The sequence below is a fragment of the Streptomyces lushanensis genome (assembly GCF_001700515.1).
In the GTDB taxonomy this organism is placed as follows: Bacteria; Actinomycetota; Actinomycetes; order Streptomycetales; family Streptomycetaceae; genus Streptomyces; species Streptomyces lushanensis.
In genome coordinates, this window is sequence record NZ_MAUD01000258.1 from 1 (window position 1) to 49,709 (window position 49,709).

Genomic DNA, 49,709 nt, shown 5'->3' on the forward strand with positions numbered 1-49,709 from the left:
CCCACACACCGCACCCGCGCCACAGGCGCACCGCCGCCAGGCGCACCGCGCACCACCCCCACCACGGCCCCCCGCCGGGAGGCGCACCGCCGGGAAGCGCACCCGCCAAGCGTTACGACGCCGGAGGACCGTACGACGGACCCCAGTCCCACTCCGGTTCCGGATCGCGCGGGCCGAACAGCGCCGTCAACGCCAGATGCACCACCATCGCCGCCACCGGCCACGCCAGCAACGCGCCCTTCGCGTTCAGTTCGAGCGGCGCGTCGAACGCGACACCCGTACCGGCCGCCTTCGCGTGCGCCACCACGTCCGAGGTGGGGCCCAGCCAGGTGCCGAGCTGCCAGGCCAGCACCGCGCCCAGCAGTCCGCCCAGCGCGAGGCCCACCACCAGCGGGATACCGCCGCGCCTGCGGAGGAGGAACACCAGCGCCGCGCTGAGGGCGCCGAAGCCGAGTGCCAGCAGCAGGAACGTACCGTCCGCGGCGACAGCCTCCTCGCCCTCGGTGTCCTGGAGGAAGACCGCCGTGGCGTCCGAGATCAGCGGAACGCGCGGGGCCAGCCACAGCCACAGCAGCCCGAGCACCAGCCCCGAGACCGCGACGGCCACCAGTACCACGGCGGCCTGGCGGATCTCGGTCCTCATCTCGGAGGCATCCTTCTCCGCGCCGTCCCCGGCGAAGGGCATGGCCCCGGCGGGCGGTGACAGCCAGGGGTCGTCGTGCGGCGGCTGGTGAGGCGGCGTCAGAGGTGCGGTCACTGTGCCATCGTGCCAGGCCCGGCCCCGTGATGCCTCATCGGACCGCCGCGCGCCGGTACGCCCGGGTCGCCACGGCCAGCGAGACGACCCCGACGGCCGCGCACACCGCGAGATCGAGACCGACGGCCGCCCAGTCGGGATGCGCGTCGAACGTACGGGCGAGCGCCTCGACGCCATAGGTGGAAGGCAGCAGGTCACGTGCGTAGACGACCGGCTCCGGCAGCCGGTCCGCCGGCAGTACGCCCAGCAGCAGCGCCGCGGACATGCCGAGCTGGCCCAGCAGAGTGGCCAGCTCCTGGCGTGGCGCGAGCAGCCCGAGCGCCGCGCCGAGCCCCGCGAGGGCCGCGCCGGAGAGCGGAATCACCGCCACCAGCACCCAGAGATGGGTGAGCGGCAGATCGAAGAGAACGCTGCCGGTGACGGCCGTGACCGCCGTGCCGGGCACCGTGAACGAGGCGTACGCGCCCGCCGCGCCCAGCACCACCGCCGCCGGCGGCACCGGGAGCGTCGCGTAGTGGTCCAGACCGCCGCTCGCCCGGAGCTGACCGAAGTACTGGGCGAGCAGATTCAGCGCCACGAACGCCACGACCAGCACACTGGACCCGGCGACGACCGCCCGTGCCTCATCGCCTCCGTCCACGACCCCCCGCATCAGGACCATGATCCCGACGGACTGGAACGTCGCCACGAAGAGCAACGGGATCCGCGCGACCCGTGCGCGGGAGAGCTGGGCGCGGTAGACGGCGGCGAGCGAGGGCAGCAGCCGCGCCCGGGGCGCGAGCGGCGCGGGGCCGCCGTCCACCGGCTTCACGGTGTCCGCCGCTCTTCCGGACACGGCCTCCACGGGCACGATGCTCACCTGGCGCTGCTCCTGTTCGCTCCGTACATGCGGGACATGGGGACGGCGCTCATGCCTTCACCAGCCCCTTCGTGCTCCCGCCGAGCGCCAGATAGACATCCTCCAGGCTCGGCGTGGCGAGCGTGAAGTCGTCCAGCGCGGCGAAGGCCGCGCCACCGGTCACGGCGGCGACGGCCGCGCGCGCCTCGTCCGGGGCGAGCCGTAGCACCCACCGACGGCCGGACTCCTGCGCGAAGCCGCGCAGCGCGGCGACCTCGGGAACGTCCAGGGGCGCGCGCTCGCGCCACACCAGCTCCACCCGTACCTCACCCGCGACCTGTTCCTTCAGTCCCGAGGGGGTGTCACAGGCGATGACCTTGCCACGCTCCAGCACCGCGACGCGGTCGAGCACCGTCTCGGCCTCGATCACATTGTGGGTGACCAGCAGGACGGTCGCCCCGTGCTCGGCCCGCCGCCGGTCCACCGCGGCCCACACCGCGCGCCGTGCGACGGGGTCCATCCCGGTGGTGGGCTCGTCGAGTACGAGTACGGGCCGCTCCCCCACCAGCGTGGCGGCGAAACAGGCGAGCCTGCGCTGCCCGCCGGAGAGCTTCTTCAGCGGACGTCCGGCGATCGCGGTGAGCCCCAGCTCCTCCAGCACCAGATCCCGCTCGACCCGCGCCGCCCGCAGCCCGAGCCCGCGCAGCCGGCCGGTCGTCTCTGCGGCGAGCGCGACCGTCAGCTCGTCGAGCGCGGTGGATTCCTGCCCGAGATAGCCGATGAGCCGCGAGGCCCGCTCGGGATGGCGCACCAGATCGTGTCCGAGGACCTCGACCTCGCCGGAATCGGGCCGCATCAGCCCCGTGAGCTGCCGTACGAGCGTGGACTTGCCGGCTCCGTTGGGCCCGAGCAGTCCGAAGATCTCACCGCGCCGCACATCGAGCGAGATCCCGTCGGTGGCGCGCACCGCCGGTGTCCCCGGAGTGCCACGTCTGCCGCGCGCGGCGGGGTACGTCCTGACCAGATCGCGCACCACGCACACCGTACTCACGAGCAACGACCATACGGGGTCCCGCCGACCACCCGGCCCTTGGGTCACATTTCCCCACCCGGCATCGGACGGGCTCCCCCGCAGGAGGCCACCGCTTCGCCGGGGCGTGTGCCATGGCCCGGCCGGCGCCGCGCGGTCCGGAAGGGTGCGTCCGACCGGGCGACCGTGAGCGGGCCGACAAGGGCTCGGGTGGCCGCGTCCTCGGCTACGGCCGGTGCCTCGCGCGGGCGGCGCGACGCCCGATGCGGCGGCTGGGGACCGGCGAGCCGGGAACGCCGCCCGCCGTGCCCGCCGGGCCACGCCGGCACGACCGGACGGGGTGGGCCGGCGAACGGAGCGCCCGGTGGCGGCGCAGAGGGACCTTCATAGGCTGGATGGCGTCGGCCGACGGGCCTCCGGAGCAGGAGGCCCGCTCTCTTGTGCTCTCAAAGGAGAGACGTCATGACCGCTTCGTCCGCCCCCGGGGGCTCCCGACGCTCGGAGAACGACGCCGCCCGGTTCACGGCCTCGCCGCAGCTCGCCCGGGCCTTGCAGCAGATCGTGGTGGACCTCGTCGAACTGCATCTCCAGGGGAAGCAGGCCCACTGGAACGTGGTCGGCCACAACTTCCGGGACCTGCATCTGCAACTGGACCAGATCGTCGCCGACGCCCGGGAGGCGGCCGACACCATCGCCGAACGCATGCGCGCCCTCGCGGCCCGGCCGGACGGCCGCTCCGACACCGTCGTCGCGACCACCACCCTTCCCGCGTTCCCGGAGGGGGAGCTGAGTGTGAGCGCCGTGGTCGACCTCGTCACCCTGCGCCTGCGTACCGCCGTCGACACCCTGCGCACCCGTCATGACCAGATCGACGGCGAGGACCCCTCCACCGCCGACCTGCTGCACGCGATCATCGACTGCCTGGAGAAGCACGCCTGGATGGTCAGCGCGGAGAACCGCTCCGTCTGACGCCGGTCCCGCCGTACGGCCGGCTCCGTACGGCCGTCCTCGAAGCGTCCGCGGTCCTGCGCCGCCGCCCGGCGGGAGCGGCGCGACGGCGCGGTCAGCCGGGGTGCGCCTCCGCCGCGCGGACATCGATCTCCCGCCAGAACCCCGCCCTGATCGCATACCGGTCGTGCTCGTCGATCTGGTCGTCCTTGTGCGCCAGCAGCCCGAACCGCGCCGCGTACCGCAGCAGTTCCCCGTCGATCCGGTGCGGCACCCGCGGGTACATCACCGACAGCTTCTGGACATGGCTCGCGTCCGGCAGCCGCTCCATCCAGCGGCGCGCGAAGACCTGTCCCACCTCGAACGGATCCCCGCCCACCGTGGTGATGTCCTCCTCGCGGTCCGCCCAGCGCTGCTCCGCGCTGGTGAGCTGCGCCAGCGTCGGCAGCGACGCCGTCTCCGGCGGCTCACCCGCCGTACCCCCGCCCGGCCGCTCCACCCATCCCTTGTCGGAGGACCACCGGAGCGTCGCGCTCGCGGGCGGCTGGGCCGGCTGCCCGCCGGGGCCGCCCGGCGCGCGCAGGCTCGCCAGGTCCTTGGGAGTGGGCACGCTCTTCGCGCCGACGGCCGGCGGATGCGCCTCGGCGGTGCCGTGCTCCACGACAGGCGGCGCGGAGCCGTTCCGCCGTTCCGCCCTCGTCTCCTCCTCCTCCGTCGCACGGTCGGCGGACGCGGCGAGCGCCGACTCCGGCAGCGGCGCGGAGAGGATCGCCGCGATCTCGGGCCGCGGGGCGGGAGAGGGCGCGCAGATGCCGCCCAGATCCTTGGCGCGTACGGCCTTGGTGATCCAGGACCGGTCGAGCACCCGCCGCTCGTCGGCCTCGGCGACCAGATCCTCGGACTGGTTGTAGTCGCCGTCGGCGGCCTGCACCGCCCACAGGTGTACGGCGACGCCATGTTCCTTGGCCGACATCAGCCCCGGTAGCAGATCTCCGTCCCCGGTCACGAGCACGACGTCGGAGCAGGCACGATTTCTGGCCAGCTCGGTCAGCTCCGCGTGCATCGCGGCGTCGACCCCCTTCTGCGCCCAGCGCCCGTCACTGCGGGTCAGCGCGCCGAGCCGTACGGTGACACGGGACATGACCCGTAGCCGCCGGTGCTCGGGCTGCGGGACCCGGTCGGGCGCCCCGTCGAACCAGTAAATACGGAGCAGCGGCTGTTCCGTATCGGCCTCGGCGCGTTCGCGCAGGCCCTGGATGAGGGCGGCGTGGTCGACGGTGATACGGGAACGTGCCGGTTCTCCGGCGAGAAGACTCGCGGCGGCGCCCAGCAGATAGCCGGCGTCCACCAGGACGACGCAGCGGTCCACGTGTTCCACCCTCTTTCGGGAACCTCGGGATCGGGAGATCGGGAGTTACTGCGGGTTTGCTTCGAGTCTGCCCGACGGCAAGAGGGTTAACGTCCGGAACTCGATCATCGGCGTGGCGGATCGCCGGTCGGGCCCGCGACAAGGCACCACTACCGACGGCAATGATCCAGAATGCGGCCGTTCGTGGCCTATGTGACGCTGAATGCGGCCCTGGACCCGACTCATCCCCCGCAGGAGGCAGCACCATGGCCAAGAACAAGAACCGCGACCGTCGGGACCGAAGTAGTAAGCAGCCGCACCGCACCGAGCCCCAGCGTGGCCACGAGGAGACGGGATCCTCGTCCATGGAGGACCGGTCCGGGGAGAGGCTGTCGAACATCTCGCCGACGGATGACGCGCACAAGGGCCGGCAGAAGCGCTTCGGCCACAACTAGGCCACGACTAGGCCACAGCTGACCGACACCACGCGGCCCGGCGCGCCGGACAGGCCCGGGACGAAGCACGAGGGGCACGCCCACCACAGGGCGTGCCCCTTCTCCGCACACGGGTCACCGGGAACGCACGGGGTACCCGGAACCCCCCGTGCCGGACCCTGCCACCGGCCTCCTGGCCCAGGACCTAGCCGGCCAGGCAGGCCGGGCCCAGCAGTACCTTCAGATCGCCGAAGAGCGCCGGATCGGGCTGCACCCGGTGCCGGTCGAGCCGGAGCACCGTCGTCTTGCGGGCGCCCTGGAGCTTGATCCTGACCTCCGAGTTCCCCCGGTGGTGGCTGAGGATCTCGCCGAGCCTGCTGATCATCGGCGGAGTGACCTTGACCGTGGGAATGGTGATGGTGACCGGCGCGTCGGTCCCCGCCGACGACAGGTCCGGCACCGACAGCTCCATCGCGACCAGCCGCGGGATGTCCTCGCGCTTGTCGAGACGGCCCTTGACGAAGACCACCGTGTCCTCGACCAACTGGGTCGAGACCAGTTGGTAGGTGGCGGGGAAGAACATGCACTCGATGGAGCCGGCCAGATCCTCCACCGTGGCGATCGCCCAGGCGTTGCCCTGCTTGGTCATCTTGCGCTGGAGGCCGGAGATGATGCCGCCGACGGTCACGACCGCGCCGTCCGCGTGCTCACCGCCCGTGAGCTGGGCGATCGCCGCGTCGGCCTTGTCGGAGAGCACATGCTCCAGACCGAAGAGCGGATGGTCGGAGACATACAGTCCGAGCATCTCGCGTTCCTGCGCGAGCAGATACGACTTGTCCCACTCGACGTCGGAGAACTCGACGTCGAGCCCGAAGCCCGGCTCCTCGTTCTGCTCGTCGCCCATGCCGCCGAAGAGGTCGAACTGCCCTTCGGCCTCCTTGCGCTTGACCTGCACCACATTGTCGATCATCGGCTCGTGGTGGGCGACCAGGCCCTTGCGGGTGTGGCCCATCTCGTCGAAGGCACCGGCCTTGATCAGCGACTCGACCGTGCGCTTGTTGCAGACCACCGCCTCGACCTTGTCGAGGAAGTCCGGGAAGCTGCTGTACTTCCCCTTCGACTTACGGCACCGGATGATCGAGTCCACCACGTTCTGACCGACGTTCCGCACCGCTGTCAGACCGAACAGGATCACATCGTCACCCTGTGCGGCGAAGTTCGACTGCGACTCATTGACATTGGGCGGGAGCACCTTGATGCCCATACGACGGCACTCGTTCAGATAGACCGCCGACTTGTCCTTGTCGTCCTTGACCGATGTCAGCAGCGCCGCCATGTACTCGGCCGGGTGGTTCGCCTTCAGATACGCGGTCCAGTAGGTGACCAGTCCGTACGCGGAGGAGTGGGCCTTGTTGAACGCGTATCCGGCGAACGGGACCAGCACGTCCCACAGGGCCTGGATCGCCTCGTCGGAGTAGCCGTTCTTCTTAGCGCCGGCCTGGAAGAGGACGAAGTTCTTCGCGAGCTCGTCGGCCTTCTTCTTGCCCATCACGCGGCGCAGGATGTCGGCCTCGCCCAGGGAGTACCCGGCGATGATCTGGGCGGCCTTCTGCACCTGCTCCTGGTACACGATCAGGCCGTGGGTGAGGCCGAGGACCTCCTTGAGCGGCTCCTCCAGCTCCGGGTGGATCGGGGTGATCTCCTGCTGGCCGTTCTTGCGCAGCGCGTAGTTCGTGTGCGAGTTCATGCCCATCGGGCCCGGCCGGTACAGGGCCGAGACGGCGGAAATGTCCTCGAAGTTGTCCGGCTTCATCAGCCGCAGCAGTGACCGCATCGGGCCGCCGTCGAACTGGAAGACACCGAGCGTGTCACCGCGCCCGAGCAGTTCGAAGGTCTTCGGGTCGTCCAGCGGCAGGGCCAGCAGATCGAGATCGACGCCCTTGTTCGCCTTCACCATCTTGACGGCGTCGTCCATGATGGTCAGGTTCCGCAGGCCCAGGAAGTCCATCTTCAGCAGGCCGAGCGACTCACAGCTCGGATAGTCCCACTGTGTGATGGTCACGCCGTCGGTGTGCCGCACCCAGACCGGCACATGGTCGGTGATCGTCTCGCTCGACATGATCACACCGGCCGCGTGCACACCCATCTGCCGGACCAGGCCCTCCACACCCTTCGCGGTGTCGATGACCTTCTTCACGTCCGGCTCGTTCTCGTACATCCCCCGGATCTCGCCCGCCTCGCTGTAGCGCGGGTGCTTGGGATCGGTGATGCCGTTGAGATCGATGCCCTTGCCGAGCACATCGGCGGGCATGGCCTTGGTGAGCCGGTCGCCCATCGCGTACGGGTAACCCAGCACCCGCGCCGAGTCCTTGATGGCGTTCTTCGCCTTGATCTTGCCGTAGGTGCCGATCATGGCGACCTTGTCGGCGCCGTACTTCTCCGTCACGTACCGGATGACCTCACCGCGCCGACGCTCGTCGAAGTCGATGTCGACATCGGGCATCGAGATGCGCTCGGGGTTGAGGAACCGCTCGAAGATCAGACCGTGTTCGATCGGGTCGAGGTCGGTGATGCCCATCGCGTACGCCACGATCGAACCCGCCGCCGAACCACGCCCCGGGCCGACCGCGATGCCGTTGTTCTTGGCCCACATGATGAAGTCGGCCACCACGAGGAAGTACCCCGGGAAGCCCATCTCGATGATGATGCCCATCTCGTACTCGACCTGCTTGAGCCGGTCGTCCGGGATCCCGTTCGGATAGCGGCGGGCCATGCCGCGCATGGTCTCCTCACGGAACCAGGTGACCTCCGTGAAGCCCTCCGGCACATCGAACTTCGGCATCAGGTTCTGCTCCTGGAACCAGCCCTCCGTATCGATCTGCTGCGCCACCAGGAGCGTGTTGGCGCAGCCTTCCTGCCAGGCGTCGGAGGAGTCCACCGCGTACATCTCGTCGGTCGACTTGAGGTAGTAGCCGGTGCCGTCGAAGCGGAAACGGTCCGGGTCGGAGAGGTTCTTGCCGGTCTGGATGCACAGCAGCGCGTCGTGCGCCGTGGCCTCGTCGGCGTAGGTGTAGTGCGAGTCGTTGGTGACGATCGGCGGGATGCCGAGCTTCTTCCCGATCTCCAGCAGCCCGTCGCGCACCCGGTGCTCGATCTCGATGCCGTGGTCCATCAGCTCCAGGAAATACCGGTCCTTGCCGAAGATGTCCTGGTACTCGGAAGCCGCCTTCAGCGCCTCGTCGAACTGCCCGAGCCGCAGCCGTGTCTGGAGCTCGCCCGACGGGCATCCGGTGGACGCGATCAGCCCCTCGGACCACTGGGCGATCGTCTCCTTGTCCATCCGCGGCCACTTCTGGAGCCAGCCCTCCGCGTACGCGTCGGACGACAGCCGGAAGAGGTTGTGCAGCCCTGTCCTGTTCGCCGCCCAGATGGTCTTGTGCGTATAACCGCCCGAACCGGAGACGTCGTCGCGCTTCTGATGCGGCTGGCCCCACTGGATCTTCCGCTTGTTGCGCCGCGACTCCGGCGCCACATACGCCTCGATCCCGATGATCGGCGTCACACCCGCCTTCTTCGCCTGATGGAAGAAGTCATAGGCCCCGTGGAGATTGCCATGGTCCGTCATCGCGATGTGGGACATGCCCATCTCGTTGCACGCCTTGAACATGTCCCCCAGCCGCGCGGCACCATCCAACAGCGAGTACTGGGTGTGGACATGCAGGTGCGTGAACGGCGGCTTGGTCACGGTGAAGGCCTCCAGCGAACGTACGGCACTGTGTGTTTTCCCGGACGCAATCCCCGGGCCCCCGGCTGCGGACAGTCTCGGGGGGACAGCGTCGAAGTCTACGTCCCGGGACTGACAGCGGACGGGCACTCGCGAGTAACGTCATGCGTTGCCCGGGAGAGGGCTCCGGCTCCGCCGGACCCGCCCCTCACCTCAGGTACCCCACCCCCGATTGTCCTGCGCCAGGAGGCACACAGCCATGTCGGTCCCGCGACCCGTAGAGGCAGCTGACGAACAGCGCGGCGAGGAGATCCTCGCCGTCTTCGACACCGCGTTCGGTGCGCTGCTCGCGGCCGATCCGGCGGCCTTCCGGGTGAAGTTCCGGAAGATGGCCGCCTCCGCCTTCGCCTTCTACCGGGGCACGGCGAGCCTGTTCTACAGCGATCTGGAGCAGGAGCGCTCCGGCGGGACCACGGGTCCCTTCCTCGACGAGCGCACCGGCCGGGTCTGGATCCACGGCGATCTGCACGCCGAGAACTTCGGCACGTACATGGACGCCAACGGCCGGCTGATCTTCAACGTCAACGACTTCGACGAGGCGTACATCGGCCCCTTCACCTGGGACCTGAAGCGCTTCGCGGCCTCCCTCGCGCTGATCGGCTACACCAAGGCGCTCAGCGACGCGCAGATCACCGAGCTGGTGGAGATCTACGCGGGCGCCTACCGCGAGCGGATCCACGCGCTGGCCACCGGCGCCAAGAACGACGAGGTGCCGCCCTTCACCCTGGACACCGCCCAGGGCCCGCTGCTCGGCGCGCTGCGCTCCGCCCGCTCGCTGACCCGCTTCGGACTGCTCGACTCGATGACCGAGATCCGGGAGTACGAGCGGCGCTTCGCACCGGGCGGCGGCTCCATCGAGCTGGACGCGGCGACCCGTTACAAGATCCTTGCCGCGTTCGACGGCTATCTGGAGACCCTCCCCGAGTCCAGCCTGACCCGGCCCGACTCGTACCGCGTGAAGGATGTCGTCGGGCGCCGGGGCGTGGGCATCGGCTCGGCGGGCCTGCCCTCGTACAACATCCTGCTGGAGGGCAACAGCGACGCCCTGGAGAACGACGTCGTGATCTATATGAAGCAGGCGCAGACCCCGGCGGTCTCGCGGCACATCACCGACAGGACCGTCCGGGAGTACTTCCAGCACGAGGGCCACCGCACGGTGATCTCGCAGCGGGCGCTCCAGGCCCACGCCGACCCGTGGCTGGGCTGGACCGAGCTGGACGGAGCCGGCCAGCTCGTGGCGGAGGTCTCCCCGTACGCCGTGGATCTCGACTGGTCGGATCTGGACGACCCGGAGGAGATCGCGGCGGTCGTCGCCGATCTGGGCAGGGCCACGGCCACGATGCACTCGGCGGCGGACGACGAGAGCGGCCATTCGCTGGTGCCGTTCTCCACGGAGCGTGCCATCGACGCGGCGATCGCGGCCGACGAGGACGGCTTCGGCGAGCTGCTGGTGGACTTCGCGCACGGCTACGGGGCGCGGGCCAGGGCGGACCACCAGATCTTCGTGGATCTGTTCCGCAACGGCCGGCTGGCCCCGTAGGAACGGCCGGCCGGCCCCGCAGGACCGGGCCCGGCGTGTTCCCGGGCCCGGCCCGCACACTCACAGCCGGGCCTTAAGGGCCGCTTACAGGGGCGCGTGGCACACTCGGCGGCGATGGACATATCCGGGACGCGGCTCAGGGCCACGCGGGCGGCACTGTTCACGGCACTGGCCGTGACGCTGTCCGCGGGCTCGCATGTGCTGCTCTCCCGGGCCCCCGTGCCGCTGTCCCTGGTCGTCGCGCTCAGCGCCGTGGTCTTCCTGCTCGCCTACGCGGCGGCGGGCCGCGAGCGCGGCTACTGGCGGATAGCGGCCCTGCTCGTCCCGCTCGAACTGGCCGCGGACACCGTCCTCACCAGCGGCCAGCATGTCTGTTACGGACCGGCGGGCGGCCCCGTCGCGGGGTCGCTCCGCTCGGTCGGCCTGGACGTCCTGTGCGGCGGCGCCCTCGGTGCGCCGCTGCCCGCCGTGGTCTCCGGGGACTCCACCGCAGCCACTCTGCTGAACTCCCCGGACCCGGCCCTGCCCTGGCTGCTGCTGGCCGCCCATGTCTCGATCGGGCTGCTCGCCACGTACTGGCTGCGGCACGGCGAGTCCGCGCTGTCGGGTCTGGTACGGACCGTGGCCGTGGCCGCGTTCCGGCCGCTGCTGATCGCGGTCACCGTGGCGGGCACGGCCGTCGGTGCCGTACGCCGGTGGATCCGCCCGGCGGACCGTCCGCGCCCCGCCCGTACCCGGTTCCTCGTGCACTCCGTGGGACGGCGGGGGCCGCCGCTTCTCGCGCTCAGCTCCGTCTGAGCGTCCGAGCAGGCTGCCCCTCTCCCGTCCCCGCTCCGCTTCGGCGGAGGCATGTCATCACACGGAGTCATTCATCATGAGCGCACGGAACAGCAAGACGAACAAGGCGGCGGCCCGCGAGCGGCTGCGCGAGGAGCGCGAGCGTCAGGCGAGGAAGGACAAGGTCCGCCGCCAGCTCATCGTCGCGGGATCGGCCGTCGTGGTCCTCGCGATAGCGGGCGGTGCGGGCTTCGCCGTCGTCCAGGCGAACAAGCCCTCGCACTGGGAGGCGATGAAGGACGAGACGGGTGTCGTCGCGCCCGGGAACACCGAGGGCACGGACGGCACGACCGTCGTCATCGGCAAGGCCGACGCCAAGAAGACGCTCGAACTGTACGAGGACCCCCGCTGCCCGGTCTGCGCGGGCTTCGAGCAGACGGTCGGCGAGACGGTCCAGAACGATGTCGACGCCGGCAAGTTCAAGGTCAAGTACATCGGCGCGACCTTCATCGACAACTCCGACAACGGCACGGGCTCGAAGAACGCCCTCTCCGCGCTGGGCGCGGCACTCAATGTGAGCCCCGAGGCCTTCATGCAGTACAAGGCCGCGCTGTACTCGGCGAAGTACCACCCCGAGGAGAGCGAGGACAAGTTCGCCAAGGACAGCTATCTGATCGAGGTGGCCGACTCGGTGAACGCGCTCAAGGGCAACAAGGCGTTCCAGCGGGACGTCGAGGACGGGACGTACGACGCCTGGGCGATGAAGATGTCCGCCGTCTTCGACAAGAGCGGTGTGGGCGGCACCCCGACCCTCAAGATGGACGGCAGGAAGATCACCGCGGAGGGCAGCGAGAACGCGCCGATGACGGTGGCGGAGTTCAACACGGCGATCACCAAGGCCCTCGCCGCGTAGAAGCGGAGAAGCACCGGGGCGTAGAGGCGCCGGGGCGTAGAGGCGGTGCAAGGCCCCGGCTGGTGACCGTCGCGCGGCCGGTGTCCGACGGGCAGACGAACATTCCCGATTCGTCTGCCCGGTCGGCCTACTGGTCAGTAATGTGCTGGTCCGTGACCAGTCTTCCGCCTTCTTCGCCGCGTCGCCGCACGGTCGTCAAGGCCGCTGCCGCCACCGCCGCCGCCACCGCTGTCGCCGCTCCGGTCGTTCTCGGCGGCACCGCCTCCGCCGCCGAGGCCCCCGCCTTCCTCCACGGTGTCGCCTCCGGGGATCCGCTCCCGGACGGTGTGCTGCTCTGGACCCGGGTCACCCCCTCCTCCGACGCCGTGCCGGGCTCCGGCAGGGGAGCCGAGACCGAGGTGGGCTGGGAGGTCGCCGAGGACAGGGAGTTCGCGTCCGTCGTCGCCCGGGGCACCACCACCGCCCGGGCCGCCTCGGACCATACGGTCAAGGTCGATGTGAGGGGCCTGCGCCAGGCGACCGTCCACCACTTCCGCTTCACCGCGGGCGGGACCGTGTCCCCGGTCGGCCGTACGCGCACCGCCCCCGCACCCGGCACCGCCGCCCCGGGCGTGCGCTTCGGAGTGGTCTCCTGCTCCAACTGGGAGGCCGGCTACTTCTCCGCGTACCGCCATCTCGCCGCCCGCGCCGACCTGGACGCCGTCCTCCATCTCGGCGACTACATCTACGAGTACGCGACCGGTGACTTCCCGGCCGCGGAGTATGCCGTACGGCAGCACGAACCGACGCACGAGATCGTCACCCTCGCCGACTACCGCACCCGCCACGGCCGTTACAAGACCGACGCCGACCTGCGGGCGCTGCACGCGGCCCATCCCCTGATCGCCATCTGGGACGACCACGAGTTCGCGAACGACGCCTGGTCGGGCGGCGCGGAGAACCACACGCCCGGTACGGAAGGCTCCTGGGCCGAGCGGGCGGCGGCGGCCCGGCAGGCGTACTTCGAGTGGATGCCCGTCCGCGCCTCCACCGAGGGCACGGTCTACCGCCGGCTGCGCTTCGGCTCACTCGCCGATCTCCATCTGCTGGATCTGCGCTCCTTCCGCTCGCAGCAGACGACCGCGGGCAACAGCGCGGTGGACGACCCGGAGCGTACGATCACCGGCCGCGCCCAGCTCGACTGGCTCAAGGCGGGACTGGCGGGCTCGGACGCCGCCTGGAAGCTGGTCGGCACCTCCGTGATGATCTCGCCCGTCGCCTTCGGGTCCCTCCCCGTCCATCTGCTGGGCCCGATAGCCGAGCTGCTGGGGCTGCCCAAGGAGGGGCTCGCGGTCAACGTCGACCAGTGGGACGGCTACACGGACGACCGCAAGGAACTGCTCGCGCATCTCACCCAGCGCGGGATCAAGAACACCGTCTTCCTGACCGGTGACATCCATATGGCCTGGGCCAACGATGTGCCGGTCACCGCCGCCACCTACCCGCTCTCCCGTTCCGCCGCCACGGAGTTCGTGGTCACCTCGGTCACCTCCGACAACCTGGACGACATCCTCCATGTACCGGCGGGCACGGTCTCCGTGGTCGCGGCGGCGGCGGTGCAGCTCGCCAACCGCCATGTGAAGTGGGTGGACATGGACCACCACGGCTACGGCGTGCTCGATGTCACCGCCGAGCAGACGCAGATGGACTACTACACGATCTCCGACCGGACCGATCCCGGAGCGACCGCCTCCTGGGCCCGCTCCTACCGCACGGCGTCCGGCTCGCAGCGGGTCGAGAGGGCGGAGCGGCCCGTACGCTGACCCGCGGCGGCCACGGGATCCGTCCGGCCGGCGAAACCGCGGTACGCGCGCCGCAGGACACGCTCAGAGCGACGCGATGAACGCCAGAGCGATCCGCCAGGTCTCCTCGGCGGCCGGCTCGTCGTAGTCCGGCAGACCGGGATCCGTGTAGAGATGCCCTGCCCCCGGGTAGCGGTAGATCTCCACATCGGCCCCGGTCTGCCGCATCCGCAGATACCAGGCGGTCAGCCAGTCGTGCGACTCGAAAGGGTCCGGGTCCGCGACATGGAGCTGTACGGGCAGCTCGTCCACGGACGCGTTCTCCGCGATGTCGGACGTGCCGTGCAGGAGCAGCAGTCCGCGCGCCTTGGTGTCGCCCAGCGCCAGGGTCTGCGCGACGGAGCCGCCCAGCGAGAATCCCGCGTACAGCAGACCGCGCTCGGAGTACGGCGCGGCGGCCAGGACCGCGCGCCTCAGCAGCTCCTCCTTGCCGATCTTGTCCTTGAGGGCCCTGCCCTCCTCCACGGTCTCGGCGGTCTGTCCGTCGAAGAGGTCGGGCACGTGCACCCGGTGCCCGGCCGCACGCAGCCGGTCGGCCGCATCATGGACGGCGGGGCGCGGACCGTGGACGGAATGGAAGAGCATGATGTCCATCCGGACATCCTGCCAGCCCGTGTCGTCGACCAGCGAGGGAGCCATGGAGAACGTACTGCGCCCACTGACCGTGCTCGGGGGCTCGGTCCTGCTCACCCTGGCCGTCGGCTGGGCGGCCGACCAACTGCTGCGCCGCGCGGACCGGCGCCATCCCGAGATCCCGCTCTGGGGCCTGCTGCGCCGCTGCCGGCTGCCGTTGCAGGTGGTCCTGCTCACCACCATGCTGCGCGGCTCGTTCCGTGAGACGGGCTGGTGGATCTTCGAGAGGTACCACACGGTGATCGGCCGGGCCCTGTCGCTCGTGCTGATCGGCGCGGGTGCCTGGCTGGTCGTACGGATCGTGTCCGCCGTGGTGGAGTCGGCGTACGCGCGCTACGCCTCCTCCACCCGCGATCCGGCCCGGGTCCGCCGGGTCCGTACGCAGGTGACGCTGATCATGCGCATCGTGGCCGCGGTCGTCGTGGTGGTGGCCGTCGCGGCGATCCTGCTGACCTTCCCCGACATGCGGGCGGTCGGCACCTCGATGCTGGCCTCGGCGGGCATCATCGGCATCGTCGCCGGTGTGGCCGCGCAGTCCACGCTCGGCAATCTCTTCGCGGGCTTCCAGATCGCGTTCGGCGACATGGTGCGGATCGGCGACACCGTGGTGGTGGACGGCGAGTGGGGCGTGGTCGAGGAGGTCACGCTCACCTTCCTCACGGTACGGACCTGGGACGAGCGGCGGATCACGATGCCCGTCTCGTACTTCACCAGCCAGCCGTTCGAGAACTGGTCGCGCGGCGGGATCCAGATGACCGGCACGGTCTTCTTCCAGCTCGACCACTCCGCGCCGGTGCCGCTGATGCGCGAGAAGCTGCACGCGATCCTGCTGGAGTGCCCGGCCTGGGACGGGCGCGACTGGAATCTGGCGGTCACCGACACCACTCCCAGCACGATGGAGGTGCGGGCGGTGGTGACGGCCAAGGACGCGAGCGACATCTGGACGGTGCGGTGCGAGGTGCGGGAGGCGATGCTCGCCTGGCTGGCCGAGGACCACGCGTACGCCCTGCCGAGGATCGGTACGGCGCCGGCGGCGATCCTGCCGACGCAGAGCCGCGGAGAGCAGGAGCCCGCGTCGGAGCCGGAGCGCTCCGACAGACATCCCTCCGGCGCGGGCACCCGCGAGGACTCCGGCCGGCCGGGCCCCGACCGGGACTGACGGTCCAGGCCCCGGGCGCCCCGTCGCGCCCGGCGGCCCGTCGCGCCCGGCGGCCCGTCGCGCCCGGCGGCCCGTCGCGCCCGGCGGCCCGTCGCGTCCGGGCGGTGTGCCACGCCCGGCCGGTGTGCCACGCCCGGCCGGCCCGTCACGCCCGGCGGCCCGTCACGCCCGGCCGGCCTGTCACATCCGGGCGGAAGACGCGTCCGGCGGCAGACGGGTCCGGGCGGCGGCTCGCGCTCAGCGCATGCTGCGGACGTCGAGATGGCGCAGCACCCGGTCCACCACCTCGGGATCCGTGCCCGGTTCACTGCGGGCCGCGAGGACCTCGTGCCGGGCCGCCGACATCATCTCGCGCTGGATGCGCTGCATGGTCCTGAGCCGGGAGACCCGGCCCGTGACCCACTCGCGCCGCTCGTCGTCGACGATGTCGGGACTGATCCGTACGCCGACGTCGAAGGCCGCCCGCTGGAGCCGCTCGCTGATGTCCTCGGGCAGCTCCTCGACGTCCTCGATCTCCTTCAGCCTGCGCCTGGCCGCCTTGGCCGCGCGGACCGCGAGCGAGTGCTCCAGCTCCCGCTCGGCGTCGGTGTCGGCCCGGACGCCGAGCCTCCTCACCAGCCAGGGCAGGGTGAGTCCCTGGAAGACCAGGGTGGTCACGATGACCGCGAAGGCGATGAAGATGATCTCGTCCCGGCCGGGGAACGGCCGCCCGTCGTCGGTCTTCAGCGGGATCGCCAGCGCCAGGGCCACCGAGGCCACTCCGCGCATCCCGGCCCACCACATCACCACGGTCTCGCGCCAGCCGACCGGGATGTCCTCGTCGTAGTCGCGGAGCTTGTGCAGCCGCTTGGCCAGCCAGGTCGCGGGAAGCAGCCAGAGCAGCCGTACGACCACGACCACCCCGACGATCGCCGCGCCCCAGCCGAGCATCCGGCCCTCCCGGCCGCCGGCCGAGCCGAAGGCGTTGTGGAGCTCCAGCCCGATGAGGCCGAAGGCGACACCGGTCACCAGGACGTCCACGACCTGCCAGAAGGAGTTCCCCGCGAGCCGTCCCATCACGTCGTCGGCGTCGGCGGTGTGCTCGGCGAGGAAGAGGGCGGTGGTGAGGACGGCGAGGACGCCGGAACCGTACAGCTCCTCGGCGAGTACGTAGCTGACGAACGGCACCAGGAGCGTCAGCCCGATCTGCAGCGTCGCGTCGCCGAGCACCGACATCAGCTTGTTGGAGATCCAGCCGAGGGCGAGTCCGACCAGCACGGCCACCACCGCGGAGAGCACGAACGCCCCGACCGCGCCCGGCCAGGAGAACGTCCCGCTGACGGCCGCGGCGATCGCCACGTGGTAGAGCACGATCGCGGTGACATCGTTGAAGAGCCCCTCGCCCTCCAGGATCGAGACCAGCCGCCTCGGCAGTCCGAGCGAGCCCGCGACGGCGGTCGCGGCGACCGGGTCGGGCGGCGCCACGAGCGCGCCCAGCGCGACCGCGGCGGCGACCGGAAGGCCGGGCACGACGGAGTTGGCGACGACCGCCACCGCCGCGGTCGTCACGAAGACCAGCGCGACCGCGAGCAGGAAGATGGGACGCTTGTTGGCGGCGAACTGCCGCCAGGAGGTGCGCTGTACGGCGGCGTAGAGCAGAGGCGGCAGCAGCAGCGGCAGGATGAAGTCCGGCGGCACCTGGACGTCCGGCACGAACGGCAGCAGGGCCAGGCCGATCCCGACGAGCGTCATCAGCACCGGCGCGGGCAGCCTGAGCCGTTCGCCGAGCGGCACCGTGATCACCGCGCCGAGCAACAGCACGAGCAGCAGGGCCAGTTGGTCCACAGTGCGCCCTCCGGTGGTCGCGCCCCCGATGGCGGCCATCGGTGATCAGGACCTCAAGCCTGCCACGCGCCGCCGTACGGTCGCGGCGGCGCTGCGGTCAGGCCGTCGCGGCGCCGCCCCGGATCGTACGGCGCATCGAGCGGTGCGGAATGTCCGCGTCCAGGTACTCGGGCCCGTACGCCTCGTATCCGAGCCGCTCGTAGAAGCCCAGAGCGTGCGACTGCGCGTGCAGATCCACCACCGTGAGACCGCGCTCACGCGCCGCGTCCTCGATGGCCCGTACCAGCGCGGCGCCGATGCCCCGGCCACGGGCCGCCGCGGTGACCGCGAGCCGGCCCAGCGAGCCCACGGCCGGATCGCCGCCGGTCCGGTCGGCGGCGCCGGGCCCGTACAGCAGCCGTCCGGTGCCCAGCGGCACTCCGTCGTCACGGACGGCGAGCACCTGGAGCGCCTGATCGTCACGCCCGTCGTACTCGATGTCCTCGGCGACCCGCTGCTCGACCACGAAGACCTCCTTGCGGACCGCGAAGCACGCCTCGATGTCCGCCGGATCCGTCGCGAGCCGGATCACAAAGCCGGTGTCCGCGCCGGTCACGGCCCCGGCCCCGGTCACGGGCCCGCTCATGTGTTGCTCTCCGCCCTGACCCGGTCCAGCGCCTGCTGAAGATCCTCGGGGTAGGTGCTGGAGAACTCCACCCACCGCCCGTCCGACGGATGCTCGAAGCCCAGCCGCACCGCGTGCAGCCACTGCCGGGTCAGCCCGAGCCGCTTGGCCAGCGTCGGATCGGCGCCATAGGTCAGATCGCCCACACAGGGATGGCGGTGGGCCGCCATGTGCACCCGGATCTGGTGCGTACGCCCCGTCTCCAGCTTGATGTCCAGCAGGGACGCCGACCGGAAGGCCTCGACCAGGTCGTAGTGCGTGACCGACGGCTTGCCCTCCGCGGTCACCGCCCACTTGTAGTCATGATGGGGATGGCGCCCGATCGGAGCGTCGATGGTCCCGCTCATCGGGTCCGGATGCCCCTGCACCAGCGCGTGGTAGCGCTTATCGACGACCCGGTCCCGGAACTGTGCCTTGAGCAGGGTGTACGCCCGCTCCGACTTGGCCACGACCATCAGCCCCGAGGTCCCGACGTCGAGCCGGTGGACGACGCCCTGGCGCTCGGCGGCGCCCGAGGTCGAGATCCGGTAGCCGGCGGCGGCGAGACCGCCGATGACCGTGGTCCCGGTCCAGCCCGGGCTCGGGTGTGCGGCCACACCGACCGGCTTGACGATCACGACGATGTCGTCGTCGTCGTGCACGATCTCCATGCCCTCGACGGGCTCCGCCACGATCTCCACGGGCGCCGCCGCCGGAGGCATCTCCACTTCGAGCCAGGCGCCGCCGTTGACCCGCTCGGACTTCCCGACGACGGAGCCGTCGACCTGGACCTTCCCGGAGGCGGCCAGCTCCGCCGCCTTCGTACGGGAGAACCCGAACATACGGGCTATGGCGGCGTCGACGCGCTCGCCCTCCAGGCCGTCGGGTACGGGCAGCGTTCTGATCTCGGGAAAGCTCACGCGTCGAGTATGCCTTGCCGAGCCGGTGGCCGGTCCCGCCTGTGGACAGCCCCGGCCGCCTGTGGACAAGCCCCCGACGGGCCCGGTCGGCCCCGGTCAGTCCTTGTGGACGGTCCCGTCCGGGTCGAGACCCCGGAACGACAGCAGCACGATGAGGATTCCTCCGCAGACGATCGCGGAGTCGGCGAGATTGAAGACCGCGAAGTGCGCGGGAGCGATGAAGTCCACGACGGCGCCCTGGAAGACGCCCGGCGAGCGGAAGATCCGGTCGGTGAGATTGCCCAGCGCGCCGCCGAGCAGCAGTCCGAGCGCGATCGCCCAGGGCAGGCTGTAGAGCTTGCGCGCCAGCCGGGCGATCACCACGATCACGGTCGCCGCGATGATCGTGAAGATCACCGTGAACGCCTCACCGACACCGAAGGCGGCTCCGGGGTTCCTGATCGCCTCGAACCTCAGCAGATCACCGATGATCTCGATCGGCTCGTGGTGCTCCAGCTTGGCCACCACGAGCATCTTGGAACCGAGGTCAAGCAGGTAGGCCAGGACGGCGACGGTGAAGAGCGTGGCGATCTTGCGCTTCCCCCTGGACTGCTCGGCGGGAGCCGCAGTCTCGTCGTCCACATCCGGAACATCCGGCGTACCGATAACGCGCTCCGCCTCTGCCACGTGAGTCCCTCAACCTAGACGCCTGACTGAGGACGAGGGTACGGCACCTCCGTACGCGTTCAGCCTCGACGTTCCTGCTTTTGTTTGTCCTCCACGCAGAGCGTGGCCCGCGGGAACGCCTGCATCCGGGCCTTGCCGATCGGCCTGCCGCAGATCTCGCAGAGACCGTAGGTGCCGGAGTCCAGCCGCTGGAGCGCGCGCTCGGTCTGCTCCAGCATCTCGCGGGCGTTGGCGGCGAGCGCCATCTCGTGCTCGCGCGTGATGTTCTTGGTGCCGGTGTCGGCGTCGTCGTCACCGGCTCCGTCGCCGGAATCCCGCATCAGGCCGACGAGGGCGGTCTCGGACGAGGTGATCTCGGCGGTCAGCCGGGCGATCTCGCCCTCCAGCTCGTCCCGGGCCGCGGCGACCTCCTCCTCGGTCCAGGGATCCTCGCCCGGCCGTACGGCCAGCTCATCGGGAGGGGTCACGGCGGCGTCGGCCGTGGAGACCGCTGTCGCGACCACCGAGGCGGGCTCGCCGGCCGCCGTGCTCCTGCCACCCGCAGTCTTCTTGGCTCCCACCGTTTTGGCTCCCGTCTGTTCCGCGGCCTTGGCCGCCCCCTTGGCCGCGGACGCGGCCTTCTTCGCAGGTGCCTTGCCCACCGGCGCCTTTTTCGCTGCCTTCTTCGTGGCCGTCTTCCGCGCGGACGGCTTCTCCGCCGCCCGCTTCTCCGCGGCCGGCTTCCTCTCGGCCTTCTTCGCGACGGCCTTCTGAGCCGGTGGCTTCCGGGCCGGTGCCTTCTTCGCCGGGGCCTTCTCGGCCGCCGGCTTCTTCGTTGCGGTCTTCCTCATGGAGGTCTTCTTCGCGATGGTCTTCTCGGCTGTGCTGTTCGGGGTGGTCTTCGCGGTGGTGGACTTCTTCGCCGGTGCCTTCCCGGCCGACGCCTTCCTGGCCGTGGCCGACTTCTTCGCGGCGGTCTTCTTCGCCACCATGGCCGCGGCCCCTTCACACATTGTGATCTTGCTCGCGAATCGTGCTGGGACGATAAATCGACACCAGCCCCGCGGCAACGGGGCACGCCGCCGCTTCGGCCCTCCCCATGGCGTGACAAGACGAGCCTCCATCCGTTGTGCCCAGCTCGCCGCCCGGTAATCCGCCGCCGGGCGGCCACAAAGTCCGAAAGGGCCGGTATAACCATTCGGGTCATACGTTCGGCCGTACGGCACCTCCGCCGGAAACCGGTCGGCCCCGCCGTCCACCGCCCCGTACACTGGGCTCCAGCGAAAGGCGTGGATGGGGACGAGTAGCGTCGTACGCGGCCATGAGCGACCCGGGGACGGTGCGAGCCCGGGGGCAGAGCGCGATGTGAAGGATCACCCCGGAGCCGCCGGAAGAAAGCCCTGGTCGGATCGCTGGACCCGGTGCGAGTAGAACCGGCAGCGCGACCCCAATGAGGGGGCCGCGGGCGGAGCGCGCCCGGGGCCAAGGAGGGTGGTACCGCGGGAGCCCAGGCTCTCGTCCCTCCGACGGAGATGTCGCAGTTCCGCCGGAGGAAGCGCCCCATGACACCAGTGACGCCACCCCAGTACCGCCAGGTCCCCGCCCAGGTCGACCTGCCCGCGCTGGAGCACGCCGTGCTCGATTTCTGGCGTGAGAGCAAGGTCTTCGACAAGAGCCTCGAACGCTCCGAGGGCCGCCCCGAGTGGGTCTTCTACGAGGGCCCGCCGACCGCCAACGGCATGCCGGGCGCGCACCACATCGAGGCCCGCGTCTTCAAGGACGTCTTCCCGCGCTTTCGCACCATGCGCGGCTACCACGTCGCCCGCAAGGCCGGCTGGGACTGCCACGGTCTGCCGGTGGAGCTGGCCGTGGAGAAGGAGCTGGGCTTCAACGGCAAGAAGGACATCGAGGCGTACGGCATCGCCGAGTTCAACGCCAGGTGCCGCGAGTCCGTGACCCGGCACACCGACGCCTTCACCGAGCTCACGACGCGCATGGGGTACTGGGTCGATCTGGACGACGCGTACCGCACCATGGACCCGGAGTACATCGACTCCGTCTGGTGGTCGCTGAAGGAGATCTTCGACAAGGGCCTGCTGGTCCAGGACTACCGGGTGGCACCCTGGTGCCCGCGCGACCAGACCGGTCTCTCCGACCACGAGCTGGCCCAGGGATACGAGACGATCGTCGATCCCTCGGTCTTCGTCCGCTTCCCGCTCACCTCGGGACCGCTCGCCGGCGAGGCGTCGCTGCTGGTCTGGACGACCACTCCGTGGACGCTGGTGTCGAACACCGCCGTGGCCGCGCACCCCGAGGTCACCTATGTGGTCGCGACCGACGGCGAGGAGAAGCTCGTCGTGGCCCGGCCGCTGCTGGAGAAGGCGCTGGGCGAGGGCTGGGAGCCCACCGGTGAGTCCTTCACCGGCCGCGAGATGGAGCGCTGGACCTACGACCGTCCCTTCACACTGATCGACTTCCCCGACGGGACCGAGGCGCACTACGTCGTCAACGCCGAGTACGTCACGACGGAGGACGGCACGGGTCTGGTCCACCAGTCCCCGGCCTTCGGCGAGGACGACCTGAAGGTGTGCCGCGCGTACGGCCTTCCCGTCGTCAACCCGGTGCGCCCCGACGGCACCTTCGAGGAGGACCTGCCGCTGGTCGGCGGGGTCTTCTTCAAGAAGGCCGACGAGGCCCTGACCGAGGATCTGCGCGAGCGCGGGCTGCTGTTCCGGCATGTGCCGTACGAGCACAGCTATCCGCACTGCTGGCGCTGCCACACCGCGCTCCTCTACTACGCGCAGCCGTCCTGGTACATCCGCACGACCGCGATCAAGGACCGGCTGCTCGACGAGAACGAGAAGACCAACTGGTTCCCGGACTCGGTCAAGCACGGCAGGTACGGCGACTGGCTGAACAACAACGTCGACTGGGCGCTCTCCCGCAACCGCTACTGGGGCACACCGCTGCCCATCTGGCGCTGTGCGGAGAACCACCTGACCTGTGTGGGTTCACGCACGGAGCTGACGGAGCTGACGGGCAGCGACCAGTCGGGGCTGGATCCGCACCGCCCCTTCATCGACGCCGTCACCTTCGCCTGTCCCGCCGGGGGGTGCGGGCTGGAGGCCGTGCGGGTTCCCGAGGTGATCGACGCCTGGTACGACTCGGGCTCGATGCCGTTCGCGCAGTGGGGCTACCCGTACAAGAACAAGGACCTCTTCGAGCAGCGCTATCCGGCGCAGTTCATCTCGGAGGCGATCGACCAGACGCGCGGCTGGTTCTACACGCTGATGGCCGTCGGCACGCTGGTCTTCGACAAGTCGTCGTACGAGAACGTCGTCTGCCTCGGTCACATCCTCGCCGAGGACGGCCGGAAGATGTCCAAGCACCTGGGCAACATCCTCCAGCCGATCCCGTTGATGGACCAGCACGGCGCGGACGCGGTCCGCTGGTTCATGGCGGCCGGCGGCTCCCCGTGGGCCGCGCGGCGGGTCGGACACGGCACGATCCAGGAGGTCGTGCGCAAGACGCTGCTGACGTACTGGAACACCGTCGTCTTCCAGGCCCTGTACGCCCGGACGTCGGGTTGGGCGCCCAGCGGGGCCGACCCGGCGCCGGCCGACCGGCCGCTGCTGGACCGCTGGCTGCTGAGCGAGCTGCACGCGCTGGTCGACCAGACCACCCAGGCCATGGAGACCTACGACACCCAGCGCACCGGCAAGCTGCTCTCGGCGTTCGTGGACGATCTCTCCAACTGGTACGTCCGCCGCTCGCGGCGCCGCTTCTGGCAGGGCGACAAGGCGGCGCTGCGCACGCTGCACGACGTGGTGGAGACGGTCACACGGCTGATGGCGCCGCTGACGCCGTTCATCACCGAGCGGGTCTGGCAGGACATGGTCGTGCCGGTGACTCCGGACGCCGTGGAGTCGGTGCATCTGGCGAGCTGGCCCGAGCCCGATCTCACGGCGGTCGACCCGGTGCTCTCGCGGCAGATGGCGCTGGTGCGCAGGCTGGTGGAACTGGGCCGGGCGACGCGGGCGGAGTCGGGTGTGAAGACCCGCCAGCCGCTCTCCCGCGCGCTGATCGCGGCGGCGGGCTTCGAGACGCTCTCCCCCGAACTGCGGTCCCAGATCACGGAGGAGCTGAACGTCTCCTCGCTGGCGACGCTCTCCGAGGTGGGCGGCTCGCTGGTCGACACGACGGCGAAGGCCAACTTCCGCGCGCTGGGCAAGCGTTTCGGCAAGGGCGTCCAGGTGGTGGCGAAGGCGATCGCGGACGCGGACGCGGCGGCGCTGTCGCTGGCCCTGCGCGAGGGCGACGCGACGGTGACGGTCGACGGTGACGTGGTCTCCCTCACCCCGGAGGAGGTCATCATCACGGAGACTCCGCGTGAGGGCTGGTCGGTCGCGTCCGACTCGGGCGCGACGGTCGCGCTGGACCTGGAGATCACTCCGGAGCTGCGGCTCGCGGGCCTGGCCCGTGACGCGATCCGGCTGATCCAGGAGGCGCGCAAGAACAGCGGCCTGGACGTCGCGGACCGCATCGCCGTCCGCTGGAGCGCCACGTCCCCGTCCACCACGGAAGCCCTCACCGCGCACACGCCCCTGATCTCGGACGAGGTCCTGGCCACGTCCTTCACCCCGGGCACCCCGGACGCCTCCTACGGCCCCCCGTTCACGGACGAGTCCCTGGAACTCACCTTCCACCTCCGCAAGTCCTGACCCCGGCGGGGTAGGGGGGCCTCCTCCCCCACCCCGCACCGGGCCCGGTCTCTGGAGGGGCGGAAAAGGGAAGGGACGGGCCGCCCGCGGCGGAAGCGCGTACACACAAGGGCCGGGCCCGGGGAGATCCCCGGGCCCGGCCCTTGTGACTGCCGACGGCTACGCGTTACCCGCGCGCGGCCACGTCAGTTGTCGTCCTCGTCGATCAGAAATCCCCGCATCGGCGACGGTGCCTGCTGCATCGGCTGCGGCGCCTGCGGCCGTACCGGTGCCATCGGCTGCGTCATCGCCGGGGACATCTGCTGCTGACCGCCGTACGACGGGCCCGAGGGGCCGCCGTGACCCATGGAGGGCCCGCCCATCCCGCCGTGCCCCATCGCACCCGCTCCGGCCGGAGCCATCGACGGGGACGGCGGCAGCGAAGCCGTCGCCGGGGTACGCGGCGGGGCCAGCGAGTCGTCCGCCTGGGTCTCCAACTGACGGAGCTGGCTCTCCAGGTAGGACTTCAGACGCGTCCGGTACTCGCGCTCGAAGCCACGCAGATCCTCGACCTTGCGCTCCAGCGTCGCGCGCGCGGACTCCAGCGAGCCCATCGCCACACGGTGCTTCTCCTGCGCGTCCCGCTCCAGCGCGTCCGCCTTGGCGCGCGCGTCGCGCTCCAGGCCCTCGGCGCGGCTGCGCGCCTCACCGACGATCTTGTTCGCCTCGGAGCGCGCCTCGGCGATCGCCTGGTCGGCGGTCTGCTGGGCGAGCGAGAGCACCCGCGCGGCACTGTCGCCGCCGGGTCCCTGACCGGGCTGCTGCATCTGCGGGCCGTGGCCGCCCATGGGGCCGCCCATCGGTCCACCCATGGGACCGCCCTGCATCGGGCCGCCCTGCATGGGACCGCCCTGGCCCATCGGACCACCCTGCATCGGGCCGCCCTGGCCCATGGGGCCGCCCTGCATGGGACCACCCTGGCCCATCGGACCACCCTGCATCGGGCCGCCCTGACCCATCGGACCGCCCTGCATGGGACCACCCTGCATGGGGCCGCCCTGCATCGGTCCCGGGCCGTGCTGGCCACGCGGGTCATGACCCTGCGGACCGTGGCCACTCGGTCCCGCGGGGAGCTGCGGAGCGCCACCGGGCAGCTGGGGCGGACCCATCTGCGGCGGCTGCTGCTGGACCGGCGGTCCGGATATGGCGGCGGGGACAGGCGCACCGGGACGGTCCTGCTGTTCCGGAGGCTTGCGCATGCCCTGCTGCTGCTGGTTCTGCGCGGCGGCACGCGTCGCGGCGGCCAGCTTCGCGCGCAGGTCCTCGTTCTCGCGGAGCAGGCGCGTCAGTTCGGCCTCGACCTCGTCGAGAAAGGCATCGACCTCGTCCTCGTCGTAGCCTTCTCGGAGGCGGACGGTCGTGAACTGCTTGTTCCGCACGTCCTCAGGGGTCAATGGCATCTCTTCTTCACCTCTACGTAGTCGTCGGCAGTCGGCAAGACCGTATCGTTCACATCCCCCTCGCAAGAGTGCTCACCAGCGAGATCAGGATGTAGACGATGATCATCAGAACGAAGAAGGACAGGTCGAGTGCCACGCCCCCGAGACGCAACGGCGGGATGAACCGCCGAAGAAGCTTGAGCGGTGGATCCGTGACAGTGTAGGTGGCCTCCAGAACGACCACCATCGCCTTGCCGGGCTGCCATGAGCGGGCGAACTGGAAGACGTAGTCCATGACCAACCGGAAAATAAGCACGATGAGGAAGCACATCAGCGCGATGTAGACCACCTGTAGTGCGACGCCCATCCCGCTGCTTCCCTCTCCCCTGGCTCACTCTGGTCCGGTCCCGCGCCGGGCCGTTCCCGTCGCGCGACCGGGTCGTTCCCGGTGCTGTGTTCCTAGCTCTGGTTGAAGAACCCGCCCTCTGCGATGCGGGCCTTGTCCTCCGCCGTGACATCGACGTTAGCAGGAGACAGCAGGAACACCTTCTGCGTCACCCGTTCAATGCTGCCATGGAGACCGAAGACCAGTCCCGCGGCAAAGTCGACAAGTCGCTTCGCATCGGTGTCGTCCATCTCCGTGAGATTCATGATCACCGGAGTGCCCTCACGGAAGTGTTCCCCGATGGTACGGGCCTCGTTGTAGGTCCTCGGGTGCAATGTGGTGATGCGGTAGGGCTCCCGCTCGGACACAACCTTGGGCATGATCACCGGTGCGTTCTTCTCCAGACTCGGACGTTCAGGTGTGATGGATGCCACGGGGGCGATTCGCGCCGGACGCCCGATTTCGGCCCCCAGCGACACCGGTTCGCGCTCGCGTTCACGTTGGGCGGGAGGCTGAACCACCCGCATCGGCTCTTCCCGCTCCCGTTCCCGCTCACGCTCCTGCTGGTGCACGGGCTGGTGGCGCCGGTGCTCCCGCTCGGGTTCAGGCTCGGGTTCGAAATCGTCGTCGGGGTCAAAACCCCGGCCGTCGTACCCATCGTCCTCCACGAGGCCGAGGTAGACCGCCATCTTGCGCATCGCGCCGGCCATGCTCTGAGTCCTCCGCTCTGTGGTGGATCGGCCTCGTCACCAAGTGCCCGCGATCCACTAGGCCCGCCCGCCTTTCGGCGGAAATGACCATATTTTCTGCTGTGGTCCGACTTGCTTCGCGACGTTACCCGAGCCGGGGTCGGACTCCGAGTACCGCCGTACCGACGCGAACATGTGTCGCTCCCGCCATTACCGCGTCCTCAAGGTCCGAGCTCATCCCTGCTGAGACCATGTTCGCAGCCGGATGGTCCGCGCGCAGGCGGGATGAGAATTCCAGCAGCCGCTCGAACGCCGCCCGTTGCCGGCCCGCGTACGGACCGGCGAGCGGCGCCACGGTCATCAGACCGCCGAGCCGCAGTCCCGGCGCCCCGGCCACCGCCGTGGCCAACTCCTCGATCCCGTCGGGCGCCACCCCGCCGCGCGCCCCGCGTGCGCCGGACTCCGCGTCGAGCGCGACCTGGATCAGGCAGACCGGTTCACGCCCCGCGCGGACGGCCGCCGAGGAGAGGGCCGAGACCAGTCTGATCCGGTCGACGGACTGCACGACATCGGCGTAAGTGGCGACGGAGCGGACCTTGTTCGTCTGCAACTGGCCAACGAAATGCCACATGAGCGACAAATCCGCACAAGCGTCGGCTTTCGGGGCGGCATCCTGATCACGGTTCTCGGCCACATGCCGTACGCCGAGTTCATGGAGCAGTCGTACATCACTCGCGGGATAGGTCTTGGTGACCACGATCAGGGTCACCTCCTCCCGCTGACGGCCCGCCGCCGCACAGGCGGAGACGATACGTTCCTCCACCGTGGCGAGATTCGCCGCGAGTTCGGTTCTGCGATCGTTCATGCGCTCTCAGTCCAGCCAGACATATCCGGCGAGCCGCCCGGTCGTGCGGTCGCGGCGGTACGAGTAGTGGTCGTCCGACTCCAGTGTGCAGACCCCGGCGTGCCGCCGGTCCTCGACCCCCAGCGCCGCGAGTTGCGCGTGGACTCCGGCGGTGACGTCGACCGCCGGGGTCGACCAGCTCGTCTCGGACCAGGACTCCGGTACCGCGGCGGCCACCTCGTCCCGCATCGCCGCCGGGACCTCGTAGCAGCGCCCGCAGACCGCGGGACCGGTACGGGCGGTGATCCTGGACGGTTCGGCGCCGAGCGCGATCATGGCCTCGACGGCGGCCGGGACGACTCCGGCGACCATACCGGGACGTCCCGCGTGGGCGGCGGCGACGATCCCGGCAACCGGATCGGCCAGCAGCACGGGAACGCAGTCCGCGGTGAGTACGGCGAGCGCCAGCCCGCGCCGTACGGTGACGAGCGCGTCGACGGCGGGGATCTCCCCGCTCGTCCACGGTCCTTCGACCACGGCCACGTCGCGGCCGTGCACCTGGTTCATCCAGACGACCCGCGCCGGGTCGAGCGCCAGCGACTTCGCCGCGAGTTCACGGTTGGCCCGTACGGCCCCGGGATCGTCGCCGACCGCGCCACCGAGGTTGAGCCGCTCATACGGAGCGGCGCTCACCCCGCCCCACCGGTCGGTGAAGGCGAAGTGCGCGCCGCTCAGTGTCTCGTGCCTGCCTATCACTTCAAGAAGTCCGGAACGTCCAGCTCCTCGGCCTGGCTGTCCTGCTGGTACGGACGGGCCGGGGGAACATGCGGCGGGTGCACCGGCGAGAGGGGCTTCTCGTTGGACACCGGGGCGGGGTCGTGCTTGGCCGGACGGTCCTCGCGCGGCGGCACGGTTCCCAGTCCGCTCGTGGACCGGCCGCTGTCCACCCGGGACGGGGCCGGCTGGTCGTCGCGCTTGCTCGAAGCGCCGAGCACGGTCTCGCGCCGGGTCGGCGGCTGCCCGCCGTCGAAGCCGGCCGCGATGACGGTGACCCGTACCTCGTCACCGAGGGCGTCGTCGATGACGGCGCCGAAGATGATGTTGGCCTCGGGGTGGGCCGCCTCGCTCACCAGCTGGGCCGCCTCGTTGATCTCGAAGAGACCGAGGTCGGAGCCGCCGGAGATGGAGAGCAGGACACCGCGCGCGCCGTCGATGGACGCTTCGAGGAGCGGCGAGGAGATCGCCATCTCGGCGGCGGCCACCGCGCGGTCGTCGCCGCGGGCCGAGCCGATGCCCATGAGCGCCGAGCCCGCCTCGGACATCACGGACTTGACGTCGGCGAAGTCGAGGTTGATCAGACCGGGGGTGGTGATGAGGTCGGTGATGCCCTGGACGCCGGAGAGCAGGACCTGGTCGGCCGACTTGAACGCGTCGAGCACACTGACCTGGCGGTCCGAGATGGAGAGCAGCCGGTCGTTGGGGATGACGATGAGGGTGTCGACCTCTTCGCGGAGTTCGGCGATGCCGTCCTCGGCCTGGTTCGCGCGGCGGCGGCCCTCGAAGGTGAACGGGCGGGTGACCACACCGATCGTGAGTGCCCCGAGCGAGCGGGCGATGTTGGCCACGACGGGCGCGCCGCCCGTGCCGGTGCCGCCGCCCTCCCCGGCGGTGACGAAGACCATGTCGGCCCCCTTGAGGACCTCCTCGATCTCCTCACGGTGGTCCTCTGCCGCCTTGCGGCCGACGGCCGGGTTGGCTCCGGCCCCGAGGCCGCGGGTGAGTTCCCTGCCGACGTCGAGCTTGACGTCGGCGTCGCTCATCAACAGGGCTTGCGCGTCGGTGTTGATCGCGATGAACTCGACACCCTTGAGGCCGACCTCGATCATTCGGTTGATGGCATTGACACCACCGCCGCCGACACCGATGACCTTGATGACTGCGAGGTAGTTCTGCGGTGCTGCCACGTCGAAGGCCTCTCGCCTCGAGTTACGTGTCGCCGCTCCGCCGATGTGGCGCCGCGACGACTGATGCCGATGGGACGGTCCGAAACGCCGACCCAAACCCTGACGTTGAAGTTCAGGGTTACCAGTGTGTCCGCTTCTTGGACTCTTCCGAACAGGACACTAAGTCGACAAGTGGCGCACGTTCAACGAACACGCCGAACCTCCCGTTTTTCTTTTCACCCTATGTGATCACCCATAGCGCTGACCAACCAGGGTGCTGGCCAGCGCATATGTCCGTCAACTCCCCGACGCGGCAGGCGCGGTGGGAGCACTTACATCGAAGTACGCGGCCCTGGGAGCCGCTTTCATCAGAGCGGTGAGCGCACGCGCCTTGGCCGCGCCGTCCTCGGCGCTTCCCCACATCACCGTACGGCCGCCGGTCAGCTCCAGGGAGATCGAGTCGTACGAACGGACCCGGACCTTCCTGGTGTCCGCGGCCACTTTCCTGGGGAGTTCACTTCTGGCCCGTACGGCTTCGAGGATCAGCCGGTCGGTTCCGAAGCGCCGCGGAGCCGCTGTCCGGTCCACCGTCAATTCGAGCCCGGGGACGCCGGCGGGTGCCTTCTCCACCTCGGCGAAACGTACACCGTCCCCGTCCACTTCGATGAACTTTGCGCCCTTTTCGATAAGCAGGACGGGCTTTCGTTCGATCACTTTCAGACTGATTCCCCGGGGCCAGGAACGAGCCACCTCGACCGAATCGATACGTGGCAGCTTCCGCCGGAGCCTGGCCTCAATCGCGTCCGTGTCCACGGAAATCAGCGGCGCCCCGACCGGTACGGAGGCGGCGGACTCCACCTCCGCGCGCGTCAGCACCACGGTGCCCGAGGTGCTGACCCGTTCGACCCGGAGCCAGTTCGAGCCGTACAGCGTCCAGGTGCCGCCCGCGAGCAGCACGCTCGCCATGATCAGTACGATCATCAGCCTGCGGCCCGGCAGCCGGAACCGGCGGGCCGCGGACTCCTCAGGAGAGCGGCCGGACTTCGAACGCGGTCGTGCGCCGCGCTCGGCGGTCGTCGGTCCGGCCACTCTCCCCTGCCTCCCTACGCCTGACGGCGTGCGGCGATCGCCTCGTACACCATGCCGACCAGCAGGTCGTCGGCGTCCCTGCGGCCGAACTCGGCGGCGGCGCGGGACATCTCGTACAACCGGTGCGGATCGGAGAGCACCGGAAGGACCTGGCTCTGCACCCACTCGGGCGTGAGTTCGGCGTCGTCGACCAGCAGGCCGCCGCCGGCCTTCACCACCGGCTGGGCGTTGAGCCGCTGTTCGCCGTTGCCGATCGGCAACGGGACATAGGCGGCGGGCAGCCCGACGGCGGAGAGTTCGGCGACGGTCATCGCGCCCGCGCGGCAGAGCATCATGTCGGCCGCGGCGTACGCGAGATCCATCCGGTCCACATACGGTACCGGGATATAGGGCGGCATTCCGGGCATGTTGTCCACGCGCGGCATCTCATTCTTGGGACCGACCGCGTGCAGGATCTGGATACCGGAGCGCTGGAGCACCGGAGCGATCTGCTGGATCACCTCGTTGAGCCGGCGCGCGCCCTGCGAGCCGCCGGAGACGAGCAGCGTCGGCAGGTTCGGGTCGAGCCCGAAGGCGGCGCGCGCCTCTGGACGCGCCCGCGCCCGGTCGAGCGTGGCGATCGAACGGCGCAGCGGGATACCGATGTACCGCGCGTTGCGGAGCTTGCTGTCCGGCGTGGAGACGGCCACTCCGGCCGCGTAGCGCGAACCGATCTTGTTGGCCAGTCCCGGCCTCGCGTTGGCCTCGTGGACGATGATCGGCACCCCGAGCCGTTTCGCCGCGAGATAGCCGGGCAGGGCGACATAGCCGCCGAAGCCCACCACGCAGTCGGCCTTGGTGCGCTCCAGGATCTGCTCGGCCGCCTTGATGGTGCCGCGCAGCCGCCCGGGGACGGTGATCAGCTCGGGTGTGGGCTTGCGCGGCAGCGGTACGGCCGGGATCAGTCCCAGCTCGTAGCCCCGCTCGGGAACGAGCCTGGTCTCCAGTCCGCGCTCCGTGCCGAGGGCCGTGATCCCCACGGTGGGGTCCTGCCTGCGCAGGGCGTCCGCGAGGGCGAGCGCGGGCTCGATGTGGCCGGCGGTCCCCCCACCGGCGAGTACGACATGCACCGAAATTCACCGCTCTCCGGACGGACGCTTCTTGACGCGCCGTCTCATCGTCTTCCATCTCACCCGGGGCCGCCGCATGGCCAGGGCCGCCTTCGCGGCGGGATCCTCTCGCGCGAACGCGATCAGCAGCCCGACGGCGAACATGGTCGGCAGCAGGGCCGATCCTCCGTAGGAGAACAGCGGGAGCGGGACTCCGGCGATCGGCAGCAGACCGAGCACCGCACCGATATTGACCACGGCCTGCGCCGCGATCCAGGTGGTCACACCTCCCGCGGCATACCTCACGAAGGGATCCTCCGTGCGTCCGGCCACGCGGATACCCGCATAGCCTAGAGCCGCGAAGAGGGCGAGTACCGACAGCGTCCCCGCCAGCCCCAGTTCCTCCCCAGTGATGGCGAAAATGAAGTCGGTGTGCGGTTCGGGCAGTTGGCCCCATTTTTCCACACTCGCGCCGAGGCCGGAACCGAACCATCCTCCGGAGGCCAGGGCGTAGATTCCGTGGACCGCCTGCCAGCACTCGCCGTTCGGGCCGAGATCGGTCGCGCCGATGCACGCGAACCGGGAGAGCCGGTTCTCGCTGGTCTTGATCAGTACGAAGCCGACCAGGCCCGCGACGGCGAGCACTCCGGCGAAGAGCCTGGTGGGAGCGCCGGCGAGCCAGAGCAGACCGAAGAGGATGGCGGTCAGGATGATCGCCGTGCCCATGTCTCCGCCGAGCATGATCAGCCCGAGCAGCATGAACGCGACGGGCACGAGCGGCACCAGCAGATGCTTCCACTGGGACAGCAGTCTCCTGTCCTGTTTGCGGGCGAGCAGATCGGCGCCCCACAGGATCAGCGCGAGCTTGGCGAACTCGCTGGGCTGGAGCTGGAACGGGCCGCCCAGATAGATCCAGTTCTGATTGCCCTTGACCGACCGCCCTATCCCGGGGACCTGCACGAGCACCATCAGGAAGACCGCGCCGACCAGCAGCGGATAGGACAGCGCCCGGTGGAGTTTGGTCGGCATCCTGGAGGCGAGCAGCAGCAGTCCGGTGCCGAGGACCACCGCGAGGAACTGTTTGCGGAAGAAGTACGTGGACGGCAGCGAGAGCTGGAGCGCGTAGATCATCGACGCGGAGTACACCATCACCAGACCGAGCACGGTGATCAGCAGACCGCTGCCGAGGATCAGGTAGTACGCGGTCAGCGGCCGGTCCCAGGCCCTGCGTGCCCGCTCGTACAGCCGTCTGGGCCCGCCGCTCCTGGACGGGCGGGGGGCGCCCGTCCTGCCGCCCTGGCGGCGCGCGGCGGGCGGACGGCGTACGGCGGCTCCCGTCGCTCTGCCGCGCAGCGCGCGGCCCTGTCCGAGCCCGGCCAGGGCCTCTGGGCGGGCCGCTGCCGGGCCCCGCGCGCCGCCACCGACGGGCGGGCCCGCGAGCGCGGGCCCGCCCGTCAGACCCCAGCGGTGGAGCGCGGGACGCGGCCCCGGGGGCCGGCCCGACGGCCGTGGCGGTTCGGCCCTGGAGGTGCGGTGGCGGGAATCACGGGACGGGACACCGTCCCCGAAGCCGCCGTCCCCGTGCCTCCCGTGGCCGGACGGGCCCGGACCTTCTGCGGGATACGGTCCGCCGCCGGGGCCCGTGCCCTCCCGGCTTCGCGGGTCCCTGAAGATCCGCCGGACGGGCCTTCGGTCCGCGGTGTCGTCGGCCGGCATCGTCGCTGTCCCCTCCAGTCGTGCCTGGCGCGGCTGCCGGGGATCCGGGGCCCGCGGGGTCACCACGGGTGTCGCGGCCCCGGGACGGCCCGGCACAAGGGCCGGGCCGGTCAGGCGTGCTCGGCGGCGAGTGCGTGTACCGCGTCCGCGAACGCCTCGCCTCGCTTGTTGTAGTTGGCGAACATGTCCATCGAGGCGCAGGCCGGGGCCATCAGTACCGTGTCCCCCGGCTGTGCGAGCCGTGCCGCTTCGCGGACCGCCGCCGACATCGCCCCAGTGTCGGTCCGGTCGAGGTCCACGACCGGGACTTCGGGGGCGTGTCGCGCGAGGGCTTCCCCGATCAGCGCGCGGTCGGCGCCGATCAGGACGACCCCGCGCAGCCGCCGGGCCGACGCCATGACGAGCTCGTCGAAGGTCGCGCCCTTGGCGAGACCGCCCGCGATCCAGACGATCGGGTCGTACGCCGCCAGAGAGGCTTCGGCGGCATGGGTGTTGGTGGCCTTGGAATCGTCGACGTAGGTGATTGCGGCGACTTCCGCGACCAGTTCGATGCGGTGCGGATCGGGACGGAAGGAACGCAGTCCGTCGCGGACGGCGGCCGGCCCGACACCGAAGGCGCGGGCCAGGGCCGCCGCGGCGAGCGCGTTGGCGATGTTGTGCGGTGCCGGTGGCCGGATGTCGGAGACCTGGGCCAGCTCCTGGGCCCGCTCCCGGCGGTTCTCCACGAAGGCGCGGTCGACCAGGATGCCGTCCACGACGCCGAGTTGGGAGGGTCCGGGAGTGCCGAGGGTGAAGCCGATCGCCCGGCAGCCCTCCTCGACGTCGGCCGCCCGCACCAGTTCCTCGGTGGCCGGGTCGGCCGCGTTGTAGACGCAGGCGACGGTGTTGCCCTCGTACACACGGCCCTTGTCGGTGGCGTACGCCTCCATCGAGCCGTGCCAGTCGAGATGGTCGGGCGCGAGATTGAGCACGGCGGCGGAGTGGGCGCGCGGACTCGGCGCCCAGTGGAGCTGATAGCTGGACAGCTCGACGGCGAGGACGTCGTAGGTCTCCTCGCCCGTGACGGCCTCCAGCAGCGAGACCCCGATATTGCCGACGGCGGCCGTACGAAGCCCCGCCGCCGTCAGGATCGAGGCGAGCATCCTGACGGTCGTGGTCTTGCCGTTGGTGCCGGTGACCGCGAGCCAGGGTGCCGCGTCCGGGCCGCGCAGCCGCCAGGCCAGCTCCACATCGCCCCAGATCTCCACACCGGCCGCGGCGGCGGCCGTGAAGAGAGGCTTGTCCGGCCGCCAGCCGGGCGCGGTGACGACCAGCTCGGTGGCCTCGGGCAGGGTCGCCCCGTCCCCGAGGCGCACCGTGATCCCGAGCTTCTCCAGCTCGGCCGCCTGGGCACGGGCGGGCTCGTCGTCCCCGTCGTTGACGACGGTGACCTCGGCGCCGAGAGCGCGCAGGACCCGGGCCGCCGGGACCCCGGAGATCCCGAGACCCGCGACGGTGACCCGCTTGCCGTGCCAGTTCACTTCTCGGCCGCCCAGCCCGCGTAGAAGAGCCCCAGACCCACGATCACACACATGCCCTGGATGATCCAGAACCGGACCACCACAAGGACCTCGGACCACCCCTTGAGTTCGAAGTGGTGCTGGAGCGGTGCCATCCGGAAGACCCGCTTGCCGGTCATCTTGAAGGAACCGACCTGGATGACCACGGACATCGTGATCATCACGAACAGACCGCCGAGGAGCGCGATCAGGAACTCCGTGCGGGAGCAGATCGCGAGACCGGCGAGCGCGCCGCCGAGCGCGAGCGAGCCGGTGTCCCCCATGAAGATCTTGGCGGGCGAGGTGTTCCACCACAGGAAGCCGAAGCAGGAGCCCATCAGGGCCGAGGCGACGACCGCGAGGTCGAGTGGATCTCTTACCTCGAAACACGCGTTGGGATTGGTCAGGGTCAGCGCGTTGGCACAGGACTCCTGGAACTGCCAGAGCCCGATGAAGGTGTACGCGCCGAAGACCATCACCGAGGCGCCGGTGGCCAGACCGTCCAGACCGTCGGTGAGATTCACGCCGTTGGACATCGCGAGAATCATGAAGAGCGCCCAGACCACGAACAGCACCGGGCCGATCGACCAGCCGAAGTCCATGATGAACGACAGCCGGGTGGAGGCCGGGGTGTTGCCGCGGTAGTCGGCGAACTGGAGCGACAGCACCGCGAAGGCGATGCCGACGATGAGCTGGCCCGCCATCTTCGCCTTGGCCCGCAGGCCCAGCGAACGCTGTTTCACGATCTTGATGTAGTCGTCCAGGAACCCGACGAGTCCCATGCCGGCCATCAGGAAGAGGACCAGCACACCCGAGAAGGTCGGATCCTCGCCGGTGATCACCTTCGCCAGGGCGTAGGCGATCAGTGTGGCGATGATGAAGGAGATACCGCCCATGGTGGGCGTGCCCTTCTTGCTGCCATGCGTACGCGGGCCGTCGTCCCGGATGAACTGCCCGTATCCCTTGCGGGCCAGGAGCTTGATCAGCAGCGGTGTGCCGATCAGGGTCAGGAAGAGCCCGATGGCTCCCGCGAAGAGGATCTGCCTCATCGGCCGGCGACCTCGCCCTCGCTGGCGCTTTCGAGCAGTGCCAGGGCGACCCGTTCAAGACCGGCCGACCTGGAAGCCTTCACCAGCACGACGTCTCCCGGACGCAGCTCACTGCGCAACAGGTCGACCGCCGCCCGCGCGTCGGACACGTGCACCGACTCCTCACCCCACGAACCCTCGTTGTAAGCGCCCAATTGCAGCCAGGACGCTTCCCTGCCCCCGACTGCCACGAGCTTGCTGACGTTGAGCCGGACGGCGAGCCGTCCGACCGCGTCGTGCTCGGCGAGCGAGTCGTCCCCCAGCTCGGCCATCGGGCCGAGCACCGCCCACGTACGGCCCCCGGCGGCCCGTGAGGCACCGCCCATGGCGACCAGCGCGCGGAGCGCCGCTCTCATGGATTCGGGATTCGCGTTGTAGGCGTCGTTGACGATCGTCACGCCGTCCGCGCGCTCGGTGACCTCCATACGCCAGCGGGAGAGGGTTCCCGCCTCGGAGAGCGCCACGGCGATCTCGTCGACGGACATGCCCAACTCATGGGCGACGGCGGCCGCGGCGAGCGCGTTCGACACGTGGTGCTCACCGTACAGCCGCAGTGTCACGTCCCTGCACCCGGAGGGTGTTCGAAGCAGGAAAGAGGGCTGCCCGGTCCCGGTGAGACGGACGTTCTCTGCCCGTACGTCTGCTTCGCCCGCCTCTCCGAACAGCAGGACGCGGGCCTTGGTGCGCGAGGTCATGGCACGTACGAGCGGATCGTCGGCGTTGAGCACGGCCACTCCGCCGTCGGCCGCGGACGGCAGGGACTCCACCATCTCGCCCTTGGCCTCGGCGATCCGCTCACGGCTGCCGAACTCGCCGATGTGGGCGGTGCCGACGTTCAGCACGAGGCCGATCCTGGGCGGCACGAGTCCGGTGAGATAGCGGATGTCGCCGACGTACCGGGCACCCATCTCGAGCACGAGATAGCGGGTGTCCTCGACGGCCCGCAGAGCCGTCACCGGGAGCCCGATCTCGTTGTTCAGATTGCCCTCGGGCCAGACGGTCGGTCCGAGGCGGCTCAGGAGCTGTGCGATCAGGTCCTTGGTGCTGGTCTTGCCGGCGGAGCCGGTGAGGGCGACGGCGGTGGCGCCGAGGCGTTCGACGACGGCGCGGGCGAGGGCTCCGAGGGCCTGGACGACATCGTCGACGACCAACGCGGGCACACCGACGGGGCGGGTGGCCAGGACGGCCACCGCGCCCGCGGCGACGGCGCGCTCCGCGTAGTCGTGACCGTCGACGCGCTCGCCCGCGAAGGCGGCGAAGAGGCTGCCGGGCTCCACCGCGCGGGAGTCGTAGACGACGGATCCGGTGACACTGACGGACTGATCCGGTATGTCGTGCGGCTGCCCGCCGACGATGGCGGCGATCTCGGCGAGGGTGAGGGCGATCACTGGGTCATCCCTGACTGTTGTTCTCGTGGCGGTGCTCGTGACGCTGCTCATGACATGGCTCGGCGGCGCGGTGCGCGGGGCCGGGCTCGTGTCCCGTCCCGTGCCCCTGTTCGTGCCGCAGCGAGCGCTCGATGGCCTCGCGCAGGACCTGGCGGTCGTCGAAGGCGCGTACCACTCCGGCGATGTCCTGGCCCTGCTCATGGCCCTTGCCCGCGACCAGTACGGTGTCGTCGGCGTGCGCGCGGGAGACCACCGCGGCGATCGCGGAGGCGCGGTCGGCGTCGACCAGGACATCGCCGCGCTCATGGACCGGCACCTCGGCGGCGCCGGCCAGCATCGCGGCGAGGATCGCGAGCGGATCCTCGGAGCGCGGGTTGTCCGAGGTCAGTACGGCGGTGTCGGCGAGCCGTGCGGCCGCGGCGCCCATGGGCCCGCGTTTGGTCTCGTCGCGGTCGCCGCCGCAGCCGAGGACGATGTGCACCCTGCCCTTGGTGACCTTGCGCAGGGAGCGCAGGACCGATTCGACGGCGTCCGTCTTGTGGGCGTAGTCGACGACGGCGAGATAGGGCTGGCCCGCGTCCACCCGCTCCAGCCGGCCCGGCACTCCGGGCACCGCGGCGATGCCGTCGGCGGCGGTGTGCGGATCGATCCCGGCGACGGCCAGGGTGACGACCGCGGCCAGGGTGTTGGCGACATTGAACGGGCCGGGCAGCGGCGCCTCGGCCCGGACGCGCTCGCCCTGGGGGCCGACGGCGGTGAAGGTGGAGCCGTGCGAGCCGACCTCGACGTCCTCGGCCCGCCAGTCGGCGTCCGGATGGCCCTCGGCGGAGAAGGTGGTGACCGGGACGGTGGCCTCGACCGCGAGCCTGCGGCCGTAGGAGTCGTCGAAGTTCACGACACCGGCCCTGCTGCGCTCGGGTGTGAACAGCCGGGCCTTCGCCTGGAAGTAGTCCTCCATCCCGGAGTGGAACTCCATGTGCTCCGGGCTGAGGTTGTTGAAGACGGCGACATCGAAGACACAGCCGTCGACCCGGCCGAGCACCAGGGCATGGCTGGAGACCTCCATGGCGACGGAGTCGACTCCGCGCTCCCGCATGACGGCGAAGAGCGCCTGGAGGTCGGTGGCCTCCGGAGTGGTCCGCTCCGACTTGATGCGCTCGTCGCCGATCCGCATCTCGACGGTGCCGATCAGGCCCGTACGGTGGCCCGCGCCGCGCAGTCCGCCCTCGACCAGATACGCCGTGGTGGTCTTGCCCGAGGTGCCGGTGATACCGATCTGGAGCAGGTCGGGGCCCGGATGGCCGTAGATCTCGGCGGCGAGCTCGCCCATGCTGCCCCGGGGGTCGGGGACGACCAGCACGGGCAGTCCGGTGGCCCCGGCCCGCTCGGCGCCCGCCGGATCGGTGAGGATGACGGAGGCGCCGAGGTCGGCGGCCTGGGCGGCGAAGTCGGCGCCGTGGAAGCGGGCACCGGGCAGGGCGGCGTAGACGTCCCCGGGGCGTACCGCCCGGGAGTCATGGGTGATGCCGGTCGCCTCGCCGCGGGCCGCGGGCCTCCCGGGCCGCTCTCCCCCCGCGGGGCCCGCCGTCCGTCCTGCCGCCGGTTCCGGTACCTCCCCCGGGCCCGGTGCCTCGGCTCCCAGCCGGGCCGCCAGCTCCGCGAGGGAGGTCGGGCGGACCCGTTCCGGGCGGGGCGTCCCCGGCTGGTTCACAGGGGCGTCCTTCGGGGTGGTTCGGTACTGATCAGCTTGTGGCACGGCGGTGAGCGTACCGGGCTCCGCGGGCCGCGGGCCAAGTGAGGGGGGCTCCTGCGCGGCGCGTTCCGGGTGGTTCCCCGAATCGGGGGTGATCGTTGTCACTGGCGCTTTCCCTGGGGTCACTCGCCGGGTTTGAAGGTCACCGGCAGACTGGCGGGTTTACTGCCGGTCGGTTCGACCTGCAGGGTCTTGAGTGCGAACTCCATGACCTTCTTGTAGATGGGTCCGCAGATCTGGCCGCCGAAATAGCTGCCCTTGGTCGGGTTCTGGATGGCGCAGTAGACCGTGATCTGCGGATCGTCGGCGGGCGCGAAGCCCGCGAAGGAGGCGGTGTAGCCCTTGTAGCGGCCCAGGTCCGGATCGACCCGGTTGGCCGTACCGGTCTTGCCGGCGACGCGGTAGCCGGGGATACGGGCCTTGGTGCCCGTGCCCTCCTCGTTGCCGACGACCGACTCCAGCATGGTGGCGACGGTCTTCGCGGTCCTCTCGCTGACCACCCGGGTCTTCCTGGGCGCGGGCGCCGGTGTGAAGCGTCCGTCGGGTCCTGTCGTCCCGCGGATGAGCGTCGGTTCGATCCGTACACCGCCGTTGGCGATGGTCGAGTACACCGAGGCGGCCTGCATGGCGTTGAGCGAGAGGCCCTGGCCGAAGGGGATCGTGTACTGCTGCGAGGTGGACCAGTCCTCGGGCTTGGCGAGGATGCCCTGGGTCTCGCCCGGATAGTTCAGTCCGGAGGGCCGGCCGATGCCGAACTTGGTCAGATAGGCGTGGAGGACCTTGTTGGCCTCGGGCTGGGTCCTGCCGAGCTGGCCGGTCGCCAGGATGGTGCCGATGTTGGAGGACTTGGCGAGGACGCCGTTGAGCGTCAGATACCAGGTCGGGTGGTCGATGTCGTCCTTGAAGAGCCGGTCGCCCCGGTGCAGCCGGTTGGGGACGACGACATGGGTGTCGGGGGTCGCGGCCTTCTCCTCCAGTACGGCGGCCATGGACATGACCTTGCTGGTGGAGCCGGGCTCGTAGACGTCCTGGAGGGCCGCGTTGCCCATGGCGGCGGTGTCGGCCTGGGAGAGGTCGTTGGGGTCGAAGCCGGGAGCGTTGGCCATGGCGAGCACCTCGCCGGTCCTGGTGTTCTGGACCATGACATAGCCGCGGTCAGCCTTGGAGGCGCGCACCTGCTCCGAGATGGCCTGCTGGGCCGCCCACTGGATGTCGCGGTCGATGGTCAGCTCGATGTCGGAGCCGGGCACCGCGGGCTTCTCCCGGGAGCTGGCGGTGGGGACGCGACGGCCGCCGGACTGGGCATAGGTGACCTCTCCGTCCTCGCCCGCCAGTGCCTTGTCGAGCATGGACTCGACGCCGCCCGCGCCATGGCCCGCGGCGTTGACGTATCCCAGTATCCCGGCGGCGAGATCACCGTTGGGGTACACGCGCTTGCTGCTGGTCTCCTGGAAGACACCGGCCAGCACACTGACGCCGGTGCCGCTCGCGGTGCCCGTCGCGCCGTCGTCCTCGGCCGCCGCCTTCTCGCTCTCCTGCTGCTCCTTGCTCGCCTTCTGCGCGAGAACGCTCTTGAGGTCCTTGATCTGGTTCCAGACCTGGGGGGTCTGGCGGTGGGCCAGGACGGTGTAGCGGGACTTGGGGGTCCTGAGCCTCTTGACCAGGGTGCGGGTCTCGGCGCCGAGGATCGGGGCGAGCAGCGCCGCCGCCTTCTCGGGCGCGTCGGAGATCTTGCTGAACTCTCTGGTGAACATGTACGGGTCGGCGGTGATGTCGTACGCGTCGACGCTGGTGGCCAGGGCGATCCCGGAGCGGTCGGTGATCTCGCCGCGCTCCGCGTCGATCGTGTGGCTGAGATAGCGGCTCTTCTCCGCCTTGGCCGCGTACGCGCTCGCGTCGACGGCCTGCACCTGGAGCAGCCGGACGACGAACACCAGCATGACCAGCGTCAGGGCGAGGCTGACCAGGCGCAGCCGGGGGCGGGGGCTGCCCAGCCGGATCCGCTGCGGCGCGGGAGCTCCGGCGCGAGGTCTGCGGACCGGGGGGCGGCCGGCGGGCCGGTTCCGGCCGGCGCCGCCCGAGCGCGCCGGGCTGCCGGAGCGGGCGGAACCGCCCGAGCGCGCGGGACCGGGCACCCTGCGGCGTGGTGGTTCCTTGGAGGGCACTGGGTCACCTGCCGGAGGTTGTCGGGGCCGGAGTGCCCGGTGCCGGTACGGGAGCCTGCCGTACACCCGTGGAGGCGTACGGGGAGACCTGGGGCACCGGCAGGGACGGGCCGGCCTCGGCCGGGGCCGTGGCCGGGGGCAGGACCGGTACGGGGGGTGCGGGGACCGGTTGTACGGCAGTGGCCGGGGCGCCCGGGTCGGCGGGGACGACGGGCGTGGGCACGGGAGCCGTCGGCGCCTCCTGTTCCATGGCCGACGGCTGGACGAAGGGCTGGGAGAGCTGCGCGGAAGGCTCCGCGGAGCTCTTCGCGTCGCTCCCGCCGGCGACTCCCCGGACCGTACCGTCGGGATTGAGGAAGGCCGGGCTGCCGCCGGGCACCATGCCCAGTTCACGGGCGCGCCGCTCCAGGGCGTACGGCGCGGAGTAGGCGTCCACGTCCTTCTGCAGGGCCTGCTGTTCGTCGGTGAGGTCGGTGGTCCGCTTCTTCAGTTCGCTCAGCCGGAACGAGCCCTCGTTGAGCGCGGAGTTCAGCAGCAGCAGAGTGATCAGTCCGCCGCCGAGGAGCAGCACGACCAGCAGGACGAAGGGAGTGCGGGCCGCCGAGCTGGACCCGGCGGGCATGAGCTGGGCGAGCCGGGCCGCCCGCCCCTTCAGCTGCTTGGCCGGTCCGCTCACCGGACGTCCTCCCGGATCCGCTGCGCCCCCCGCAGCCGGGCCGGGGCGGCCCGGCGGTTCTCGGCGACCTCTTCCTCCGTGGGAAGTTCGGCGCCGCGCGTGAGCAGTCTCAGACGGGGCTGGTAGCGCTCGGGCACCACGGGCAGTCCGGGCGGCGCGGTGGTGGCCGCGCCCGCCGCGAAGACCTGCTTGACGAGGCGGTCCTCCAGCGAGTGGTAGGAGAGGACGGCGATCCGGCCGCCGACGGCGAGGCTTCCCACGGCCGCCGGGATCGCCCGCTCCAGGACGGCCAGCTCTCCGTTGACCTCGATGCGCAGGGCCTGGAAGGTGCGTTTGGCGGGGTTGCCACCGGTGCGTTTGGCGGCCTGCGGCAGCGCGTCCCGGATCAGTTCGACCAGCCGGGCGCTGTGGGTGAAGGGCTCCTTGTCCCGTTCCCTGACGACCGCCGAGACGATCCGCTTGGCCTGCTTCTCCTCGCCGTACGCGCGCAGGATCCGTACCAGCTCGCCGGGCGGATAGGTGTTGAGGACCTCGGCGGCGCTGACTCCCGCCGTCTGGTCCATCCGCATGTCGAGCGGGGAGTCCTGGGCGTAGGCGAAGCCGCGCTCCGCCTCGTCGAGCTGCATGGAGGAGACGCCGAGGTCGAAGAGGACGCCCTGGACCCGGGAGACACCCAGCTTGTCGAGCACCTCGGGCAGTTCGTCGTAGACGGCGTGCACGAGAGTGGCGCGGTCCGCGTACGGGGCGAGCCGCTCGCCGGAGAGCCGCAGCGCCTCCTGGTCGCGGTCGAGCGCGATCAGCCGTACGCCGGGGAAGGCGCCGAGCAGCGCCTCGCTGTGGCCGCCGAGGCCGAGGGTGCAGTCCACGACGACCGCGCCGGGCCCGTCGAGCGCGGGTGCCAGCAGGTCGAGGCACCGCCGGAGCATCACCGGGACATGCCGGACCTCGTTCATACCCGCTCCTCGCGGGGGCGGCCGGGTGCCGCCGGCCGGTGTTCCGCGGGCGCGCGGCCTTCCGTGACTCGCTCGCTGCGCTCGCTCATGCGCCCTCTCAGGTCCGGCGCGGCGATACGTACCGTCCGGTCCCCGCCCGCTCAGAAGGGGAGGTGGTCCGCCGGCGCCGGAAAGGGCGTCGGCCGACCGTCGGGCGGGAGGAGGCCGAGCCGCACGTACGCCGCACTCGCGGGGAATTCGGAATGTGTCCGGGACGTGCCCGGGACTTCCGCCACTTTAGTCCACCGGTACGCGCGGTTTCCGGTCAAGCGGACGGCCAGCGCGTCGCCGCGCGCACTCTCCACAAGACCATAAACGCCGCAATCCACCTGTTCGGATCCACCCCGCTCACCCTTGTGGGGTAGGTCACACGCCGCCGAGTTGACGCTCTTTGTCCCCATCTCGCCCCGGTACCGCCTCGGGCCTTACCGGCGCCGGACCATTACCGTCGTAGGTATGTCGACTTCCGCACATCTCCCCGCAGAGCCCGCCACGGCTCCCGCCGGTGCGGCACGCACCGGAGGAACGGTCACCGACCGCCTCGTGGAGGCGAACCTCCGCTACGCCGCCGGGTTCGACGACCCCGGGATGGACGCACGCCCCGTGCTCCGGGTCGCCGTCGTCGCGTGCATGGACGCCAGGCTCGACCTGCACGACGCCCTCGGACTCTCCCTGGGCGACTGCCACACCATCCGCAACGCGGGCGGCGTGGTCACCGACGACGTCATCCGCTCCCTCACCATCAGCCAGCGCGCGCTCGGCACCCGCAGCGTGGCGCTGATCCACCACACCGGCTGCGGCCTGGAGAGCCTCACCGAGGACTTCCGGCACGAACTGGAGATGGAGGTGGGCCAGCGGCCGTCCTGGGCCGTGGAGGCGTTCCGCGACGTCGATCAGGACGTACGCCAGTCGATGCGGCGCATCAGGACGTCACCCTTCCTGCCGCACACCGACGACATACGCGGTTTTGTCTTCGACGTGAAGTCCGGTCTGCTGCGGGAGATCGATCCGTCGGCGTGAGCGTCGGCGGAACCGGCGCGTGAGCGCCGCCGCAACCAGATAGACGGCAAAGCTGACATATCCCACCCACTTATCCACAGGCGAGTGACACGAAGCGGTAACGGCAACAAGAATGCGTCTGTGACAACGTTCCGGAACCTTCCGGGGACGGTGTCCGTGTTTCGGGGTGGGCCGGGCCGTCCGATGAGCATCGGCCCGTTGTAAAAGGGCCGAGGAGGGCCGGGTGACGACCTATGACGATCGAGCGAGCCTCACTGATCTGACCACCACAGCGGAGCGTGTCCGCACATCGGTGGAGGGTGTGATCGAGGGCAAGCCTGAGGTCGTACGGCTTTCGCTGACCGTGCTCCTCGCCGAGGGACATCTTCTGATCGAGGATGTCCCCGGCGTGGGCAAGACCATGCTGGCCAAAGCGCTCGCGCGCTCCATCGACTGTTCGGTGCGGCGTATCCAGTTCACTCCCGACCTGCTGCCCTCGGACATCACCGGGGTGTCCATATACGACCAGCAGCGGCGGGAATTCGAGTTCAAACCGGGCGCGATCTTCGCCCAGATCGTGATCGGCGACGAGATCAACCGCGCCTCGCCCAAGACCCAGTCGGCGCTGCTGGAGTCGATGGAGGAGCGTCAGGTCACCATCGACGGGCAGAGTTATGAACTGCCCAGCCCCTTCATGGTGGTGGCCACGCAGAACCCGGTGGAGATGGAGGGCACGTATCCGCTGCCCGAGGCGCAGCGCGACCGTTTCATGGCCCGGGTGTCGATCGGATATCCCAGCCCCGAGGCCGAGTTGCAGATGCTGGACGTGCACGGCGGGATCTCTCCGCTGGACGACCTCCAGCCGGTGGCCCACGCGCATGACATCGTGAAGCTGATCGACGCGGTGCGCAAGGTCCATGTCGCCGAGTCCGTACGGCGGTACGCCGTGGAGCTGGTCGGGGCCACGCGCAACCACGCGGATCTCAGACTCGGCGCCTCGCCGCGCGCCACGCTCCACCTCCTGCGCGCGGCCAAGGCCGCCGCCGCTCTGAGCGGGCGGGAGTACGCACTGCCGGACGACGTGCAGGCGCTGGCGGTCGCGGTGCTCGCGCACCGTCTGCTGCCCACGGCTCAGGCCCAGTTGAACCGCCGTACCGCCGAGCAGGTCGTGCTGGAGATCCTCCAGCGCGTCCCCGTGCCCACCGCCGACGGCGGCCGTGCCCAGGGCCACCAGATGCCGGGCGGTCCCGCCGGACCCGGGGGACCTGGCGGACCGGCCGGGCCGCTCTACGGCCGGCAGGCCGGCGTACGGCGGCTGTGATGGCGTCCGGGGGGCCGGCCGCGGTGGACGGCGAGGACAAGGGCGGGCTGCGGCCCGCGCTGTCCGGACTGACCACGCGCGGAAGGTCGTTCCTGGCCGCCGGCGTCGCCGCGGCCATCTGCGCCTTCGTCCTGGGCCAGTCGAATCTGCTCCAGGTGGGCTTTCTGCTGATCGCGCTGCCACTGATCTGTGTGGCGGCCCTCTACCACACGCGTTACCGGGTGGCGGGCAGCCGGCGGCTCTCGCCCGCCCGGGTGCCCGCCGGTTCCGAGGCGCGGGTGCATCTGCGGATGGACAACGTCACGCGGATGCCCACCGGACTCCTGATGCTCCAGGACCATGTGCCGTACGTACTGGGCCCGCGGCCCCGGTTCGTGCTCGACCGGGTCGAGCCGGGCGGCCGGCGCGAGGTGTCCTACCGGGTCCGTTCCGATCTGCGCGGACGGTATCCGCTCGGTCCCCTCCAGCTACGGCTGAGCGACCCCTTCGGCATGTGCGAACTGACGCGCTCGTTCAGCGCGTTCGACACCCTGACCGTCGTCCCGCGCACCGAGCCGCTGCCGCCGGTGCGCCTCGCGGGCGAGTCACCGGCGTACGGCGACGGACGGCAGCGCTCCCAGGCGCTGGCCGGCGAGGACGACGTGATTCCGCGCGGCTACCGCCACGGTGACGATCTGCGCCGCGTGCACTGGCGCTCCACCGCGCGGTACGGCGAGCTGATGGTGCGTCGCGAGGAGCAGCCGCAGCGGGCGAGATGCACGGTGCTGCTGGACACCAGACGGAGCGCCTACCACGGCGCGGGTCCCGACTCGGCCTTCGAGTGGGCGGTGTCGGGCGCGGCCTCCGCGCTGGTCCATATGCTGGAACGCGGCTTCGCGGTCAGGCTGTTGACGGACACGGGCAGTTCGGTGCCGGGCGAGGGGGCCGACGGCTACGCGGGGGCGACCCAGGGAGCGGCCGACTCGGCCGGACTGCTGATGGACACCCTCGCGGTCGTCGACCACTCCGACACCCATGGGCTCTCCGGCGCGTACGAGGTGCTGCGCGGCGGCGAGGGGCTGCTGGTGGCCTTCTTCGGTGATCTGGACGAGGAGCAGACCGCGGTGGTGGCCCGGATGCGGCAGCGCAGCGGTGTCGCCGTCGCCTTCGTACTCGACAGCAACGGCTGGGCGCAGGGCATGGGGCCCGCCAACCCCGTCGAGGAGCGGCTGCGCCGACTCCGCGAGGCGGGCTGGACGGCGCTGGCGGTGCCTCCGGGCGCCGCGCTGCCCGAGCTGTGGCGGCAGGCCGCGCGGCAGCGCTCCGAATCAGCCGTCACGGGCGGTCCAGGCTTCACCGGAGGATGGTCATGAGCGGAAGTGCACGGCTGGCGCTCTGTTCGTTCGCCGCGACGCTGATGGCGGCGGGCGCCCTGGTGCCACTGGTCCGGCCGACCACCTGGCTGCTGCAGACAGCGGTCATGGTGGCGGTGCTGGGCGCGGTGGGCGCGCTGGCCCGGCGGGTGCCGCTGGCCCGGACGCTGACCGTGGCGCTCCAGGCCGTCGTCGCCCTGCTGATGCTCACGGTGGTCTTCGCCGGGGACCGGGCGCTGCTCGGTGTCCTGCCGACGCCCGGAGTCTTCCAGGAGTTCGGGCATCTTCTGACGGTGGGCGGCGAGGATGTGGGGCGGTATGCCATACCGGCGCCCGCCACCGACGGCATCCGCCTGATGCTGGTGGGCGGTGTGCTGCTGATCGGGCTCGCGGTGGACGCCCTCGCGGTGACGTTCCGCAGCGCGGCCCCGGCCGGGCTGCCGCTGCTCGCGCTCTACTCGGTCGCCGCGGGGCTCTCCGGCGGTGACGGCGGCTCATGGTGGTTCCTGCTCGCGGCGGCCGGTTATCTGCTGCTGCTCCTGGCCGAGGGCCGGGACCGGCTGTCGCAGTGGGGGCGGGTGTTCGGTGGCGCGTCACGCGCGCAGGGCCGGTTCACGGCCGGTCTGGAGGCGGCGGGCCGCGCGCCCGCCCCGGTCCGTACCGGGCGCAGGATCGGAGTGGTGGCACTGGGCATAGCCCTGGCGGTCCCGGCTGCCCTGCCCACGCTCGACGGCGGACTGCTGGCGGGCGCCGGCAGCGGGAACGGCTCGGGACTGGGCGGCGGAGGCACCATCTCCGCGGTGAACCCGCTGGTTTCGCTCCAGGACAATCTGAACCAGCCCGAGGACCGCGAGGCGCTGCGCTACAAGACGAACGCGCCGAACACCCAGAGCATGTATCTGCGGATCATGGCGCTGGACAAGTTCGACGGGACGTCCTGGAGGTTCTCGCAGCGCAGGGTCGAGGACGTACCGGACCGGCTGCCCGGGCCCCCCGGCCTGAGCCAGGGCGTGAGCGCGACCGAGATCACGACCAGCATCACGACCGCCGGGTGGTACCGGCAGAACTATCTGCCGATGCCCTATCCCGCGACCCGGGTGGACATCGACGGCCGCTGGCGCTTCGAGCCCGAGGGCCGGACGCTGGTGGGCGACCGCGGGCAGTCGACCCGTGGCGCCCGGTACGAGGTGGGCAGCCTCCAGGTGAATCCGACCAGCGAGCAGCTCGCCGCCGCGCCTCCGGCGCCGGAGTCCCTGCGCCGTGAGTACACCCAGGTCCCGTCGGTCCTGCCGGACGTGGTCAGGAAGACGGCGCTCGATGTCACCGAGGGCGCGGCGAACAACTACGAGAAGGCCGTCAGGCTCCAGGACTGGTTCGCGCTGGACGGCGGCTTCACCTACGACACCCAGGTGGACTCCGGCACCGGTGCCACGGCGATCACGCGCTTCCTGAAGAACAAGGAGGGCTTCTGCGTCCACTTCTCGTTCACGATGGCCGCCATGGCCCGCACCCTGGGCATACCGGCGCGGGTGGCGGTGGGCTTCACGCCCGGCTCTCCGCAGTCGGACGGCAGCATGTCGGTGGGACTGCGGGACGCGCACGCCTGGCCCGAGCTGTACTTCGAAGGTGTCGGGTGGACCCGTTTCGAGCCGACCCCGAGCCGGGGCAGCGCTCCTGACTACACCCGCCCGGACACTCCGACCGGCACCGCGAGCGACCCGAGCGCGCCCGAGGCCAGCGCCTCGGCCGCGCCGCCCGTGGCCCCGGCCCCCTCGCGGAGCTGCCAGGACCCGGCGGCGCCGGCGTCCGACTGCGCCACCGTCGCGCCCAGTGCGGTCACGCCGACCGACGGCGGGGGACTGCCGTGGCAGCTCACCGCGCTGCTGGTCGGTCTGGGTGTGCTGCTCGTCGTGGGAGTGCCGCTGCTGCCACTGCTGTGGCGGAGCGAGACACGGTCCCGGCGGCTGGGCCTCCGCGGGCGCGGGGAGAGCGACGCCGTGGCGCGGACACTCGCGGTCTGGCGGGAAATCACCGACACCGCCTGGGATCACGGCATCCCGCCGGACGAGTCCCGGACACCGCGCAAGACGGCGGCCCGGCTGGTGCGGCTGGGCAAGCTGGAGGGCCCGGCGGCCGAGGCGGTGCACCGTGTCGCCGATTCGGTGGAGCAGGTGCTGTACGCGCCGTCGCCGCGGCCCGGCACAGGACTCGCCGAGGACGCCCGGCTGATCCACGCGGGCCTGCGTGCTCCGGTGAGCCGCTGGACCCGGCTGCGGGCACTGCTGGCGCCGCGCTCGTCCGTACGAGTGGTCTGGGCCGTCTCGGAGCGCCTGCGGGCGTTCACGGCCGGCCTGCGGACGCGCCGGAGGAATACCGCCGGTACGGGCCCGGCAGGCTGGCACCCTTCCCGTCAGCGCGGCTGACCCCCCAGGACGGCAGGGGACGGCAGGGGACGGCAGGGGACGCCACCGACGACACGGCCTGCCCGGGGTACGGCTGAGGGGCGGACG

The 49,709-nt window shown here is 70.7% G+C and carries 39 protein-coding genes; 12 read left to right on the forward strand and 27 right to left on the reverse strand.

What is annotated here, in order from left to right; genetic code table 11:
* Positions 1–112: 112 nt before the first annotated feature.
* From BFF77_RS20940 to BFF77_RS20950, 3 genes are read right to left on the reverse strand one after another with little or no spacing between them, the layout of a single operon-like run.
* Positions 113–757 carry a DUF2567 domain-containing protein gene (locus BFF77_RS20940; protein WP_066952213.1) on the reverse strand — a complete coding sequence of 215 codons (645 nt, stop codon included), beginning with the start codon at positions 755–757 and terminating at the stop codon, positions 113–115.
* A 34-nt stretch (positions 758–791) separates the two neighbouring features.
* On the reverse strand, positions 792–1,616 hold the full coding sequence (locus BFF77_RS20945) for an ABC transporter permease (RefSeq protein WP_066952215.1): 825 nt from the start codon (positions 1,614–1,616) through the stop codon (positions 792–794).
* A 49-nt stretch (positions 1,617–1,665) separates the two neighbouring features.
* Positions 1,666–2,637 (reverse strand): ABC transporter ATP-binding protein, encoded by a 972-nt coding sequence (locus BFF77_RS20950; RefSeq protein ID WP_211280287.1) that lies wholly within the window; start codon positions 2,635–2,637, stop codon positions 1,666–1,668.
* Between the two features lie 450 nt (positions 2,638–3,087).
* On the opposite strand from BFF77_RS20950, the gene BFF77_RS20955 reads away from it, so the two are divergent.
* Complete coding sequence (locus BFF77_RS20955; protein WP_066952219.1) at positions 3,088–3,594, forward strand: Dps family protein; 507 nt, start codon at positions 3,088–3,090, stop codon at positions 3,592–3,594.
* A gap of 94 nt (positions 3,595–3,688) precedes the next feature.
* On the opposite strand, the gene BFF77_RS20960 is transcribed toward BFF77_RS20955, so the two are convergent.
* Complete coding sequence (locus tag BFF77_RS20960) at positions 3,689–4,951, reverse strand: NYN domain-containing protein (RefSeq protein WP_066952221.1); 1,263 nt, start codon at positions 4,949–4,951, stop codon at positions 3,689–3,691.
* A 236-nt stretch (positions 4,952–5,187) separates the two neighbouring features.
* On the opposite strand from BFF77_RS20960, the gene BFF77_RS20965 reads away from it, so the two are divergent.
* Complete coding sequence (locus tag BFF77_RS20965; protein ID WP_066952223.1) at positions 5,188–5,376, forward strand: hypothetical protein; 189 nt, start codon at positions 5,188–5,190, stop codon at positions 5,374–5,376.
* Between the two features lie 184 nt (positions 5,377–5,560).
* Here BFF77_RS20965 and dnaE read toward each other — a convergent pair whose 3' ends face one another.
* A complete protein-coding gene (gene dnaE, locus BFF77_RS20970; protein ID WP_066952225.1) occupies positions 5,561–9,100 on the reverse strand; it encodes a DNA polymerase III subunit alpha in 3,540 nt (1,179 codons plus the stop codon).
* 238 nt (positions 9,101–9,338) lie between these two features.
* Here dnaE and BFF77_RS20975 point away from each other — a divergent pair, with 238 nt between their 5' ends.
* The 4 genes from BFF77_RS20975 to BFF77_RS20990 all read left to right on the forward strand — a co-directional run bounded on the left by BFF77_RS20975 (position 9,339) and on the right by BFF77_RS20990 (position 14,171).
* Positions 9,339–10,679, forward strand: coding sequence for a DUF2252 domain-containing protein (locus BFF77_RS20975; RefSeq protein ID WP_066952227.1), 1,341 nt, complete (start codon positions 9,339–9,341; stop codon positions 10,677–10,679).
* A 114-nt stretch (positions 10,680–10,793) separates the two neighbouring features.
* Positions 10,794–11,477, forward strand: coding sequence for a hypothetical protein (locus tag BFF77_RS20980; RefSeq protein ID WP_066952230.1), 684 nt, complete (start codon positions 10,794–10,796; stop codon positions 11,475–11,477).
* 76 nt (positions 11,478–11,553) lie between these two features.
* Entirely contained in the window at positions 11,554–12,369 is an 816-nt protein-coding gene (locus BFF77_RS20985; RefSeq protein WP_066952232.1) for a DsbA family protein, read from the forward strand.
* Between the two features lie 140 nt (positions 12,370–12,509).
* The gene (locus BFF77_RS20990) at positions 12,510–14,171 is read left to right on the forward strand and encodes an alkaline phosphatase D family protein (protein ID WP_066952234.1); all 1,662 of its coding nucleotides are present in this window, start codon (positions 12,510–12,512) and stop codon (positions 14,169–14,171) included.
* A 63-nt stretch (positions 14,172–14,234) separates the two neighbouring features.
* On the opposite strand, the gene BFF77_RS20995 is transcribed toward BFF77_RS20990, so the two are convergent.
* On the reverse strand, positions 14,235–14,804 hold the full coding sequence (locus BFF77_RS20995; RefSeq protein ID WP_066952279.1) for a dienelactone hydrolase family protein: 570 nt from the start codon (positions 14,802–14,804) through the stop codon (positions 14,235–14,237).
* 43 nt (positions 14,805–14,847) lie between these two features.
* Between BFF77_RS20995 and BFF77_RS21000 the strand changes: the two genes are divergently transcribed.
* Complete coding sequence (locus tag BFF77_RS21000) at positions 14,848–16,002, forward strand: mechanosensitive ion channel family protein (RefSeq protein ID WP_066952236.1); 1,155 nt, start codon at positions 14,848–14,850, stop codon at positions 16,000–16,002.
* Between the two features lie 237 nt (positions 16,003–16,239).
* Here BFF77_RS21000 and BFF77_RS21005 read toward each other — a convergent pair whose 3' ends face one another.
* The 5 genes from BFF77_RS21005 to BFF77_RS21025 form a co-directional block, all read right to left on the reverse strand.
* On the reverse strand, positions 16,240–17,826 hold the full coding sequence (locus BFF77_RS21005; protein WP_066952238.1) for a Na+/H+ antiporter: 1,587 nt from the start codon (positions 17,824–17,826) through the stop codon (positions 16,240–16,242).
* A gap of 97 nt (positions 17,827–17,923) precedes the next feature.
* Entirely contained in the window at positions 17,924–18,451 is a 528-nt protein-coding gene (locus BFF77_RS21010; RefSeq protein WP_066952240.1) for a GNAT family N-acetyltransferase, read from the reverse strand.
* Positions 18,448–19,389, reverse strand: a complete 942-nt coding sequence (locus BFF77_RS21015) for an RluA family pseudouridine synthase (RefSeq protein WP_066952242.1) — start codon at positions 19,387–19,389, stop codon at positions 18,448–18,450. The genes BFF77_RS21010 and BFF77_RS21015 overlap by 4 nt, the downstream gene beginning before the upstream one ends.
* Before the next feature lie 96 nt (positions 19,390–19,485).
* Entirely contained in the window at positions 19,486–20,055 is a 570-nt protein-coding gene (gene lspA, locus BFF77_RS21020; RefSeq protein ID WP_066952244.1) for a signal peptidase II, read from the reverse strand.
* Between the two features lie 59 nt (positions 20,056–20,114).
* A complete protein-coding gene (locus tag BFF77_RS21025) occupies positions 20,115–21,047 on the reverse strand; it encodes a TraR/DksA family transcriptional regulator (protein ID WP_342671249.1) in 933 nt (310 codons plus the stop codon).
* Between the two features lie 558 nt (positions 21,048–21,605).
* On the opposite strand from BFF77_RS21025, the gene ileS reads away from it, so the two are divergent.
* Complete coding sequence (ileS, locus tag BFF77_RS21030; protein ID WP_066952248.1) at positions 21,606–24,755, forward strand: isoleucine--tRNA ligase; 3,150 nt, start codon at positions 21,606–21,608, stop codon at positions 24,753–24,755.
* Between the two features lie 185 nt (positions 24,756–24,940).
* Here ileS and BFF77_RS21035 read toward each other — a convergent pair whose 3' ends face one another.
* The 16 genes from BFF77_RS21035 to rsmH all read right to left on the reverse strand — a co-directional run bounded on the left by BFF77_RS21035 (position 24,941) and on the right by rsmH (position 43,488).
* On the reverse strand, positions 24,941–26,194 hold the full coding sequence (locus BFF77_RS21035) for a DivIVA domain-containing protein (protein ID WP_066952250.1): 1,254 nt from the start codon (positions 26,192–26,194) through the stop codon (positions 24,941–24,943).
* A gap of 49 nt (positions 26,195–26,243) precedes the next feature.
* Entirely contained in the window at positions 26,244–26,540 is a 297-nt protein-coding gene (locus BFF77_RS21040) for a YggT family protein (RefSeq protein WP_046507963.1), read from the reverse strand.
* 92 nt (positions 26,541–26,632) lie between these two features.
* Positions 26,633–27,268, reverse strand: coding sequence for a cell division protein SepF (locus BFF77_RS21045; protein ID WP_066952252.1), 636 nt, complete (start codon positions 27,266–27,268; stop codon positions 26,633–26,635).
* Between the two features lie 124 nt (positions 27,269–27,392).
* On the reverse strand, positions 27,393–28,112 hold the full coding sequence (locus BFF77_RS21050; protein ID WP_066952254.1) for a YggS family pyridoxal phosphate-dependent enzyme: 720 nt from the start codon (positions 28,110–28,112) through the stop codon (positions 27,393–27,395).
* A gap of 6 nt (positions 28,113–28,118) precedes the next feature.
* The gene (gene pgeF, locus BFF77_RS21055; protein WP_245703626.1) at positions 28,119–28,847 is read right to left on the reverse strand and encodes a peptidoglycan editing factor PgeF; all 729 of its coding nucleotides are present in this window, start codon (positions 28,845–28,847) and stop codon (positions 28,119–28,121) included.
* On the reverse strand, positions 28,844–30,055 hold the full coding sequence (gene ftsZ / locus BFF77_RS21060) for a cell division protein FtsZ (protein ID WP_066952256.1): 1,212 nt from the start codon (positions 30,053–30,055) through the stop codon (positions 28,844–28,846). Before ftsZ ends, pgeF begins: the two co-directional genes overlap by 4 nt.
* 276 nt (positions 30,056–30,331) lie before the next feature.
* Positions 30,332–31,123 carry a cell division protein FtsQ/DivIB gene (locus BFF77_RS21065; RefSeq protein WP_066952258.1) on the reverse strand — a complete coding sequence of 264 codons (792 nt, stop codon included), beginning with the start codon at positions 31,121–31,123 and terminating at the stop codon, positions 30,332–30,334.
* 14 nt (positions 31,124–31,137) lie between these two features.
* A complete protein-coding gene (murG, locus tag BFF77_RS21070; protein ID WP_066952260.1) occupies positions 31,138–32,232 on the reverse strand; it encodes an undecaprenyldiphospho-muramoylpentapeptide beta-N-acetylglucosaminyltransferase in 1,095 nt (364 codons plus the stop codon).
* Positions 32,233–32,238: 6 nt separating this feature from the next.
* The gene (gene ftsW, locus BFF77_RS21075) at positions 32,239–33,564 is read right to left on the reverse strand and encodes a putative lipid II flippase FtsW (RefSeq protein ID WP_107422209.1); all 1,326 of its coding nucleotides are present in this window, start codon (positions 33,562–33,564) and stop codon (positions 32,239–32,241) included.
* A 473-nt stretch (positions 33,565–34,037) separates the two neighbouring features.
* Positions 34,038–35,447, reverse strand: coding sequence for a UDP-N-acetylmuramoyl-L-alanine--D-glutamate ligase (murD, locus tag BFF77_RS21080; RefSeq protein WP_425424407.1), 1,410 nt, complete (start codon positions 35,445–35,447; stop codon positions 34,038–34,040).
* Positions 35,444–36,514 (reverse strand): phospho-N-acetylmuramoyl-pentapeptide-transferase, encoded by a 1,071-nt coding sequence (gene mraY / locus BFF77_RS21085; RefSeq protein ID WP_066952262.1) that lies wholly within the window; start codon positions 36,512–36,514, stop codon positions 35,444–35,446. Before mraY ends, murD begins: the two co-directional genes overlap by 4 nt.
* Entirely contained in the window at positions 36,511–37,941 is a 1,431-nt protein-coding gene (locus tag BFF77_RS21090; protein ID WP_066952264.1) for a UDP-N-acetylmuramoyl-tripeptide--D-alanyl-D-alanine ligase, read from the reverse strand. The genes mraY and BFF77_RS21090 overlap by 4 nt, the downstream gene beginning before the upstream one ends.
* A 4-nt stretch (positions 37,942–37,945) precedes the next feature.
* Positions 37,946–39,652 (reverse strand): UDP-N-acetylmuramoyl-L-alanyl-D-glutamate--2,6-diaminopimelate ligase, encoded by a 1,707-nt coding sequence (locus tag BFF77_RS21095; protein WP_425424408.1) that lies wholly within the window; start codon positions 39,650–39,652, stop codon positions 37,946–37,948.
* A 164-nt stretch (positions 39,653–39,816) separates the two neighbouring features.
* Positions 39,817–41,859 carry a peptidoglycan D,D-transpeptidase FtsI family protein gene (locus BFF77_RS21100; RefSeq protein WP_066952266.1) on the reverse strand — a complete coding sequence of 681 codons (2,043 nt, stop codon included), beginning with the start codon at positions 41,857–41,859 and terminating at the stop codon, positions 39,817–39,819.
* A gap of 4 nt (positions 41,860–41,863) precedes the next feature.
* On the reverse strand, positions 41,864–42,535 hold the full coding sequence (gene ftsL, locus BFF77_RS37010) for a cell division protein FtsL (protein WP_079125355.1): 672 nt from the start codon (positions 42,533–42,535) through the stop codon (positions 41,864–41,866).
* On the reverse strand, positions 42,532–43,488 hold the full coding sequence (gene rsmH / locus BFF77_RS21110) for a 16S rRNA (cytosine(1402)-N(4))-methyltransferase RsmH (protein WP_066952268.1): 957 nt from the start codon (positions 43,486–43,488) through the stop codon (positions 42,532–42,534). The genes ftsL and rsmH overlap by 4 nt, the downstream gene beginning before the upstream one ends.
* 495 nt (positions 43,489–43,983) lie before the next feature.
* On the opposite strand from rsmH, the gene BFF77_RS21115 reads away from it, so the two are divergent.
* From BFF77_RS21115 to BFF77_RS21130, 4 genes are all read left to right on the forward strand, one after another.
* The gene (locus BFF77_RS21115) at positions 43,984–44,547 is read left to right on the forward strand and encodes a beta-class carbonic anhydrase (protein ID WP_066952270.1); all 564 of its coding nucleotides are present in this window, start codon (positions 43,984–43,986) and stop codon (positions 44,545–44,547) included.
* 223 nt (positions 44,548–44,770) lie between these two features.
* Positions 44,771–45,847, forward strand: a complete 1,077-nt coding sequence (locus BFF77_RS21120) for an AAA family ATPase (RefSeq protein WP_066952273.1) — start codon at positions 44,771–44,773, stop codon at positions 45,845–45,847.
* Positions 45,847–47,199: a DUF58 domain-containing protein gene (locus tag BFF77_RS21125; protein WP_066952275.1), complete on the forward strand. Its 1,353-nt coding sequence runs from the start codon at positions 45,847–45,849 to the stop codon at positions 47,197–47,199. Before BFF77_RS21120 ends, BFF77_RS21125 begins: the two co-directional genes overlap by 1 nt.
* Positions 47,196–49,622, forward strand: a complete 2,427-nt coding sequence (locus BFF77_RS21130) for a transglutaminase TgpA family protein (RefSeq protein ID WP_066952277.1) — start codon at positions 47,196–47,198, stop codon at positions 49,620–49,622. The genes BFF77_RS21125 and BFF77_RS21130 overlap by 4 nt, the downstream gene beginning before the upstream one ends.
* Positions 49,623–49,709: the final 87 nt, after the last annotated feature.

Coding starts and splice junctions, on each gene's coding strand:
- BFF77_RS20955 (WP_066952219.1), top strand. CDS start 3,088: ATGACCGCTTCGTCCGCCCCCGGGGGCTCCCGACGCTCGGAGAACGAC.
- BFF77_RS20965 (WP_066952223.1), top strand. CDS start 5,188: ATGGCCAAGAACAAGAACCGCGACCGTCGGGACCGAAGTAGTAAGCAG.
- BFF77_RS20975 (WP_066952227.1), top strand. CDS start 9,339: ATGTCGGTCCCGCGACCCGTAGAGGCAGCTGACGAACAGCGCGGCGAG.
- BFF77_RS20980 (WP_066952230.1), top strand. CDS start 10,794: ATGGACATATCCGGGACGCGGCTCAGGGCCACGCGGGCGGCACTGTTC.
- BFF77_RS20985 (WP_066952232.1), top strand. CDS start 11,554: ATGAGCGCACGGAACAGCAAGACGAACAAGGCGGCGGCCCGCGAGCGG.
- BFF77_RS20990 (WP_066952234.1), top strand. CDS start 12,510: ATGTGCTGGTCCGTGACCAGTCTTCCGCCTTCTTCGCCGCGTCGCCGC.
- BFF77_RS20995 (WP_066952279.1), bottom strand. CDS start 14,804: ATGGACATCATGCTCTTCCATTCCGTCCACGGTCCGCGCCCCGCCGTC.
- BFF77_RS21000 (WP_066952236.1), top strand. CDS start 14,848: ATGGAGAACGTACTGCGCCCACTGACCGTGCTCGGGGGCTCGGTCCTG.
- BFF77_RS21010 (WP_066952240.1), bottom strand. CDS start 18,451: ATGAGCGGGCCCGTGACCGGGGCCGGGGCCGTGACCGGCGCGGACACC.
- BFF77_RS21025 (WP_342671249.1), bottom strand. CDS start 21,047: ATGTGTGAAGGGGCCGCGGCCATGGTGGCGAAGAAGACCGCCGCGAAG.
- BFF77_RS21035 (WP_066952250.1), bottom strand. CDS start 26,194: ATGCCATTGACCCCTGAGGACGTGCGGAACAAGCAGTTCACGACCGTC.
- BFF77_RS21040 (WP_046507963.1), bottom strand. CDS start 26,540: ATGGGCGTCGCACTACAGGTGGTCTACATCGCGCTGATGTGCTTCCTC.
- BFF77_RS21045 (WP_066952252.1), bottom strand. CDS start 27,268: ATGGCCGGCGCGATGCGCAAGATGGCGGTCTACCTCGGCCTCGTGGAG.
- BFF77_RS21050 (WP_066952254.1), bottom strand. CDS start 28,112: ATGAACGATCGCAGAACCGAACTCGCGGCGAATCTCGCCACGGTGGAG.
- mraY (WP_066952262.1), bottom strand. CDS start 36,514: ATGAGGCAGATCCTCTTCGCGGGAGCCATCGGGCTCTTCCTGACCCTG.
- rsmH (WP_066952268.1), bottom strand. CDS start 43,488: ATGAACGAGGTCCGGCATGTCCCGGTGATGCTCCGGCGGTGCCTCGAC.
- BFF77_RS21115 (WP_066952270.1), top strand. CDS start 43,984: ATGTCGACTTCCGCACATCTCCCCGCAGAGCCCGCCACGGCTCCCGCC.
- BFF77_RS21125 (WP_066952275.1), top strand. CDS start 45,847: ATGGCGTCCGGGGGGCCGGCCGCGGTGGACGGCGAGGACAAGGGCGGG.
- BFF77_RS21130 (WP_066952277.1), top strand. CDS start 47,196: ATGAGCGGAAGTGCACGGCTGGCGCTCTGTTCGTTCGCCGCGACGCTG.